Consider the following 57671-nt stretch of genomic DNA (forward strand, 5'->3'; position numbering starts at 1 on the left):
AAAACAATATGAGGAACGAGGAGAGATGAAGGCATACTTAGCCCGCATGACAATCAATAAATGCAAAGATTATTTAAAAAGCTGGGCATACAGAAAAATAACATTTCAGCATAAATTTTTTACCAAACAAAAATCAACATTGCCGGACACACTGATTCGTCAAGATGAACAAGCACTGTTAGATGATGCCATTTTAAGCTTACCTCTCAAACCACGAGAAGCAATTGTCTATTTTTACTTGGAGGAGATGACGATTAAAGAGATTGCGGAGCTACTTGCGATTCCTGAAGGTACTGTGAAATCACGTTTAAAGAAAGGAAAGGAGCTATTAAAAATAGAGTTACAACATATTGAATGGGAGGTGCTTTTCCATGGATAAGCATACAATGCAGGTACTACAAGATGTTTCAGCACATAAGGAAGCCATTATTCATAAGGTTCGACAACAAATTCAGCAAGAGCCTGTTATGCCCAAGCCAAGATGGACATATCGTGCCGTTACGATAATGATTACCTGCTCTATTTTATTATTTATTGCTTGGCAAGCTGCAAAACCGATGGGCGAGTTGGCGACACAGGATGAAGGAGAAACACCTACATTCACGGATTTATTTCAAAAAGAAGTGGAGGGAAAAGCCACAGCATACAGTAATTTTCTTCCACTTGCTAATTATTTAAGTCAGGCAAAACATATCCAATATTATGCACCACTTCAAGGTTTAGAGGCGATGCAATCAGTAGCAACATCACTGGAGGATGTCGTTCATCTCACTGATCCTGAAAATTTACCATTTCAACCAAATATACATGAGGTCTATGCAATTTCAGCAAAAATGGAGGATGGTAGCCAACAAACGCAATTTCAATTTAGCTATAAAGAAAAATCCTCCACTGGGGTGGATTTACAATTTATTAATTTTACCGTGACAAATGTAAAGTATAATCCCTTAGCGAGCTATGTGAAGTCTAAAAATATGGAAGAAACTTTAGGGATGAAAGTTTCGAATATAGGCTTAAATTTTATGAATCCCCTGTTTTATCGGGAGATGTCACCAGAACGAGGTTATGTATATACTTATTATAATTATGATGAGACGGATAAGCGAATCTTTCAAATGACTACTAGAGCCAATGAGTTTTATTCTTACTATAACGGCTATGTCTATCATATCGGGTATCAACTTGATGGAGAACCACAGGAGGTTCAAGAAAAAATGGCGATCCTTGCAAGAGATTTTATTCTTGGCGAATAAGTCATGAGACATTTCAATTGAGCTATAATAGAATGATAGAAAAGAGGGGATGGAGGTTCGACTATGACAATTGCACAAACCTATTTACAAGTTGTTCAGAAAAGATTTCAAAGTGTGAAAGAGCTAGGGGATAAAACACTTGCCCAAATGGAAGAGGCACAATTGCACTGGGCATACAATGAAGAATCCAATAGTATTGCAGTGATTGTAAAGCATATAAGTGGAAATATGGTTTCCCGCTGGACAGATTTTTTAACGACAGATGGAGAAAAGCCAACGAGAAATCGAGATGATGAGTTTGAGGATAGTCTTCACACCAAAGAAGCAATCATCTCAGCTTGGGACAAGGGGTGGCAAGTGTTTTTAGAGGCCTTGGCGAGTTTAACAGAATCCGATTTACAGGGACATGTCACGATTAGAGGGGAGCGGCTAGCAGTCATTGATGCTATTGAAAGACAAATGGCACACTATGCACAGCACGTCGGTCAAATCATTTATATCGCCAAATTGGTAAAGGGCTCTGATTGGCAAACACTCAGTATTCCTAAAGGACAGTCACAAGCTTTTACTGAAGCCATGCTAGATAAACATCAACGCTAAAAAAGAAAGATCGTAGCCAAGTAGTAGGTGCTACGATCTTTTTTCTGCTAAATAGAGCTTGTATAAGGCTGTTTCTAGGTCGGTCGCTTGAGCGAGTTCAAATGCCTCCTGCTGACTTCTATGATTTGTGATTATCTCATAGAAAAAGTGAATTAGAAACATGAGATTAGCATTACCCTCAATATAATCATCAGGTGCTAGGTAGGAATGACAGCCACTCTCTAAAAAGGCTGTCGCTAGCTGCTGCCAGCCTAATGTACAGCCTGCCGCAATGACCTTGACACCCTGTAGCTGACAATAGGTTAAGACATCTTGAGGTTCAAAATAGATACTCCTTGGTTCATTTTCTTCATATACCTCTTCTCCTAGCTCAGGCAGACAAAATCGCCCCTCATCGCCGTGAAAGTTTAATAGCAAATAATCCATTTTGTGAGGAAGATCATTTCCAGATAAAATATCAATTAAATCATTTGGTCTGCCAATTAAATCGAGTGTCACTCCTGCACCAAAGGATTCCAGTGCTGCTCGAATGGCCATGGATTCAAAATCACAGTCAGGACCAACTACTAAATGTACGTATAATTCTGGTCTACTCATACATCATCACCTCTATTTAAGTATAGCTGAAACTTATTAGAGTAGTAAATCGTATATGACAATAATTACTATAAATGTAAAGTGGTAAAGGAGGTGATAAAGTGTACAAGAGTGGTTATATTCATACACTTATTCTGGGCATTGTTCTAAGTATAAGCACACTACTACTCTTCATTTACAATGAAAGGCAGCGGGAGGAGCTAGTGCCGCTGCATACTGCCATTCAATCAATTAAAGAGGCTTGGTATTTGTCTGGAAGTAATGGCAAAGAGCAATATTTATATCCATTAAAGCAAGTATTCTACGTCGACCGCTATGAGGTGAAAGATACAGATCGCCTTCAGCAAGTTTTACAAACTAAAAAGGACCTTAGCAGTCGACCAGCAGACCATGAAGCAGTAAGTGATTTATACATACACTTCCATAATGGCAAGGAAACGGCCTTGAAAGTAATAGTCGAGGATGAACGATTCTTCCTAATGGATCAAAAAACAGGATTGTATTATGTACTGCAAGCACAAGAAGCTGAGGATTATTTTCATTTGTTAAATGAGAAAAGCAAAATGTCGTGGCTATTATTTATTGTTTATACAATTTTATTTTTTGGTCTTGTCTATATGCTTGTAAAGAAACTAATAGCCGCTAAATCCACAGAGAAAGAAAGCATTCCCTCCGATACGAGGGAAAAAAGATCACTAGCAGATTCTATTTATCCAGCCATCCTGCCCTTGGTCATCACATTCTCTATGCAGATTTATGGGGCTCAACATAGCTTACTATTACTGAGTGCGATGATGCTAACTTCAGGCATTCGAGAGTTTTTAGAAAAAAGAGGTCATTTTCTGAAAATGCTCCTACTTCTTCCGCTCTTTTGGTGTTATCTCTATGGTTTCCAAATGATTACTTCCTATTTCAACTAGTAAAATAGTGGATATTATTGTCAATAGATTAGATGCGAAATTCTCATTATTGTTAAATTTTAGCGATAGTTTAGGAGGAGGAGCATAGATTTTATAGGCTAATAGGTTTAGGTAGGCTATACTCAAGTGGATTATAGAAGAATAGAGGGAATCATATGAGACTAACTGTGGAACGGAAATTGCAATTTGCTTTTGGTATTGTCCTCATCTTTTTACTGCTTATATCAGGGATTGCTATGTACTACTTGAATAATAATAATCAGACATTAGCAGAAATCGAAGACAATACGGAATTAATCCATTTATATCAAGATATCTCGTTCCAAACCGTACGAGCGAATGCGGCTATTCGTGGGTATATGTTATATGGCAAGGAAGAAATGCTCAACAATCATCATGAAATCCGAAATACCTTACATACGTCGATTAATCGACTTCAAGAAGTAGGCGATAGTAATCAAGATTTTGATCAATTTTTATCGCAGCTTGACGACTGGGAAAAGGCTATAGATGGGCAGATTGTGCCTCTTTATCAGCGAGGGGATCATCAGCAAGCACAACAAATGGCTTTACCGATTTTAGGTGAGGGCTCTCAGAAATTGGTTGTCTTTGGAAAAACGATGGCAACAGCTCAGCAAGAAGATATGCAGGCTCATATTGAGGCTACCAAGCAAAAAGGGGAAAGAAGTGGCCTGGAAATTATGATTCTAGTGGCTATTTCTCTACTTATAAGCATTATCATCGCAACACTATTTGGTAGACGGATCGCAAAAAATATTCAACAAACAGTAGTTGAAATGGATAAGTTTTCGGAAGGGAATTTGCATACGCATTTACAATTTAAAACCAAGGATGAGTTTGCGCACTTAGCCGATTCCTTCAATAGTATGTCAGAAAAGCTTCGACTGATGATGAAACAAGTCGGAAACTCCTCTGAGCAAGTTGCCGCAACATCCGAACAGCTAACAGCAAGTAGCATGGAGGTTACACAGGCGACAGAGGTGGTAACAGAATCTATTCATGATATTGCACAAGGGATTGATCAGCAGGATACATTAACAAGTGATGTACGAAATTTATCTGCCCATATCTTGAAGAAAATGAATGATATTTCTACAAGCATACAAAGCGTGAATCAAGCAACAGTCAACACGAAAAATATGGCACAAACAGGTCGTTCTTCGGTACATGATGTTACAGCGCAAATGAATGAAATCTCTACTAACACAAGTGAGCTAAATACACGTGTGCAAGATTTAGATGACAATACAGCGGCGATTGTATCAGCAGTAAATGTCATTAAGAGTATAGCGACACAGACCAATTTACTAGCAATCAATGCCTCTATTGAAGCCGCAAGGAGCGGGGAGCATGGGAAAGGCTTTGCGGTAGTGGCAGAGGAAGTCCGCAAGCTAGCAGATGAGTCAAATCTTGCTGCAGTCGATATTGAAAAAGTAGTGGCCCAAATTACAGATAGCACGAGGATTATCGAGGAAGATATGGTTAATAGTAATGATTCTGTCCATGTAGGTCGTGAAAAGGTTAATGTGGCAAGGGATAACTTTATACAAATTGATGATGCCATTAATGATGTACAAGCACAGACCGAGCTAGTAACGGCAGCCATTCAAGCAATTCATCAAGATATTGAAAAGTTAGTGCAGGAAATGGACTATATGAGTGAAGTGTCGGTAAAATCAAGCCATCATGTGCAAAGTGTTGCAGCCTCTTCAGAGGAACAAAATGCAGCTATGGAGGAGGTAGCAGCAGCCTCTACCCATCTAGCAAAGATGGCAATAGACCTGCAAGAATCCATTCAATCGTTTAAATACTAAATTCAATTGACCCCTGTCTAGTTACAGGGGTTTTATTTGTCGGTAAAGCCTGAATAATATGAAAATCGTAAAAATGTTAGAAAAAATTTTTTTCGTCCGATAAAAGCTTTGGGAGAAATGTTAAGCAGATAAAGAGAGGGAGAGGTTTAGAAAAAAATCAAAAGGAGATTGATATATGAAGAAACTATTTAGCAGTTTTAAGGGCAAGCTTTATACGCTATTCGCGCTAGTATTACTTATCCCTGTCATATCTGTTGGGAGTTTGTCTTATTTATCTGCAAAAGACTCGATTGAAGAAGAAATTTTATTTAGTGCCAATGAAAGTGTAGGCATTTTAAATAAGCTCATTGACAAAACAATTAGTGAGAAAATGAGTGACATCAATGTATTTAGTAGTGAAATAGATGCGCGTCAATATGAAGAAGCACAAGCTTCGATTGTGGCTAAATTTCAGCAATATACAAAGCTTAATGCAGATGTATTGAGTGTTTATATTGGCATGAATGATGGTCGATTTACACAGGAGCCAAAATTGAATGGTGCAGACTATAATCCATTAGATCGAGATTGGTATAAAGAGGCGACAGCTTTAAAAGGTGAAACCTTAATCACCAACCCTTACAAGGATGCGGGGACGGGTGATATGGTGGTAACAGTTGCTAAGCAGACGAAGGATCATGCTGGAGTTGTGGCAATCGATATTAAATTAACCGATCTTCAAAGAATTGCTGATTCAATTCGAATCGGAAAAAATGGGTATCCTTCAATTTTTGGAGAAGACAAGATGGTCATTTCACATCCTACACTTGAAGCGGGAGGAGAACTGAAAGAAAGTTTCCTTGATAAAATGTACGAAAGTCCATCAGGTACGTATGAATATGTCTTTAATGGTGATGATCGTCTATTATTCTATACGACAAATGAACTGACAAATTGGAAAATAACAGGGACGATATTTGCTGAAGAAATTGATGAGTCTGCTTCCTCGATTTTATACCATACGATTCTAGTCCTCATAGCAGCAATTATCATCAGTTCCATCATTTTTTATTTTGTAATGAGGGCTGTCATAAAACCAATTAAAGCTTTAAAGGATAGTGCGGTTACGATCAGCAAAGGGGATCTCACGGAAATGGTAACGATTACGTCAAAAGATGAAATTGGCCAATTAGGACAAGCCTTTAATGATATGCAAGAAAGCTTACGGACACTAATTCAAAAAATTGAACAAAATGCAGAGGAGGTTGCTTCTTCAGCAGAAGAGCTAACTGCCAATGCCAATCAGACAAGCATTGCAACAGAAAAAGTGGCGATTTCCATTCAGGATGTTGCAACAAGTGCTGATTCTCAAACGATTAGTGCCAATAAAAATGCAGCTTCTTTACATGAGCTTTCTACTGCCATTCTGCATATTGCTGAAATCTCCTCCGCTGTGACGGACCTTTCACAGCATGCGACATTACAGGCGGATGAAGGCGGACAAGCTGTTCAAAATACAAAGAATCAAATGCAATCCATTCATTTATCCGTAGCAGACTCCAATGCGAAAATCCAGACATTGCATGAACGCTCTCAGCAAATTACATCCATTTTAGATGTGATTACAAGCATTGCAGATCAAACAAATTTACTAGCTTTAAATGCAGCTATCGAAGCAGCGAGAGCAGGAGAGCATGGGAAAGGCTTTGCAGTCGTGGCAGACGAAGTGCGTAAGCTTGCAGAGCAATCACAGGAATCAGCTAAACAAATATTTGAGCTTATCCGAGGGATTCAGCAAGAAACGGAGCAATCTGTCAGTATTATGGCGAAGGTTACAGAGGATGTGCAAAGTGGATTGCATATTTCCGATGAAGCCATTGCAAAATTCCAAGTCATTATGACAAGTATGAATGAGATTACCCCTAAAATGGAGGAGGTCTCCTCAGCCTCTGAACAGATGTCTGCAGGTGTTCAAGAGGTAGCGGCAGTAACAGAAGATTTGGCATTCTCCGCGAAAGGCAATGCAGCGGCGTCTGAGGATGTAGCGGCATCAACAGAGGAGCAATTAGCCTCAATGGAGGAAATCAATGCCTCTGCGCAAGCACTCGCACATATGGCGGATGAATTAAAGCTACTGATTAGTCAGTTTAAATATTAAAGCACAACGCCACTCCAAAATTTTGGGGTGGCGTTAAGTGTTGATTACTAGTAGAGCAAAGTAACCGTTTTTTATAAAATTACCTTTATTTAAATATCGAAAAAACGCCACTCTAATTTTAGAAGTGGCGTTCAGTATTTTATCGATCTTCTTCTTCCCAACAGTCTGTATTTTTTAAGGTTGGGATTGATTTTGCATAGAAGACAGGATTTTTTCCTGCTCTACGTTGCTCAGTAAAGTCGTCTAGCACAAGGAAGGCAATTTTACCGAGCATCATAATGATGGCGATATTGATAAGTGCCATCAGCCCCATAAAGAGGTCAGCGAGATTCCATACAAGCTGTACCTGTGCGATGGAGCCGAACATGACCATAACTAACACTAAAATTCGATAGCAAAACATCCAAGCTTTATGGGCATCCATAAATTCAATATTGGATTCACCATAATAATAATTACCAATAATCGAACTAAAAGCGAAGAAAATGATGGAGATGGCAATAAAATAAGGAGCCCAATCACCAACATGAACAGCTAAAGAATTTTGCGTCAAAATAATACCATCACTCTCACCTTTATCATATAAGCCCGCTAAAATAATGATAAAGGCAGTGGCTGTACAAATCATAATCGTATCAAAAAAGACACCTAAGCTTTGTACAAGTCCTTGCTTAGCAGGATGCGAAGTATTAGCAGTCGCAGCAGCATTCGGTACACTTCCCATCCCTGCTTCATTGGAAAATAAACCGCGACGTACGCCCTGCATGATTGCTGCCCCAATTGCGCCACCAGCAGCTTCCTGTAGGCCAAATGCATGAGTGAAAATTAATGAAAAAACATGTGGGATTTCCGATAAATTAGTCACCACTACAAAAAGAGCTACAAGTAAATAGAAGATGGCCATAACTGGAACAAGAACTTGTGTCACCTTTACAATTCGATGGACACCACCAAAAATAATTAATCCAGTTAAAATGACAAGTATAGCTCCGATTATCTTTGGATTTACATCGAAGGCTTCGCCGACTGAAGTGGCAATTGTGTTGGATTGCACAGCATTAAAAATAAAGCCAAAGCTTAATGTTAATAGAATACTAAAAATAATGCCAAGCTTTCGCTGACCTAATGCTTTCTCCATATAGTAGGCGGGCCCACCACGGAATGTATCGCCATCCTTCACTTTATAGACCTGTGCTAAGGTACTTTCAATGAAGGCAGTGGCCATCCCTAAAATCGCGATTATCCACATCCAAAATACTGCACCAGGACCGCCTACACCAATGGCTAAGGCTACCCCTGTAATATTTCCTGTGCCGACACGTGAAGCAGCACTAATGGTAAAGGCTTGGAACGGAGAAACCCCCGAATCGCCCTCTCTTTTTTCTACAATTAAACGAAACATTTCAGGAAAAAGACGAATTTGTACAAACTTCGTACCGAATGAAAAATATAGTCCTGCTGCTAAAAGTAAGATAATGAGGATATATGTCCATAAAATATTATTTCCACTGTCAACTATTGTTGAGATCCATTCCATAAGTTGTCCTCCTTTCACAATACGCTTTAGTCTACACTGTTTTTTTATTAAAAATCAACTTTTCTAAAATAATGAATTATACTAAAATTTTGATATTTATAATTTATTAATTGAGAAAACTGATTTTATCTACTATTTTCCAATCCTTGTATATTATTTTTGGAAAATTCTCTTATTTTTGTGTGAGGGAGGCGTATAATAATAGAAAAAGGAGTGATGTAGACATGAAAACAATCGGCTTAATCGGTGGGATGAGCTGGGAGTCATCTGCTGAATATTACAGACTTATCAATGAACAGGTTAAACATAGGCTAGGGGGCCTACACTCTGCGAAATGTATTTTGTTTAGTGTAGATTTCCAGCAAATTGAGCATTTTCAAGCTAACGGGGAGTGGGACAAAGCAGGTGAGGTTCTAGCTCAAGCTGCACAAGCACTTGAGCGGGCAGGCGCAGACCTAGTCATCATTTGTACCAATACAATGCATAAGGTCATTGATGTTATCGAGTCAGCTATAACCATCCCTATTTTACATATTGCGGATGCCACAGCTAAGCAAATCAAAGAAGCGGGGTTAAAGAAAATAGCGCTTCTTGGCACAAAGTACACAATGGAGCAAGCGTTTTATAAGGCAAGGGTAGAAAGCTTTGCCATAGAGGTGATTGTGCCTGACAGCAACGACCGAATGGAAGTAAACCGAATTATTTACGATGAATTGTGTCTTGGGACCATTGTACCAGCATCTAAAACGTACTATAGCCAAGTGATCGAGGAGCTTGTACATGCGGGGGCGCAAGGGGTAATTTTGGGCTGTACGGAAATCGGCTTACTGATTCAGCAGGAGGATGTCAGCATTCCCGTGTTTGATACAACGGCTATCCATGCACAGGCTGCTGTGTTAATGGCGATTCAGGAGGATGCATAATATGCAGGGAAAAGTAAGACAATTGGGCATTAAAATTGGTGTGTTACCAGTTGGTCAGAAAAACTGCATCACCGATGTAGAAGGAGTTCAAGTGGGGCATGTGACATTGGATGAGCCATTAGATCAGAATGGGGCCTATGCGTGTACAGGCGTTACAGCTATTTTACCGCATGGAGGCAATGTATTTCAGCAAAAGGTAACAGCGGCAAGCTATGTACTAAATGGCTTTGGGAAAACAACGGGACTTGTGCAAGTGAATGAACTAGGTGTACTGGAATCGCCCATTATGTTAACCAATACTTTTGGCGTACCCGCTGTGACACAAGGTACATTAAGCTATATGCTTGATAGGAATGAAGACATTGGACTGACAACAGGAACCATTAATCTCGTTGTGGGCGAGTGTAATGATAGTTATCTTAATTCGATTCGAGCTTGTCCAGTGACACCTGCGCATGCCATAGAAGCCATTCGCCAAGCCTCTACAAAGACGGCACAGGAAGGCGCTGTTGGTGCAGGAAAAGGGATGATGTGTTTCGGCTACAAAGGAGGAATTGGTTCTTCCTCTCGCATCGTCAAAGTAGAATCAAATGAAGTGAACTATACAGTAGGCTGCCTAGTTCTTAGTAACTTTGGTCAAGACAGGGAGTTTTTAGCTGAGCATTACAAAGTCTCAACTATGCAAAACCAATCTACTCTATCACCAACAGATGGCTCCATTATCATTGTCCTTGCGACAGATGCCCCGCTAAGTAATCGACAATTAACACGTGTCATTAAACGCTGTGGTATCGGTTTGGGACGGACAGGCAGTCATTTTTCACATGGTAGTGGCGATATTGTAATTGGCTTCACGACGGCACATTGTATTCCTCATACCGCTGATCAGCTTATTGAGACTAGAACTCAGCTTCGTGAGGAGCATCCCATCATGAATCAACTGTTTACAGCCGCAGCGGAAGCGACAGAGGAAGCGATACTAAATTCATTATCCCAAGCTAAGACAACAACTGGCCGCAATGGTCATACAGTGCAAGCTTATTCCTTTCAACAGGCATAAAAGAAAAGGCTATTGAAACAGCAATTGTGTTTCAATGGCTTTTTTTAGGCCACCAAACAGGTTTCGTTAATTTTTTAGCATGAGCGAGCTATAAGATGAATAAAATTCTTAATTAGAGGATATAAGTGGTTTTTCGACCCGTCAATTGCTGGAATATGTATCATTGTAAGAATATATCCATTATTTTGTAATTATTCTTTTTTTATCTAGTCAATGGTAGAGAGATATGATAACATTCAACTTAAAAAACTGAATTATCTAACTATTTAAAGGAGGGTTCTGTTATTATGAACCTTTTTCAACCGATAGCACCCTCTCTAAATGGAAGCCCCTCGCCATCACCAGTTGTCTGTGAAAACAATGAGCCGCTTATCCAGCTTACAGGTGCTCATCCTAGGATATTTATGGAACCCATCTACTATCAGCAACAGATTTCTAATAGTTTACGAGTTATTCATGTAAGAGAAGGAGTCTATGAGCGTTTGCAACAGGTGTTAACATTATTACCTCAAGAGTATTGCTTATTACTTTATGATGGCTATCGCCCATTTCAAGTACAGCAGCATTTGTTTAGCCATTTTTCTCAGCAATTAGCAAAAAGGATGCCGCAGTTAACATCACAAGAGATTATGCAGGCGACCAAAAAATATGTAGCATTTCCAAGTAAAGAAGCAGCCCATTTAGCCCCCCATTTAACAGGGGGTGCCATCGATGTAACATTGGCTGATGTTCATGGTAAAGCCCTCGATCTTGGGACAGCGTTTGATGAAATGAATGAAAAATCCGCGACCCGTTATTTTGAACAACATACGCATGAAAATCCGCTTGCCTGTCAGTACCGACGTTTGCTGTATAACTGTATGACACTTGCTGGATTTACGAACTATGCGGAGGAATGGTGGCATTATGATTATGGCAATGTGGCATGGGCTAGACGTGTTCAAGCACAGGCAGCGCATTACGGAGCAGTACACGCAACAATTCAAAATCACCATGTAAAGGAGTTTCGATTTCTATGAAAGTTTATATTAGTGCAGATATTGAAGGGATTACAGGTACAACTTCGTGGAGTGAGACCGAGTTAAACGCACCTGACTATCAGTTTTTCCAAAGACAAATGACACGTGAAGTAGAAGCTGCCATTGAAGGAGCGATAGCGGGGGGCGCAACCGAAATTTTAGTAAAGGACGCACATGATTCAGCCCGCAATCTAGACATTTCCAATTTACCAATCAACTGTAAAGTTATCCGTGGCTGGACATACGACCCTATGTGTATGGTAGCGGGTCTCGATAAAAGCTTCGATCGTGCTATTTTTATCGGTTATCACAGCAAGGGTGGCAGTGAGCGTAACCCACTAGCCCATACACTTTGCACATACGCGGATGTCAAAATCAATGGCGAATATGCGAGTGAATTTCTGATCAATACCTATGCAGCAGCCTTACACGGTGTTCCTGTGTCCTTTGTGAGTGGGGATGTGGGGTTGACAGAAGAGATTCAAACCGTAAACGAACACATTGTCACATTTGCTACTAAGGAAGGAATCGGCAATGCGACGATTAGTGTCAGTCCACAACTAACTATCATGGAAACCAAGCGACTGGTAGAGTCTTCTATGAAGGTTCCGCGTACCGCATTACAGGTAACGTTGCCAGAACACTTTAGGGTAGAGCTTATTTATCGTGATCATACACGAGCCTATCGTAATTCATTTTATCCAAATGCCAAATTCAAACCGCATAATACCGTGGAGTTCATGACCCATGATTTTTATGAGGTGCTGCGTGTCCTGCAATTTTTAACATGATGGAAAGGTTTAGGGGGAGCTTTTATATCAAGTGAGGATTCTAATTCATGAAAGGTGAGAAGTGATCAAAAAAGTGGTGGACCCGCTCAAAAAGCAGTGGGACACGCTGTCTGAGTGGTTTGATAGTTGATAGAACCAAAAATTTAATCTCATAACTGTGACAATGAGTATGTACCGTTGTTCATTTCATCGATAGATGGTCGATTTAGACAGACCTAGCTTATGTTTGAATGATCCTATTGAAGATGCAATCCATCCTACCAATAGGATTTTCATTATAAAAAGATGACTAGGGGGATGCTTGTGAGAAAATATTGGTTGCTGTTCGTATGTCTGGTCGTATTATTTTGTGTAGCCTGTAATGACAAGTCAGCGAGTGAAAAAGCATCGGAATATCGAGTGGTGTATTCAGGGGAAATTAAAACGTTAAATTATTTAAAGACGTCAGAAACAAATGAATTTGCGGTAGCTGCGAATATGGTGGATGGGCTCATTGAATATGACAACTATGGGGTGGTCCAGCCAGGATTAGCGAAAGAGTGGTCTGCGAATGAGGATGCTACGGTGTGGACATTCAAGTTGCGTGATGACGCAAAATGGGTGACACATGAGGGCAAGGAATATGCAGATGTTGTGGCACAAGACTTTGTGGATGGCTTACACTATGTGCTTGATGCTAAAAATGAATCGTCGACAGCTTGGATTGCGACGGTGGTGAAAAATGGGGAAGCCTTCTATAATGGCGAGATGAACGATTTCAAGGAGGTAGGCATAAAGGCGCTAGATGAACATACAGTAGAATATACTTTAGAGGCGCCGACACCCTATTTTCTTTCTATGTTGAATTATGTTTGTTTCTTCCCTGTGAATGGCAAGTTCATTGCGGAAAAGGGAGAGGATTTTGGCACAACACGTGAAAACTTCCTCTATAACGGTGCCTATATTTTAGATAAATTTGAGCCACAAAATGAACGCGTTCTTGTGAAAAATGAAACGTACTGGGATAAAGACAAGGTGCTGATTGACCGTATTCGCTATAAATACAATAAAGAGGCGGCAACTGTGGCGCCTGAGCTGTTTTTACGTGGCGAAATCGATTCGGCTAGTATCCCGACCTCCATCATTGATGAATGGTTTAAAGATGAAAAGAAAAAATCTCAGGTTCGTCAAACACAAAATAACTTCTATACCTACTTTTATGCACTCAACTTCAACCCACAATTTGACGCACAATACGAGCCTGATAACTGGAAAATCGCCGTCAATAATAAAGATTTCCGCAAATCCTTATTCCATGCGCTTGACCGTGTCTCCGCGATGCTAACGGTTGAGCCATATAATCCAGCAGATTTGCTGAGCAATACCATTACACCGAAAAACTTTGTTGATGTGGAAGGAGTGGATTATACACAACTAGCACCCCTTACATCCATTTCCAATGAGGATTCCTTCAATAAAGAGCTGGCCCTAGAGTATAAAGAAAAAGCAAAAACAGCGTTAGCAGGTAAGGCCACATTCCCTGTAAAGGTTTTAATGCCTTATAACGCTGGTATGCCAGATTGGGCTAATCGCTCTCAAGTAGTCGAGCAGCAAATGGAAAAACTACTAGGGACAGATTATGTCGACATTATTGTAGAGGCTGGTCCATCGACAGGCTTTTTATCAGAGGTACGTCGTCCAGGTAAATTTGCACTCTTAGAGGCGAACTGGGGTCCTGATTTTGCAGATCCATCTACGTATACAGATCCTTTCACAGTAGATGGTACTTACAATAAACCAGAATTAGCAGAGGGCTATAAAGAGGCGAATGGTAAAACAACTTATCAAAATCTTGTGGATCAAGCGAAAGAAACAATTGACACAGCCAAACGCTATGAGCTATTTGCGAAGGCAGAAGCGTTTTTAATTGAGGAAGCCTTTGTTATTCCATATTCAGTTGGTGGTAGTGGCTATATGGCATCTAAATTAAATCCATTCGAGGCGCAATATTCGCCATTTGGTGTAACTGCAGAGAAATTTAAAGGCCAGCAAGTGCTAGAAAAGCCAATGAGTAATGAAGAATTTAAAAAAGCGCTTGCTGAGTGGGAGGAAGAACGTGCGGAAGCACTAGCCAATGCTGAAAAGTAGTAGAATTTCGTAGATGAAAAGGAGATACCGAAAAGAATAGTCGGCATCTCCTTTCGTCTTTTTGACAAAGGAGGATGGCGCGATGTTGCAGTATATAGGAAAACGACTCTTACAATCCGTTTTAACCCTTTTTATTATCATCACCATTGTCTTTTCATTATTACGGCTAATGCCAGAGGAAGGCTATTTAGGAGCAGCAGCTGATAAAATGTCACCTGCTCAGCAGGAAATTTACTTAACAAGTCTCGGCTTGCGAGACCCAATCCTTGTCCAACTAGGGAATTTTTACAAGAATTTACTGCAGGGGGATTTGGGTAAATCAGTGACTTATCGTACCGATGTCCCAGTAGTGACGATTATTGCAGATAAAATCACGTATTCTCTGCTCTTTGGTTTAGGAGCAGTGGGTTTATCACTCCTGATTGGTGTGCCGTTAGGAATAATGATGGCCTATCGTAAGGGACGTTGGCTGGATCGACTTGGGACAGGCTATATCGTATTTGTTGTTGCAGTCCCTGCAGCGGTTTATTACTTAGTTATTCAAATGTATATTACAGAACTCTTTCAATTACCGATGCTGTTTGATGAATACAGGCCGATTACTTGGATTCTTCCACTTACGTCAATGGCATTGGCGCCAACTGCCTCCTACGCGATGTGGATGCGACGCTATATGGTGGATGAACTGAACAAGGACTATATTAAGCTGGCTAGGGCAAAGGGCGTAAAGGAGCGGACACTGATGTTCAAACATGTATTACGTAATGCCTTTATTCCCATGGCACAATATTTACCTGCAACGATTCTGTTTACGATTACAGGCTCGATTTATATAGAGTCGTTGTATTCCATTCCAGGGATGGGGGGCTTACTTGTGGATGCTATTCAGCGACAGGATAATACGATTGTGCAAGGCCTAGTGTTAGTGTTCTCTTCCCTTGGTATTATTGGCCTTATTTTAGGGGATATTGCCATGGCACTTGTCGACCCTCGTATTAAATTAGGCAAGGGAGGGGGTGTGCGTTAATGGGGATGTATACAGATGAAATCAATAATATTTCAAATAAATCACGTGAAACCTTATTTGAATTTGCCGAAGTGGACGCAAGACAGGCGGAGGAAACGGGCTATTCAAATTATTCTTATTGGCGGTCTACATGGCAATCCTTTTTGAAAAATCGACTGGCCGTTTTTTTATTAGTTGGGGTGATCATCATTGTTGGCTTTACGATTCTACAGCCCTATTTACCTGCGCAAAAATCACCAACTGAAATTTACTTGGATGAACAAACAGGGATGCAGGCACGTAATATTGCACCTAGTGCAGAATTTTGGTTTGGCACGAATTCAATCGGTCAGGATTTATGGTCTCGTATTTGGGCGGGGACGAGAACCTCACTCTTTATTGGCTGTGTTGTCGCCTTAGTGGAGGCAGTGGTGGGCATTACAATTGGCACGCTATGGGGCTTTTCACGGAAATTAGAAGCGCCTATTACACAGCTTTATAATGTTGTCGATAATATCCCCACAACCATTGTGCTCATTTTAATGTCCTATATCTTACGGCCAAGTATTTCAACAATTATTATTGCCATGTGTATTACGGGATGGGTGGAAATGGCGAGGTTTATCCGCAATCAAATTGTTATTTTGCGTGACCGCGAATACAATCTAGCCTCGAAGTGCTTAGGCACACCTGATTATCGTATTATCCTAAAAAATCTATTACCTTATTTAATTTCTGTCATTATGCTACGCATGAGCTTAGCGATACCCTTTGCAATTGGGGCCGAAGTCTTTTTGACGTATATTGGCTTAGGGCTTCCGATCAGTGAGCCATCATTAGGAAATTTAATTAATGAAGGACGTGTCCTTATGATGTCACCAGATCTACGGTATCAGCTTATTTTCCCGAGTATTGTGCTAAGCGTTATTACGATCGCATTTTATATTATTGGTAATTCCTTTGCAGATGCAGCAGATCCGAAAAACCATGTATAAGGAGAGGAAGCGAGTGACATTGAAAAAATCAAGCATATTAGGCATCCAAAATTTAGTGATTCAGTTTACGCTACGTGGTCGAATTTTAACAGCGATTCGCGGTATTTCACTCGACCTTTACAAGGGAGAGAGCTTAGCCATTGTGGGTGAATCAGGTTCGGGTAAATCCGTGCTGATGAAATCCATTATGGGCTTGCTCGATAAAAATGGTCGTATTAAGCAGGGGCAAATTATTTACAATGCACAGGATTTAGGCAAATTCACAACAGAGCAAGAATGGCTAGGGATTCGTGGTAAGGAAATAGCGATGGTGACACAGGATCCGATGACATCGTTAAACCCGCTCAAAACCATTGGAAAGCAAATTGAAGAATGTGTGGTTATGCATCAAGGCTTAAGAGGTAAGGAAGCCTATGCAGAAACATTAAAACTGTTAACAGATGTCGGAATTACCGATGTGCAAAAGCGCTATAAGCAATACCCGCATGAATTTTCAGGAGGGATGCGCCAACGTATCGTTATTGCGATTGCCATTGCGTGTAAGCCGAATATTTTAATATGTGATGAGCCCACGACAGCTTTGGATGTAACCATTCAGGCACAAATTTTACAGCTCTTAAAAAATCTTCAGCAAAAATACGGCTTAACAATCGTCTATATTACGCACGATTTAGGCGTAGTCGCAAAAGTGGCTGACCGTATTGCCGTGATGTACGCGGGTGATGTCATCGAGGTTGGGGAAACACATGAAATTTTCTTTCATAGTAAGCATCCTTATACGTGGGCGCTTATTTCCTCTTTACCACAGCTTGGCTCAAAAGGGGAACAATTGTATTCCATCAAGGGCACACCTCCGAATCTTTTTCAGGAAATAAAGGGAGATGCCTTTGCCCCACGCAATCCATATGCATTGAAAATCGACTTTATCGAGCGGCCACCTTTTTTTCAGGTTAGTGATACCCACTATGTTCGTACATGGTTATTAGACCCACTTGCACCAAAGGTAGAGCCTCCAGCAGCCTTACAAGCATTTTTTGCAGAGGGGAGGCAGTATGCGAATGACTGATAAAGAGGTGCTCGTAGAGATAAAAAATTTATCTGTTGTTTTTGGCAAAGGAAAAAATAAGTTTACAGCCATTGATGATGTCAGCTTTCAAATTTTTAAAGGCGAAACATTTGGCATTGTAGGTGAATCAGGCTCAGGGAAGACAACGATTGGTCGAGCGATTATGCGCATCAATGAGGTTACAGAGGGGCAAATTTTGTACCATGGCAAAAGTATTCAGGGGAAAATACCTAAAGATTGGGATAGAGAAATTACACAAAAAATCCAAATGATTTTCCAGGACCCTATGGCATCTCTGAATGAACGAGCAAAAGTAGATTATATTGTCTCAGAGGGCTTATACCCTTCGAAAAAATATAAAGATGAGGCAGATCGGCAACAAAAGGTGCGCGATGCTTTACTGAACGTTGGGCTACTTCCAGAGTTCTCAAGCCGCTTTCCGCATGAGTTTTCAGGAGGTCAACGCCAACGTATTGGCATTGCTCGAGCGTTAGTGATGGAGCCTGAATTTATCATTGCAGATGAGCCTATATCTGCTTTGGACGTATCCATTCGAGCGCAAGTATTAAATTTATTAGCAAGCCTTCAACAGCGAAATCATTTAACATATTTATTCATTGCCCATGATTTATCGATTGTCCGTTTTATTACGGATCGTACGGCAGTCATTTATAAGGGGAAGATTGTGGAGCTAGCGGAAACAGAAAAGCTTTTCGCTCATCCGCTGCATCCTTATACAAGGGCTTTGTTATCAGCAGTACCAGAGCCAAATCCCTATAAGGAGCGGGAGAAAGTTGTAGAAGTGTATGATCCGTCACAGCATCGTTATGATGAGAATCCCCCCTCATTTGTTGAAATAGAGGAAGGTCATTTTATTTTAGCCAATGAAGAGGAACTGACCCATTATCGTACTTCACTGAAAAGGGAGGAAAAGATATGATTTGTCCAAAGGCATTGAAAAAGGGTGACACAATTGGTCTTATTAGTGCTTCTGGAGCAACGCCACCCGAAAAGTTGCAACCTGCTATTGCTAGTATCGAAAAGCTAGGGCTCAATGTGGTCGTTGGGGAGACCTGTCACGCAAGACATGGCTATTTAGCAGGCACAGATGAATTACGGGTAGCAGATGTTCATCGTATGTTTGATGATCCAATGATTGATGGTATTTTTTGTATACGTGGGGGCTATGGTGCGACGAAAATTTTAGCCCAATTAGACTTTGACTTGATAAGTGCCAATCCCAAAGTATTTGCTGGCTATAGTGATGTGACCGCTCTACATATAGCTTTTAATCAGCTATGTGGCTTTGTAACCTATCATACGCCGATGCCATCTACAGAATTTATTAGACAGGAGATGGATGACTATACTTGGCAGTCGTTCATTCAGCTGATTATGGAGAATGAAAGAAAGGCGTATTACTTAAAAAATCCCTCTCACCAGCCCATGTCTACACTGGTTCCTGGGAGCGCTTCAGGTCAACTCATCGGTGGCAATTTAACATTAGTGACAGCTTCACTTGGCACACCCTATGAAATTGATACACGAGGTAAAATTCTGTTTTTAGAAGATATCGATGAAACGGAGCAACGGGTGGATCGTATGCTGACACAATTAAAACTGGCAGGAAAGCTAGATGACGTGGCAGGCATTTTATTGGGCGCTTGGACAAATTGCGAACCTGAAAATCCCGAAAAGCCAGCTCATAGCTTATCATTACAAACTATTTTTCAAGAAATTCTAGTGCCTTTAGGGAAGCCTATGATTGCAGATTTGGCATGTGGTCATTGTTTACCAACGATGTCGCTTCCTTTAGGAAGAAGCGTCAGGATGGATGCGGACAATCAGCGTATCCATGTAGTTGGATAGGTGGTCTATGGAGCAGAGAATTACTACACTTATTCAAGAATCGCCCTACAACGTACATTTGTTTATTAAAAATCTAACAACGAATCAGTTGCTCATCAGTCATCAGCTAGAGACTTCATTTTCAAGTGCAAGTTTAATCAAAGTGCCGATTCTGTTAGCCTTGCTCTCATATATAGAGAAAAACAAATTATCACTTAATTCTACGCTTACGATTTCACCAACTAATTGGGTGGATTTTAGTGTGATTAGTGAACAAAGACTTACACAAAGCACTTTTTATGATCTGCTATTGTGGATGATAATTACTAGCGATAATACAGCTACGAACGTCTTAATCGATGTAGTTGGCATGGAATATTTGAATGACTATTTTCAGCATATCGGATTACAGGACACACTGCTACAGCGAAAAATGATGGATGTGGAGCGGCTAGCAAAGGGCATAGATAATCGCACATCAGCAAGGGATATGGCACATCTTTATACGCGTGTCTATCAGCAAGAGCTTTTAGCGCCTACCTACAATAAACTAGTCATTAATATTTTAAGCCGTCAGCGTATACATGACTCCCTAAAGCGCTATCTAGTAGAGGATGTGAGGCTGGCACATAAAACAGGCGGACTGGATACAGTCGATCATGATGTGGGGATATTTTACACGAATGCAGTCGATTATAGTATGGGTGTTTTTATAACAAATGTAACGGACAATGATCAGGCACGCCAACTCATTGGTCGTCTATCAAAAGTTGTCTATGACCAGCTGGTGAAGCGGAAGGAGGAGAAGGATGAAGGCCATTGTTACAGCCATGATTGCTAGCTTGTATGCCATGCCAGATAAAGCTTCTGAATTAGTCGATGAAGTGCTTTATGGGATGACCGTAGAGATCATCAGTGATGTCAATGACGCTTGGGTTTCTATTCAAACGGCCTATCGTTACGAGGGTTATTGTCAGAAGGCGGACTTACTGCTAGAGGAAGCACTTGCATCTACATGGCAACAAGATGCACAGTATGTAGTGTGTCAAAGCTTTGCAGATGTTTTGCAGCAGCCACGTATTCAAAGTACAAAGCTGCTAACGCTTGTAAGAGGCTCTTCCATTCGTGTTATGTCAGACGAAGCAGTACCTGAAGAATGGTCAGCTGTACAGCTAGTGTCAGGACAAATAGGGTATGTTCGAACAAAATGGCTACAACCAAAAATAACAGCACATTCATTATCGGAGCAGCAGTTCCGAGAAAATGTGGTGGACACAGCGCTCAGCTATTTAACGGCCCCTTATCGCTGGGGTGGCAAATCGCCACTAGGTATTGATTGCTCTGGTTTATGTTCAATGGCTTATATGTTAAACGGTGTCTATATTTATCGTGATGCCCGAATAGTAGAGGACTTCCCTATCGTTAACATAGAGCAAGCCCGAATGCAGAAGGGGGATTTAATCTATTTTCCAGGTCATATTGCTCTATACATGGGTGATGATTTGTATGTCCATTCATCGTTAGGTGGTAATGAAGTAACGATTAATAGTCTAGATGCCAAACATCCCCTCTATCGACAGGATTTAGCCACAACCATACTAGCAGTAGGTACTTTATATAACTCACAGAAGACTAGTTAAGCTTTTTTAAAGGTCAGTCCCATCTTGAGGATGATAAACGTACTGAGATGGATCAGTGCTAACACGATAAACTGCCAGAGCCCAATTAAAAATGTATTCATGCATAAATCAAACACTGCTTCACCTGGGGGCATATCTGGATAGGGCTCTAGTTGCCCATAATGCCACACAAAATAACAGGCGATAGAGGTGCCTTGTCCCACATAGACAAAGGTCCAATGGATAGAAGCTGCTACTCTTTGCCGACTACAGCATAGTAAGAGGTTCGATAAAATAATAAGAGTGGGGAAAATAATGATATAAAAAGAAGCCTCTGCTATTTTTGTTGTGAAATATAGGTTGTAGCTAAGCTGAATCAATGGCAATAGCATAAGGTTAACGGCGAGAAGACTGAGCAATTGTGTACGCTTCACTGTGTTCCTATCCTTTCCGTATTTTTACACTAAGACGTTTAGACAAACGAATTAGTTTCATGAGAAAAAACGTCCATACTCCTTGATGAGTCATGGACGTTTTATGTTAATAATGATAAATATTAAGTTGCTGGCCTGCTTCAAGACGTTCTGTTCGAAGCTGATTCCACTGCTTAAGTGATGTCACCTTCACATTATAGGCTTCGGCAATCTTCATAAGTGAATCTCCATCAGCCACCGTGATGGTTTTCTTATCTTTTACAGGGCTATCATATTGCTGAAGGTCATATTTTGCGATCAATGTATTTAATTTTTCATTGTAAGCCGAATCAGTTGCATAGGAGCCTGTTAAAAACTTGGTCGCATCTGTATAGGTAGTTGTGTTGCTTTTGAAAACGCCTGCGTAAAAATCTTTATTCCATGACACGCCATTACGCATTAATTTTACATAATCCTGCATGGATGCTTCATAGGAAGGGTATTTGCGGAAGTCAGCCATGATGGTAGAAAGGTTGCCTGACCCATCATCCTCTGTGGTTTCGAGTGTGACGGAATTATTTTGGTAGCTGCCTTTCATTCCAAAAAGATTATAATTAGGGGCAGAGCCAAGTCCACTTTGCCCATGCTCACTTTCTAGAATCGCCTGAGCAATCATCACGGATGCATATAAGTCATTGTCAGCACCAAGATCTCGTGCGGTCTCTGCAATCTCACCGATAAACTCTTCCACACTTGGACGATCATCAATAACCACAGACTCTTCTCTTTCAGTCGTATTAAATAACTGTGTCACCATATAAAACGAAATACAAATAACAACAACGGCAATCATAAGTCCTTTAAAAAAGTTTAGCACGTATTTCATTGTAGCTGGATGTTGGTCGTGACCACATCTCCCTCCCTTCTATTAAAAGTTTAGCTATCTCTCATTATTACAGAGAGTGAAAGAGATGTATAGTTGAATAGACTTCATCATTCATAGAACGTTTCTTGCCTTAATTAGTTCCTAAATCTATCTTAAAATTCTGAGACATAAATTGTTTGAATCTCTCAAAATATCGCTCGGACGCTTCCCATTGAATCGTGTTTAAATAAGATAGCTCTTGTCGACCAAAAACGTTAGGAGGCTGATAGTGGCGAGCAACATAGGATTGATTTTCGAGCGTATAAAAATAATACGCTTCATCAGGCGTCATAATTTCAATGCGAGCATGTATCCTATCGCCTTCATTATCCAAATAGGTTTGACGGAAGCTATAGCATTTGGAACCATCCCACAATCCATCATGTTCATCGTCTAAATCCAGAATCGTAGGATGCTGGAGAATTTGTTGTACATCTCGCACCTCGATACTATGCAAGTAAAGTTCTGCTACATTGATGCAGGTTAACAACATCAGCCAGTGCTGTTGTAAATCCACTAAATCCTCCTGGGGGGATGCTGTAATATCCCACCATTCAGCTTCTTCATCTAGTGTTTTTGTCAAGAGAGAGACGGATTGATCCTCATTAAGCCAAATAAAATAATGACACTGCGAGGTCAATATATAAATACTATCATTGCGTACATCTCCATCAGCATTGGTATGTGCGCGTTGGATCATAAAATAAACATCCTGTTCCGTCAAATCGAAAGAAGGTTTGTCAGGTGTCATCAGAATACATGAAGTCAGTTTCAGTATGTTTTCCGCATTGATCGAATGGTGCGTGAAATAAATAGGAGCTGCTATTGTCCTTTGAGGAACGCTTGTAAATTGAGTGAGTGCAGAACGCCCTTGTTTTAGAATTTCCACGAGTGAAGTGAAGGAAAAGCCGATGTCATCCTCATCCTCAGGTAAAAATATCTCGTCTACTAATACATCTTCAATACGGATAGGGAGCTCCTGAAAAACGCCATCTCCGTGCCATATATTTACGATACAAGGAATCGACTTCTGACCCTTTACGTTGATGCGATACTCATCATCTTGAACCAAAATTGCTGCCTGAAGATTGCCATTAACGATCGTTTCGCCATGATTGTAGGAGCCACATAATATATTCTCGACTGTCAGATGCCCGTGCACATAGATTTCCTGACCACCTACAGCTATATTTTTAGAAAGTACATTGCCCATTACTATCAGCCCAATTGCCCCATCTGTCTCTAAATTATAGAGGGTGTCTACGGTTAGATGACCATTGATGAAAATGAGAATGGTCTTGTCCTGTTGTGGGAATGGCATATCCCAGTCCAAATCAAGAGAGGGAAGTGTTAAATCCCCCTCATAGTAAGCTACTAGATCATCCTCACTAAAATCCTTGTAAAACTTTGCCCACCAAGAGTCTGCTGGAAACCTTTTTGCTAGTTGTGAAATCGCCAAAAACTGAAAGCCATTATGCATAGGTCACGACCTCTCTACTACATTTTTTATTATTTTCTCACAGCTAGTAATTGGCAGTCAATTTCATAGAATGGTAGAGACAAGATTAATTTCATAGAAAATGGTATTATTAACCTTTAAAACAATGAGTTGAAAGGGCGTTTTGATTGAATACGATTTTTAATGTGACACAAAAACAACTATATGATTTTCTGCTGAATGTAGCGACAATAAGACCAGTTTTTATTTGGGGAGCACCTGGCATTGGGAAATCAGCGATTGTTGAAAACTTTGCTAGTGAATTAGGGCTACATTGTGTATCGTTATTGGGCAGTCAGCTAGCACCTGAGGATATTATTGGTGTTCCGCAGATTAAGGATGGCTACAGTGTTTTTTGTCCACCCAAAATGATTGCACGCGATGAACCTTATTGCCTTTTTTTAGATGAATTAAATGCTTGCTCACAGGAAGTACAAAAAGCGTTTTATAGTCTTATTCATGAACGCAGAATTGGAGAGTTTACATTGCCAGAGGGTACGATTGTTATTGGTGCAGGCAATCGGGCTCAGGATAACGCGATTGTGAAGCCGATGTCCTCCGCATTAATCAATCGGATGGTTCATGTTCAGCTGAGGGCATCGCATAAAGATTGGCTTGAATGGGCCTATGCACATGAAATACATCCATATGTGATTGAGTATATTCAAATGCGTCCTGATCATTTATGGAACGAACCACCGAAAACAGAAGAACCCTTCTCCACGCCTCGTTCATGGCATATGTTAAGTGATTGTTTGTATGCATATGGCAATAGCTTACAAGAACAAACAATTGATCTATTAGCAAGTAGCTGCCTGTCCGCGCATACTGCCAGTCAATTTAAAGCCTTTATCAAGCAAGTGCAAAGTAAATATGATCTCGCTAAAATTATTCAAGGAGAATTACGTTGGCCCGATCAACCTGATGAAAGAGATTTGCTTTATTTCATGGCACAATCCTTCCGGGCTCAGTTACTGAAGGAGCTTCCGAACGAGCATACCACATTGAAGGGCAATCAACGGCAATTAGCCTTTCGAGCCAAAGACTTGATCAAGGACCTATCATCCATCAGCTTAGAAATTGCACAGATGGTTGTGTCAGAGCAAAAGGGTGAAGCCTTACCTGCCTGGTTTATGCTGGAGGTTATCCGAGATTTACCGCGTTTAGTAGCCAAAAAGGAAGGGTAGCGTATGGCCAAAAAGAAGAAAGCATCACAGCAGGAGCATAAAAATGAGAAAGCCATTGCACGTGGGCATGACATTGTCTGTACACATCCCCTGTTCGAGGCGTTGTGTCATGCTGTTTACATGCAATACGAAAGTATGCCCCAAAAGGATTGGGCTTACATTACAAGCGCAGGTGTTATTTATGTGAATCAGGATAAAAAAGGTCAGCCAAATGAATGGGCTTATGTGATAGCGCATTGCTTGCTACACCTAGGCTTACATCATCATCAACCAAAAGAGCAGCAGGAGCTGTGGAATATTGCCTGTGACTGCTATATAACAAAATTTTTAGCAGAGCTAAAATTTGGTCAAGCACCAAAGGAAATGAGTAATCCTCTTTTTGAGGCCATTAGCTCTGAGGAAAAATTATATGAAAGATTTTTACGCGAAGGTGTGCCAGATGATTTGAAAGGCTATAGTACAATGCCAGGCCAAGTGGACTTTGTGATTTCACAAAATCAAACAGGCTATCTTTATAGAGGGAATAGTGATTTCGCTGCATTATTTGCAGAAGGTTTATCGAAAGCCGTGCAAAGTGCCATTCGAGTAGCGGGAGGGGTAGAAAATACATTGGGAGGCACAACGAGGGTAACACAAGCACAGCACGCAAAGGCTTGGTTTATGAGCTCCTATCCCTTATTTGGTGCTTTGGCAGCAGATTTTACGATCATTGAAGACCCACTTATTTGCACAAGAATGAATGTTTCGGTCGCAGCCATTGCAGTCGAAACAAAGGAGATTTATTTGAATACGGCGGTGGGAATGACCGATGAGGAAATGCGGTTTCTCATGGCACACGAATTGCTGCATGCAGGTTTAAGCCATGCGACCCGCAGACAAGGACGTGATCCCTACTTATGGAATGTTGCTTGTGATTATGTTATCAATGGCTGGCTCATCGATATGCAAATCGGCGAGATGCCAGCATTTGGCGGGCTATATGATCCAGCATTAAAAGGACTTTCAGCCGAATCTATTTATGATCGTATAGTTACAGATATTAGGATGTATCGCAAATTAAGAACCTTTCGAGGGCAGGGCATCGGAGATATGATCGAAACGAATCCACCAGATTTTTGGGAAGGCAAGGTTGGCGTGGATTTAGATGCTTTTTATAGAAGGGCATTGAGTCAAGGGTTAAGCTATCATATAACCCAAGAGAGAGGATATTTGCCACAAGGGCTCATTGAGGAAATTCGTAGCCTAGCACAGCCTCCTATTGCCTGGGATGTGGCATTAGCCAAATGGTTTGATCGGATGTTTCAACCGATAGAGAAAGTTAGAACGTATACCCGCCCCAGTAGAAGGCAAGCATCGACACCTGATATAGCTAGACCAAGATGGATTCATCAAAGCGGTGAGGAAGATGGACGTACTTTCGCAGTCCTTATTGATACATCAGGCTCCATGGACCGTCTCTTACTAGGAAAAGCACTCGGCACAATAGCGAGCTATAGCATCGCTAGAGATGTCCCCTTTGTTCGCGTTATATTTTGTGATGCTGTTGCCTATGACGCGGGCTATCTAGCCCCTGAAGAACTATTAACGAAAGTGAAGGTAAGAGGTAGAGGAGGCACAGTGTTACAGCCTGGTATACAGCTACTTGAAGCCGCACAGGATTTTCCAAAGGATGGTCCTATTCTGATTATTACAGATGGACAATGTGATCGTTTAGCCATTAAAAGACAGCATGCCTTCGTACTACCACAGGGGGCCAAGCTACCGTTTGTGCCCAAAGGCGAGATATTTAGAATGAAATAGTTGCAGCTATCTACAAATGTTTGAAATGATTTTTGTTGGTGAAATATAAAAAGTGAACGCATTTCATGAGCACATTTTAAAGGAGATGACAGATGATTACATTTGACAATGTCTCAAAACAATATGATAACAACCAAATAGCTGTCAAAGCGCTAAATGTAGAAATTAAAAAGGGTGAATTCTTTGTTATTATTGGCCCTAGTGGATGCGGCAAAACTACTTTGTTGAAGATGATTAATCGATTAATACCCTTAACAGCAGGCACCATCTGGATCAATGATAAAAGAATTAGCGATTATAATATCCATGAGCTGCGTTGGAGTATTGGCTATGTACTACAGCAAATCGCCCTATTTCCGCATATGACAATAGAGGAAAATATTGCGGTTGTACCAGAACTGAAGAAATGGAGTAAAACGAAAATCCATCAGCGTGTAGACGAACTATTAGCGTTGGTGGGTCTGGAGCCAGCGAAATATCGTCAGCGTAAGCCAAAGGAGCTGTCAGGAGGCGAACAGCAAAGGGTTGGCGTTGTTCGTGCCTTGGCAGCTGACCCAGAAATTATTTTAATGGATGAGCCCTTTAGTGCGCTAGACCCTATTAGTCGCACCAAACTACAGGATGATCTACTAGAGATGCAGCGTACCATCCAGAAAACCATTGTATTTGTATCACATGATATGCAGGAAGCACTGAAATTAGGAGATCGTCTCTGTATTATGAAAGATGGCGAAATTGTTCAGATAGGTACTCCACAGCAATTGCTACAAAACCCTGTAAATGATTTTGTCCAACAGTTTATTGGAGGTAAGCAGTCGGATCAATTGTTTACGATCCACGATGTGTTACAGCCAATCACTGTGACAAACAACTTTGGGCATACCATTCCTGTTGATGCCCCATTTCCGACGATTCTTGAAAAATTAGCCGAGCATGACTTGTTAGGTGTCGAAGAGAATGGCAAGCTCATTGGCATGGTGACAAGAGCTTCCACGCTTCGTTATTTAGCAGCGGATTCTAAGAAAAGAGGGCATGTGCATGGTGGCTAATGTGGTAGATGTATTTCATGAACGGAAGGCACAGCTGTTGGCTGCATTACTAGAGCATATCCAAATCTCTTTTATTGCGCTATTTTTTGCTGTCCTCATCGCTATTCCCCTAGGTATCTATTTAACCAATAAAAAGAAAATAGCCGAGAGTATTATTGGAATCAGTGCTGTGCTGCAAACGATTCCTTCCTTAGCGTTGCTCGGCTTATTAATCCCTTTATTCGGTATTGGGAAAGTTCCCGCAATTATTGCGTTAGTCGTCTATGCGCTGTTGCCTATTCTACGAAACACCTACACGGGCATCAATGAGGTTGACCCATCACTGAAAGAAGCGGCATTAGCTATGGGAATGAATCGATCAAAGCGTTTAGTAAAGGTTGAGCTACCACTTGCTATGCCTGTTATGATGGCTGGTATTCGGACAGCAATGGTGCTGATTGTGGGAACAGCAACATTAGCTGCTTTAATTGGTGCAGGAGGCTTAGGAGATATTATATTACTTGGGATTGACCGAAATAACACGGCACTCATTCTTATAGGAGCTATTCCCGCTGCTATTTTAGCCCTGATTTTTGATGTGGCGCTTAAAAAATTAGAATCTCTGTCCTTTAAAAAAACAATAACGACGTTGAGTCTCATTAGTTTAGCGGCACTGGTAATGATTTTCTTCCCGCTCCTAAGCAGTAAACAGCAAGATGAAATAGTCATTGCAGGAAAGCTTGGTGCGGAGCCTGAGATTCTCATCAATATGTATAAATTATTAATTGAGCAGGAGACCGATTTAACGGTGACATTAAAGCCAGGGCTTGGTAAAACTTCATTTGTATTTAATGCATTGAAATCGGGCAGCATTGATATTTATCCTGAATTTACAGGCACCGCTATTTCGGAGTTTTTAAAGGAAGAAGCCATTAATAATAACCAAGAGGACGTCTATCTTCAGGCAAAAGAGGGGATGCAAGAGCAATTTGATATGGTCATGCTAAGCCCCATGAACTATAACAATACGTATGCACTCGCTGTATCAGAGGAGCTGGCTGAGAGCTATCAACTGCAAAAAATCTCTGATCTTAAACCGATAGAGCAGAAGGTGAAAGCAGGCTTTACATTAGAATTTAATGACCGTGAGGATGGCTATGTTGGCATACAAAAACGGTATGGGATAGCCTTTACGACACTTGCAACGATGGAGCCAAAGCTTCGCTATCAGGCAATACAATCAGGTGATATTAATTTGCTAGATGCTTATTCAACGGATAGTGAAATTCGTCAATACAAGCTACGTGTATTGGAGGACGATCAAGCATTATTCCCACCATACCAGGGAGCGCCTTTACTAAGGAAAGAAACGCTGATTGACTATCCAGAGATTGGAGAAGCGTTAAATCAACTAGCTGATCACATTACAGATGATGAAATGCGAGAAATGAATTATCAGGTGAATGTAGAAGGAAAGCTTGCAGCAGAAGTAGCAAAAGAATATTTAGTAAAGATAGGATTATTAAAATAAACCCTCTACCTTTAGAGGGTTTATTTTTATCAATAATTTATTAATGATAAACATTAAAAAATTATTGATAGAGATAAAAGGGGATGTATAATAGAGAGAAAGGAGGGAGAGGTTGATAATGGGGCAAACAATTCAAAGTAAAGAATTTCGATGGATGACAAAGGGGCTTCGTACCGCTTTTACCATGATCATGGTGATGATGATTTTTGTCTTGACGATGCTCGCGATTTTTATGGTGGGAGCAATGGTGGTATCAGAGCAACAAGTGAATCATTTATTAGCAAAGGGCAGTGTGACCGCTGCCGTTCAGTTAGAAGGATTGGAAATGAAGCTGGCAGACCATGTGACAAGGGACATTCACTATTCAAAAAAAGATGTCATGACCTTTCTATTTACTGCTACAATATACATAGCTATTTTATTAATGATTATTGTACAAGTGAGGAATATATTAAGTAACTTATCAAAAGGTATTGTATTTTCACTCGCTAATAGTAAAAAAATGGAGAGAATTGCCTACTGTGTGATTGTATTGAGCTTGACAGTAAATGCATTTCGTACATATACCGTCTATCTGATTATGCAACAATTCCAATTGGAGTCCCGATTTGTAGAGACGGGTTTGATCAAGGGGATTAGCTATCATTTTACAGGCATTCACTGGACTCTTTTACTATGTGGTGTGGTGATTTGGACCTTTGCACGTATTTTCCGATACGGTGCATTCCTTCAGGATGAATATGATGCAACAGCTTAGGAAGTGAAAACATGACCATAATTATTCGATTAGATCGTATGCTAGCGGATCGTAAAATGCAGCTGAGTGAACTTGCAGAGAGGGTAGATGTTTCGATTGTCAATCTCTCTAATTTAAAAACAGGCAAAGTAAGAGCCGTACGTTTTTCTACATTAAATGCCATTTGTAAAGCTTTGGGCTGCCAGCCAGGAGATATATTGGAGTATGTAGAGGAAGAAGATGACATCTAGAAGCAAAGCAGAAAGGATTTTTTGAATGACGGCTTTTAGTTTTTTAATGCTCGCTATCATAGCAGAGGTTTTTGCCAGTTCCTTGCTCAAGCGTACGGAGGGCTTCACACGAATTGGGCCATCAATTGGCGTAGTAGTAGGCTATGGAACGGCATTTTATTGTTTAGCCTTAACATTAAAAGTGATTCCTATTGGCACAGCCTATGCAATTTGGGCAGGTTTAGGGACAGCGTTAACCGCTATTGTGGGAGTTGTCCTCTATAAGGAACGATTTAATCGCAAGAAGGTATTAGGGATTTTATGCATTATCTTGGGTGTTGTGGTACTCAATCTTGCTGGTGGTCATTAGGAGGCTGAACAGGATGAAAGGCTATTTATTTTTAACACTATCGATTATAAGCGAGGTCTTTGCAACAACCATGCTGAAGTTCTCAGACGGCTTTACTGTCCTCGTTCCATCCTTGGCGGTAGCAATTGGCTATGGTATTTCGTTTTATAGCCTATCCCTCTGCTTAAAAACCATGCCTTTAAGCTTGGCCTACGCTATCTGGTCAGGTGTCGGCACAGCTTTAACCGTTCTGGTAGGCATTGTCATTTGGCACGATATTTTTACTGTTTATTCTGCGATCGGTATTGTCCTCATTATAGGAGGCGTAATCTTGTTGAATCAGGGGGATAAAGGTGAAGAAGTGGTGGATAGCCTAGCAAAAGGGTCAGATCTGTGAGGATAGGCGGATAGAGATACGAAAGTAATGGATAGCGGGTCTAAATTGATGGTTAGGATTAGCAAAGTGATGGATAGCTTTGCAAAAGAGTTGGATGCTTGAGGATAAGCGGATAGAGATGCGAAAGTAGCGGATAACGGGTCTAAATTGATGGATAGATTTGCAAAAGAGTTGGATGCTTGAGGGGATAGGTGGATAGAGATGCGAAAGTAGCGGATAGCGGGTCTAAATTGATGGATAGGATTAGCAAAGTGATGGATAGATTTGCAAAAGAGCTGGATGCATGAGGATAGGCGGATAGAGATGCGAAAGTAATGGATAGGATTAGAAAATCGACGGATAGCCCTGCCAAAACCTAGGCTTGATTCAGTGCAAACCAATAGAATGGGGAGAATTTGATGATAAAAGCTCTAATTTTTGATTTTGACGGTACAATCATTGATACGGAAACAGCATGGTATAACGTTTTTAAGGATGCCTATGCACAATATGGTGTTGAATTATCGTTAGCAACCTATGCTAAGTGCCTTGGGACCAATCTTCAAACCTTTAATCCCTATACATATCTTGTTACACATCATCACATACAACTGGATGTGGAGGCTTTTCAAACATCCATTCAGCAACGCCATGCACAATGGATGGAAACGGAAACGCTAAGACCTGGTATTTTAACATTGCTACAGCAGGCAAAGGAAGCGGGTTTGAAGATTGGACTTGCTAGTAGCTCCAGTCGTCAATGGATTGATGTGTATATGGATCGGCTGGGTATCCGACATTACTTTGATTGCTTTTGTAGCGCTGACACGGTGACAAATGTTAAGCCTGATCCAGAGCTTTACTTGCAGGCGCTTGAACAATTAGAAGTAGAGGCTGATGAGGCCATGGCAATTGAGGATTCACCGAATGGCGCACAAGCCGCTGTAGCAGCGGGACTTTATACAGTGGTCATTCCGAACGAGATTACCAAGCAATTACCATTCAATACAAAACACCATACCGTTACTGCATTAGAACAATACACAATACATGATCTCCTTGCAACATAAGCTTTTGCAAAAGCCTCCCCCTCATTGGTGGAGGTTTTTTTAGTTTCTTTAGGAAGAAGTCGCCATATTTTTTGTCGCAACATATGATAACGAGAGGGCAACTTACACGGATCAAATCGTATAGTCAAACTAAGAGAGGGGGCTACGAATTGAATAGTGATAAGAAAAGAAATCACTTTTTATGTGAAGCTTTAAGTGATTTAAAGGATCTTCAGGATATTATGATGAATTTTCATTCTAAATATTTTGGTCAGCTACTTATTAAAATTGTCGGGAGTGATACGATTCCATTTTTTTTAATTACACATAGTGGTGCTCATTTAAGCTTATTGGATACAGTGAAACAGTTTGAGACAGAGTTTTTCCGCATTGAGGATGTTGATAGAGAGCGTTGCCGTGGCACAGTATCATTGTTGCGTGCTTTTGATTATGAAGGAAACGATACAAATTCGATTGCAGATGTGGTGAGGTTAGAAAAAACAAGTACAAAGAAATCTATTGAACTCAGTGGTATATCGGCCATTCAGCTCTTAAAGCCAGACATGTTGAAGGGGAAATTTATCATAGAGCCGAAATGGTAGTACCATATTAAACTACTAAAGCTAGAGCATCTGTCTATATGCAAGGGATACAAAGTGAATGTAATAGAGAGAGAATCTAATGAAAGGAAGTTTAGCTATGACGATTATTGGTATGCTGCATCATCGACTTGATCCAACAACAGTGCTCAAGTCCTATGCCTTTGCAGCAGTTGCGAAAGCTGAAGGCGCAACATTTTTTTACTTCACACCTAAAAGTGTGGACTTTGCCAAACGTTCTATTCGAGCAAAGGTCTATGAGAATGGACAATGGCAAGAGAAAACAATGCCCTTTCCTGATGTTATCTATAATGCAGGAAGCCCTGAGAAATTATCTGTCTCGAAGGAGATTATTGACCGTTTAAAAGAGGAGATTCCATTCACAACCCATTCAATCGGGAACAAATGGAATGTGATGAAACGATTAAAGGAAGCGAAGGAATTTGAACAGTATTTGATTCCCTCTGAAATTGTAAAGGATGCCGATTTATTTCATAAGTTCGTTAATTATTATAAACGAGTTGTGTTTAAGCCAATTGATGGACGAAAAGGGAAGGGTATTTATTTTATAACGAAGGCGGGAGCCAAATATTTTGAGGTGCGAAAGGATAGCACCACGACAACCTATACAAAGCCACAATTGGATGCATTGATAAAGGAGCAACTTGCGTCTGGCACCTTTATTATGCAGCCGTATATTCAATCTGTTACAAAATCTGGTCAGGTCTATGATTTCCGCCTGCATGTTCAAAAAAATGGAGAAGGTAAATGGGTAGTGACAACGGTGTATCCACGCATTGCACCGAATGGCTCCATCATACCGAATATTAATAATGGTGGCTATACCAATTATTTAGATCCTTTTTTGGAGCAGGAGTTTAAGGATGAGGCCTATAATATTCGGCGAATGCTTGAGCATTTTTCACTGGCGCTGGCACATCATCTGGATGAAATTCAAATGGCGAAATTTGGGGAAGTTATTGATGAAATTGGCATTGATGTAGGGTTAGATCAAAATCAAAAAATTTGGATGTATGAGGTCAATTGGCGCCCAGGCTGTCCTCCTGCCTTTTACTTGGAATTAGATGTGGTCATCCATTCTATCCGTTATGCGATGTATCTTGCCAAAAATCAAAAACCAATGAAAAAGAAAATTGTCCAACAAAAAACGAAGCAGGTGGAGGCAAAGAAAACCCTACCTATTATTGCGATTACAGGAAGTGCAGGGAAAACCACGACAAAGGCATTTGTGGGTTCGATCTTATCGAAAAAGTGGAATGTATTTGAATCAAAGGATTATTGGAATACGACGGAGCATACGAAAAAGCATAAGGAAGAAATCAATGATACACATCAGGCCGTTGTATTAGAGTATGGTATGGCTTACCCAGGCATTATTACCAATCACTGTAGCATCATCCAGCCGAATATTAGTATTGTAACGAATATAGGCTTAGCCCATGTTGGGAACTTTGATGGAGATGTAAGGGGTGTTGCCAAGGCAAAATCGGAATTGATTCATGGTATGGATCAACAGGGATTACTCATTGTCAATCAAGATGATGACAATTCAAGATACTTAGAGACACAGCAATTTAAAGGGAAAATCATCACGGTAGGCATTAAAAAAGAAGCGGATTACCGTGCATATGATTTGCAATATAAAGATGTCGGCATGTCCTTTAAAATGAAGCTACATGGGCAAGAAATAGAATTATATATTCCTATTTTAGGAGAACATCATGTATACAACGCATTGAATGCAGTGGCAGTGGCTGATCTTTTAGGATTTAGTCCACTTGATATTCAGGCAGGGCTCAACTTTAAAAAACCACCAAGACGTTTAACGATTTATAATTGCCGTGATGATATAACGGTTATTGATGATACAGTACACTCTCATCCGCAGGGGGTTCGTGCTGCGCTCGATGTACTGAAGAATATCGCGACAAATCGCAAGGTAGCCATTATTGGGCAAATGCGAGAACTTGGTGTCTTGAGGGAAGAGGAATATCGTAAGGTTGGAGAGTACGTGTATGAGATAGGCATCGATGAATTTATTACCTATGGCTTTAGGACAGATGAAATGAGTAATGCTGCCATCGCGAAGGGCATGGACCCATCCAGAGTACATCATTTTATTAATAAAGATCAATTGCATGCCCTCCTTGAAAAGCTCATTAAGCCCCATGATACCATTCTTGTGAAGGGTGCAAGTAAAACCAATATGTTTGAAACCGTGAAGTTTTTAGATCAAACGTTTAAAGAAGAATAATTGTTTACGACTGATGAAGATAAAAAAGCCCGAGTAACTGTCCACTGGCAAGCGGCAATTATTCGGGTTATTTTTTTCAAACTCTCAAAATGAATTTTATTTCCTTCGCTGCAGTGATTGCGTGATTTCTTGCTTCCTTCAAGGTTGCTCCCTCTGCAATGACATAGGCGTAACGATGACCCATCGATAAAGGTGGGGTGAGGAGGGTGCCTCTTCTCGGTTTGACATATACTTCAACGACGCCAGTTGACCTTGTCGCTCTTGCCTTGCCAATAACCTTTTCTAAAATTCCTCTACTTTCCACAATGACATATTTTGTATACACAAATTTTTTATGTCTTGGTTGCAGATTAGGCTGTTCTCCTAGCAAAATCTTCAGTGTTTCTTCTACTAAACTAAAACCTAGAGCTGCTTGTAGCATATTATTCATAGCGCCACCTGAAATTCGAGGATTGATCTCGATAAGTTTCCAACCATTTTGGGTTAATCGAAGCTCTAAGTGAAGAGCCCCATTCTCAATACCAAAGGCTTTCACGATGGAATGGAGTACCTCCTCGATGCCTGATTGGATGTCTTTAGGGGCTTTCACTAGAACACCATAGCCAGTAATGATAAATCGTTTTCCTTGCGTAATTTCTTGCTCAATTATACCAATGACATGTGGTTGTCGTTGATAAACAACCGCCTCTACTAAATATTGAGGGCCATCTAGATATTCTTCAATCATGATGGTTTCATAGGGATTTTTACTGCGTAGTGCTTTGAGGTGGTTATTGAGCTGGTCGGCATCCGTTGCTAATAAGACATCTTTTGAGCCAGTTGATTTAGGAGATTTTACGATTAATGGAAAGGTTAAATTTTTAGCTATAGGTTCGTTCGGTTTCATGAGCGAAAATTTTGGTGAGTATGGTTGGTCTTGTAAAAACTTTCTTGTTTTTTCTTTATCCTCCATAGTTTCAATGGCACTGGAGGATGTATAGTTCTGACAAAATTCATCACATAGTATTGAAGCAATATGGACAAATGGATCAACAAAACTAACGATACTTTTAATATTTAATCCAGCTTTTCCTAGTTTCTCAATTTCATCTTTCATGCTCTCGATATCAAAAGTATCAATGAGTATCATTTTATGGATGTCGGGGTAGGCTCTGCGCTGCTGAAGTTGTTTTTCATTATTTGTGAAAAGTACTGTGAAGTAGCCTAATTTTTCTGCTGCCCTTGTTGCTTCACGACTAGACCCAGATTTGTTTGTACCGATAAATACAATGGCTTTCAGGTATATCACTCCTTCTATTGGTACTTAGATACTTAATCACCTTTATATATATGCAATGAAATAGATTTCCTCTAGTTATGTATCTTGTCTACATCCAAGCAACTTTTAAAAGGTTACATATACTAGAAAAGAAAGGAGGGAGAAAAGATATGAAGCCTCTTTCGGTGAAAAATTTAGCAATGATTACGGCAGGCTATCTAGTGCACGGGTCAGAGGATACACTGATTCAGCATGGGGCTTATCGATTAAAGCAAGTGAAAAAGTCCAATACGGCCCTTTTTACAAGTAAACGTATTGTTAATTGGAAAAATCTTGAGCCACTTTCTCCTCTAGTGCTAGTGACCGATAGAGCTTATCGGCCAACTGACATTCCCAATCATGTCATTATGATACAGGTAGCGAATGCAGAAGAGGCCTATTGGAAATTTGTCCATTTTTATCGCAGCCAGTTTCATATTCCGATTGTCGCGATCACAGGTACATCAGGCAAAACAACGACAAAAGAGATGATTAAACATATTCTTTCGGCTGATCGGAAAGTGACTGCGACGACATTGAGCAGCAATTCTAGAACGGCTTCTTTGCAATATTTACTGGGCATTGAGGATGAAACCGAGGCTGCCGTTTTTGAAACAGCAGTGGGCTCACCTGGAGACGTTACGAATGCAGGGAGATATTTCAAACCGACAATCGGTATTATTACGAATATCGGAGCCCATCATTTAAATTATTGCAAAACATTAGAAGGCTATATTCAAGCAAAGGGAGAAATGCTAGATATCATTCATCCAAAAGGTACATTAATTATCAATGCTGAAGATATGAATACGAAAAAAATAGATGTTTCGAGATTTCGTGGGCGTTTGATTAGGGTAGGAAAGCATGACTCCTGTGATTTTCGCGCAAGCCATATCCACTACTATCAAAAAGGGATGAAATTTATTCTGCATCATGATAGAAAAAGCTATGACATACTTGTACCAGGGTTTGGAGAGCATCAGGTTTATAATGCTCTTGCTGCCATTGCCGCGGTCCATGATATGGGGATCCCTATTCCAGTCGCAGCACAACAGCTTCAATCATTCCGTCAATTAAAAAAACAACTGCAACTCTTTGAGGGCATTAATCATTCCATGTTATTGGATGATACATGGAGTATTACAACCACTTCCTTAGAGGCTGCCTTAAAAGTGTTGAATGAATTAGGTGACGGAAAGAAAAAGATTGCGGTTATTGGTACGATTACCGATTTAGGTTCATGGGGCTACATTATTCACGAACAGGCGGGTGAATTAATTCAACGTATTGGCGTGGATGTCCTGATTACCATTGGAGAACACGCAAGGATTATGGCTGATCATGCAGTAAAGCTAGGATTTAGCGCGCCTGTTTATACATTTAAAAATAGTACGCTAGTCTATCCGTTATTGCAGAAGATTGTGGATGAAAATACCATCATTCTCATAAAGGGAGATATGTATAGCGAACAGGTCTCTAAATTAGCAACGGAGCTAAAGCTAAAGCCTCCACCACCTGCTGATTAGCTTCTTTCCATATAGGATATTGACTGTGCCACATAGAAGAGCTTTCTAATAAGGTATAGTAATTGATCAAAAAGCAGCACGCTAGATCAAGAGAAGAAATAAGTCATCTACAAGATTGATAAAGAGAGGAGGCGTAGTACACTTGCAATCCATTAGTGTGCAGAAACTTAGGAATGTCCTACAGGGAAAGCTCATTCACGGATCAGAACAATGGTCTGTTAAGCAGGCGATCTACTATAATCGGCATGATTTAACAAAGAGCCATTCGCTCCTGTTTGTTAGTCGAAACGATCAAATCAATTGGCAAGAGATTGATCGGAAAGGTCCGTCTCTTATCATATCCGATAAACCGTCTACAGAGTTAAAAAATGCACTGGAGAATACAACCGTTTTACAAGTGAAAAGTGTTGCACAGGCATATTGGACATTTATCGAGTATTATCGTGGGCTCTTTGAAATTCCCGTTGTGGCTTTAACAGGAACTTGTGGGAAAACAACGACAAAAGAGATGTTAAAACATATTGCTAGTAAGCATTGGCAAGTGCAAGCATCCATCAGTAGTAAAAACGAGCCAAGGCAATCATTACCTTATTTAACGGGCATTGACGATAAAACACAAGCCGCTATCTTTGAATTAGGCTTAGGGAATACGGGGAATATTAAACATCAATGTATGATCTATCAGCCAACTATTGGCATCATTACAAACATTGGTGTGCATCATCTAGATGGCTGTCTCAATTTGGAGGGCTATATTAAGGCTAAGGCAGAAATTGTGGAAGGCATTAAAGAAGATGGCACGTTAATCATCAATGCTGATGATGCCAATACTAAAAAAATCTCATTGAAAAGATTTAAAGGGAAGATTATCAAGTTTGGCTTACAGGATACGGCAGATTACAAGGCTTCTAAAGTGGAGTTTGCCAATACGGGCATGAAGTTTGTTTTAGAGGTAGCGGATGAAACATACAATGTGTTTGTCCCAGGCTATGGAGAGCATCAGGTCTATAATGCCTTAGCCGCGATTGCAGCTAGCCATGAAATGGGGCTGACCATTCGTCAGGCAATCGCAGGACTAAGAACATTTAAACAGATGGCAAGACATTTAGAGTTTACGACAGGACTTGGTGACAGTACGATTATTGATGATACATGGACAAATAACCCAACATCTGTAGAGGCAGCCTTAAAAGTGCTAGATACGGTGGGAAAAGACAAAAAGGTCATTCTTGTTTTAGGGGATATAAAGCGATTAGGCAATTTTGAAGAAAAATATCATCGCGAAATCGGCTCCATGGTAGCAGTAAGAAAGATCGATACATTGATTACCATCGGCAAAAGGGCAGAGAAGATTGCCGATCAAGCGCAAAAGGATGGAACCAGCGCAGAGGTTCATACGTTTAAAGAGGTAGCAGGCGTTTTAGAATTATTGAAACCAAAGCTAGATGCGGACACGATAGTTTTAATTAAGGGACCGATGTCTAGTAGATCCATGATCGAATTTGCCAATAAACTAAAAAACGCATAGAAAAAGGGTGTCTCAAAATGAATGAGACACCCAATTCTTACTTATTTTAAAACACGCCGAGCTGTTACCCATGTTATGCTTAAACTTTGTTTCACAACAGTTCGTAGTCATATTAATATATTGATTACTCCCTATAATAGATCCTCGTTTGTGTGATTTCTATTGGTAGAGATGAATAATAAATCTACTTTTTGAAACTGAGATTTTTGAATACGTTTACCAACTAAAGCTTGTGTTTGCTAATTTATTCTTCAACTCAATACCATGTTTCTTAAAGACATAGTAAGTAAAACCACTTGTAAAAGTCAGTGCACTTAACAGGGCGTAGAGTTATTTAGTAGAGATAACGCGCTTCGCAGTAATATAGTGTTGAGCATAATAATCAACAAATAATACTCTTGTCATGACACCATCGGAATTAGGGATGATGATACGGTGATCGCCTGCATAAATCCCTACAAGAGAAGGTTTTTTTGAACCTTTCACACTATTAAAGAAGACTAAATCACCCTTTTTCAAATTAGCACGCGCTACAGTTGATCCTTTGCTCATTAAACCGCTTAAAGAAGTTGATCCGAGTTTAACGCCACTTTTACGATAGATGAAATCGACAAATGCTGGAGCGGTAAAGCGTAGACTTGACTCATTTGTTGTCGAGCTAATCGATACTTTATTTTTATAAGTCAGCGCATTCTCAACAATTTTATCGCCTTTTGTTGCAGGGTTGGCTGATAGCAGAGTAGGTAATACTCTACGTGCCGATACATAGTTTTCTTTATAATACGGCTTACTATTTAAATCAGAGATAACTATATTTTGTTTGGTATCAGCCATATGGATGATTTTATTGTCGCCAATATACATACCGACATGATCGGGATCAGTTCCCGTTTTTTTACTTTTAAAGAACACTAAATCGCCTTTTTGTAATTGGTTTCTCGCTACATAAGTCCCTTGCTGAATCATATAATTTTCATTATACGTACCAAGGTCTACCCCGTTTTTCTCGAAGATGTACATTAAAAATGAAGCACAAGAAAATTTGTATGGGTATGTAGGCTTGTAAACCGAATTGCTGTATGTTGCTTGCCCCATTAAGCTTTTACCAGTCTGAATTAATTGGTCTGCTTTTGCAGCTACCGCCTGTGCGTTGTTCTGAGCATTTGTTGTCGCAGCCTCTACTTGTATTGGCTGGATCGCTGTTTGCACCATTCCAAATGAACTAAATCCAATTGTTAATGCAAGTGTTGTAGATAAAAATCGTTTATTCATGTTGTGTAACCTCCTAAAGCATCTAGTAGGATTTCTCCTGTATACCTTTGCCATGGAAATAATCGTAGCATGAAAAAGTAGGGCTTCTGGGCGGTAAATGTTACCAGGGTAACTGAAGGGAGGGCTTCAACACTTGCTATAAAAGGCTTTATCAAGGGAATTTACAGTTTTATTACAAATGTTTCAGTAAGATGTAATATGGAACAATTCCATGAAAAAAGCTGCCCCAAAACGAGGCAGCTTACACGATTTTCTGTATCATTTCTACACGATTACCAAAGGGATCACGGAATTCAAAACGCTCGTAATGAGGAATAGGCACAGAATCGAGTATCTTGATTTGATGAGCTGCGAGTTTCTTCCGCCAATACTGAATATCCGCTACTTGATATGCAATATGCGCCTTTGTGGTCAAACGATCGAAGCCATCCTCTGTCCCTACATGGACCTCCTGTTGACCAAGCTGTAACCAAAATCCCCCACGTCCTTTAAGAGAGTCAGGCTTCTCTAATTCTTGAAGTCCTAAGACATGACAATAAAAATCCTTCCCTTGCTCCTCGCAACCTTTCGGAATTGTAATTTGCACATGATGTAAACCCATTATCATCTCAGACTGTCCCCCTTTTTTCTTAATTATAGATTAATTTCTAAATATTTGAAATGGATGGGAGGATAGAATTTGAACTGGTGGATAGAACTTCAAAAGTGAAGGATAGAATTCTAAAACTGGCGGATAGAATCATCAAATGGAAGGATAGAGTTTAAACTAGTGGATAGAATTTCAAAAGTGAAGGATAGAATTCAAAAACTGGTGGATAGAATCATCAAATGGAAGGATAGAGTTTAAACTAGTGGATAGAATTTCAAAAGTGAAGGATAGAATTTAAAAACTGGTGGATAGAATCATCAAATGGAAGGATAGAGTTTAAACTGGCGGATAGAATCATCAAATGGAAGGATAGGGTTTAAACTGGTGGATAGAACTTTAAAAGTGGAGGATAGCGCTTCAAATTAAGTGGATAAAACCTCAAAAGAGAGGGGTAGAGCTCTAAATCTAATCTTTAGAACTTTAAAAACCCAACATTTCTATTCTGTTAAGATTTAATACTATGGTATAATAATAAAAACGGAATAATAGGATAGAGGTACAAATTAGATTTTTTAATTTGTTTAAAAGGGAAGATCGGTGTGAATCCGACGCTGTCCCGCAACTGTAAATGGGAGCACATTTCAAAAGGCCACTGTTACGAGTCGTAATGGGAAGGTGAAAGGTGTGATGAACATAAGCCAGGAGACCTGCCTTTATCTAGTACAGCCAAAAAACCTACGCGGATAGGGGGTGTTGAGTGTGACTAGAGAAATTCTCCTGCATGCTCATAGTACGATGATTGCTAACAAGGTAGCTTCTATGAATAATAGAAAGCTTCTTTCCATATGGCAAACATCGTATTATGTCGTGTATTTGTCATAAAAGACATCTTTCTGATGAGGGAAAGATGTTTTTTTATGGAAAAAATTAAAGGAGCGGTCCACATGAATCCACAAGTTGTTGAGTACTATGAAAGCTTATTCAAATTTGAAATTATGCAAGAGCCTAAACCCTTAAAGGAGCTTGTCGAACAATATGTTGGGCATGATGCTTCACATGAGCAATCTATTTTAGCAGCATACGCAAATGTTTTGAAAGAATTAAGAGGATAGAGTATGTTTGGCTACTTCGAAAAACGAAGTAGCCATTTTTTAATAAGCGCATGCTTTGACAATTAATAATAGTAGGCGTAAAATTTCGTTGAACAATTGTTTTGAACGTTTGTTCAAAAAAGAGGTGAGAACTATCGATCAAAAAGAAAAAAATAAAGAAGTAAAGGATCAAATTTTACAAGCGGCAAAAACCTTGTTTTCATCAAGGGGCTTTGATGGCACCACGGTGAGACAAATTTGTGAAGAAGCAGATGTGTCACTTGCACTTGTTTCCTATCATTTTGGTGGCAAGGAAAATGTCTTTAATGCATTATTTGAACCGCTACGCCACACCTTTATGAATGCTCATTATGACGTTCAAGATTCAATCGGTGCGCTTCGTAGCTTTTGTCGTAACTTTGTTCTTTACCGAATCCAGGAGCATGAGTTAATTGATATATTACAGCAAGAAATAGTCATGAATAGTCCTAGGCTTGAGATGCTAAAGGATGTGTTTTTACCTTCCTGGGAGCAACTTCGGACAATTTTATTGGCTTGTCAGGAGCAACAGACCATTTACTTCGAGTCACTTGATGTTGCACTGAACTTTATTATGGGAACGTTAATGTATTCGTTGAACAATCCCTTTTTAAACCGTTCTTCATTACAAGTAACACCTGATCAGATTGCGGAGCTTGCAGTGAACTTCGTGTTACATGGTCTTCAAACAAACTTATAAAAAGAAGGTAGTAGAATGAAAGCAGCAAAATTTTACGGTGTAAAAGATATTCGAGTAGAGGAGGCACAACTGCCAGCACTAGAGCCAGGCATGGTGAAAGTAAAAGTTGCCTTTGCTGGAATTTGTGGTAGTGATTTACATGAATATGTTGGTGGGGCTTATGCATTCCGTACACAACCTGTATTAGGGCATGAATTTGCAGGTGTCGTTGTAGAGGTTGCAAAAGGCGTTACACAGACAAAAGTAGGAGATCGTGTGGCAGTGGAGCCACCAATTCCATGTGGTAAATGTGATAATTGTCGACGTGGCTATTCCAACTTATGTAAACGTGGTCAATCTTATGGCTATACAATTTCTGGCGGATTTGCAGAATATGCAGTTGTACAAGAAGAAAATATTCACCTTCTTCCTGACAATATGAGCCTAGAGCTAGGCGCACTTGTTGAACCTACAGCAGTCGCGGTACATGCAGTGCGTCAAAGTCAATTAAAGCTAGGCGATACAGCTGCTATTTTTGGTGCGGGTCCTATTGGATTATTGGTCTTGCAGGCTGTGAAGGCAGCGGGAGCAAGTGAAATTTTTGTCGTAGAGGTATCCGATGAACGACGCAAAAAAGCACTTGAATTAGGCGCAACGTATGTCATTAATCCAATTGATACGGATGCAGTAGCGTTTATACGTGAAAAAACAACTGGTGGGGTAGATGTTGCGTATGATGCAGCAGGTGTGCAAGCAACATTTACAAGCGGTGTTAGTGCTGTTCATCCAGGTGGCGAATTTAAAATCGTCAGCGTTTGGGAAAGACCTGTAGAATTTAACCCTAATGCGGTGGTTTCTCCAGAGGTAAAAATCAGTGGCTCGTTTGCCTATGTGAATATTTTCCCTGAAGTGATTCGATTACTTGCTCGTGGTGTAATTGATGGACAAGCTGTTATCACAAGCCAGATTGCAATAGAGGATATCGTGGAAAAAGGCTTTGAAGCTTTAACAAAGGATCGTAGCCAATGTAAAATTCTTGTGAATATGAGCATGTAATTGTCTGAAATCATAGCCGAACTTGAGGTTTGGCTATGATTTTTTTGGCTACCTTAATAATATAATACCAATTGGAATACATTTGTTTGTCATAAAACTGCCTTTAGGACTTCATTCATATTTCACTTTTTATTTATATAATTAATCTGCTATAAATAGAGAGATTGGAGATTAAATATGAAAAATTTGCTTTATTCTAGATTTTGGCGGCTACATTTTTTCGCAGCACTTTTTATTACGCCTTTATTGCTGTCTCTCACAGTAAGTGGGATTGGTTATTTGTTTTTTACAGATGTAGAAAATCGATTATATGACGATTATTTCTTTGGTGAGAGCCATAAGGAAGAGGTCTTAACAATTGATGAGGCCGTGGAAAAAGCGGAGGCGGCATTTGCAGGATACTCTACTACGAAAGTGATTATGTTGGAGGAGCCATATAATACGCGTTTAACTTTATCAAATGGCACTAAACAAAAGTACGTATTTTTAGATGATCACAATCAAATGGTTGGTAGTCAGGACGCCGATTATACATTTTCAAATATTATGCGAAATACCCATAGCTCTCTCTTTATTGGTGGTACCTTTGTAAATTATTTAGTAGAGCTGGCAGCTTGTTGGACGATCTTTTTATTACTGTCAGGGCTTTATATGACATTCAAAGGAAATCTCTTAAAGAAGGGCAAGTCGGAGAATAAGAGACAAAAAAGTAAGAGGTTGCATGCACTTGTTGGGACAATCATTACCATTCCGATGGTGATGTTCATTTCGACTGGGCTATTATGGTCTGCTTTTCAAGGTTCCATGCTTGCAGATATAGCGTCAGAAAATCCTACTTTTGGGTATCCATTACTCCAACAAAAGCCACCAACATCTGATGTCTCTGAAATACCATGGGCGACTCGTCAATTAGAGGCACCGACATCAGAAGGAGAACATGCCCAACATCATGGCGGTGGAGCTGTCCGTTATACGAACGATAGCCAAATGACGATTGCTCAGCTTGAAAAAGAAATCAATTCGATGAACATTGCTAAGCCTTACTCTATAATTTATCCGTCAAACGGTGAGGGCGTCTATACAGTGGCGAAGGCTAGTAATTCTGGTGTAACAGGGCTAGATGTAAAACCCACAGCGGAAGCCACAATGTATTTTGATCAGTATAGTGGCAAGTTTATCGATCAAGTGAATTATGACGATTATGGCCCATTAGCTAAATTCTTTACATGGGGAATACCATTACATGAAGGGCATTTATTCGGCTGGCCGAATAAGCTTTTAAACTTAGTGGTTTGTCTAGCCTTTTTAGCCGTAATCGTGTGGGGCATTCGCACTTGGATTTTGCGTAGAAAAAAAGGGGAGCTGTCTGCACCACCGCAAATTTCTCATAAAATATCCATGCCATTTATCATTTTCCTTGTCATATTAGGGATTATGATGCCGCTATTTGGTGCGTCATTAATCGCTGTGGTAGTAATTGAATTTATCCTTTTAGGTTGGCAAACAAAGAAGAAGCTAAGAGCACAAGAAACTAAATAAAGCAAAGATGATACGGCACAGCGGGTTTGTGCCGTATCTTTTTTTTGTTTATTTCATTTATAGGAACGCAATACTATACTGAAGCGGCAAAAATGTTTATAGATTTTTCAGCATGATTTTATAAAGTTTTAAGATTTGTATGGTACATTGCTAGTAGTTTCAGCTTATGGGGGTATGTAGATGTCAATAAAAACAAGGTTTTTGCTATCTTATGTGGGTGTCATCATCATTGCCATCACACTATTACTAGCAGCGGTTTTTCTTTTTTCCTTTGCCATTACAGGTGATGTCAAAGCGATTGAGCATTTTTATAAAAAATCTTATGTCCAAAAGCCTTTGACGACAGTAGAGGAAAATGCGTTTCTAGATTTAAAATTACTAGCTAAAAAAAGTCCCCAGCAGCTTTTAGATCTCGAACAGCTTGAACAAATCAATGCGCCTTCGATAGAGATTGTGGTACGAAAAGATCATCAAATCGTGTATTCAACACAGAAAGAGCATAAACAATTATTGCTTCAAAGCTTACCTAGCTTTGAAGCGACCAATATTAATTCTCGTGACACCATCATGATAAATCGAGCCTTTTATACGTATGTTAAATTTGATTTTTATTTTCCAGATCAAACAGAGGGCAGTATTTTCGTATTGAGAGAGGTTAGTTCCCATGCAGAGGTAACGAGGGAACTGCTACCGATTCTTTTAGGTATTTTATTTGTCCTGTTTATGATGATTATTGGCTTTTTAAATTATTTAGTATCAAGAAGTATTATTAAACCGATATCGGCATTAAAGGAAGGGGCAGAACGAATTAAATCGGGCGACTTGGATTTTGAAATTGCGACCCACTCGAAGGATGAAATTGGTCAGCTGAATCGGTCATTCGAGGAAATGAGAGTCAAATTAAAAGAATCCATCCAGCTTCAGCTTCAATATGAGGAAAATCGAAAGGAGCTCATCTCCAATATCTCCCATGATTTAAAAACGCCGATGACTTCCATTATCGGCTATGTGGAGGGCATTAAAGATGGTGTGGCAAATACAGAGGAAAAGATGGATAAATATTTAACTACTATCTATACAAAGGCAAAGGATATGGATGTATTAATTGATGAGCTATTCTTATTTTCTAAATTGGATTTAAAAAAGATTCCCTTCCAATTGGAAAGCATCAATCTCCACCAATATATGCATGATTATGTAGAGGATGCAAGCTTTGATTTTATTGCACGAGATATTCATTTACAATATCTATCAGCAGGCTCGCCGCTTTTGGCAATGGTGGACCGAGATAAATTAAGACGTGTCCTGACGAACCTTTTAAGTAATAGCGAAAAATATATGGATAAGCCATATAAGCAAATCATTATTTCCTTGCATGAGCGAGCAGAGGATGCGATTATTCAGGTAACAGATAATGGTGCAGGCATTGATCCTGTCGCATTGCCCTATATTTTTGATCGATTTTACCGTGCGGAGCCTTCACGTAATTCGCAAACAGGAGGCAGTGGCTTAGGGTTAGCCATTGCCAAACAAATCGTTGTTGAAATGGGTGGCGATATTTGGGCAAAGAGTGAATTAGCAAAGGGGACGAGCATATTCATTTCATTGAAAAAGGCTGAGGAGAAGGTGAATCATCATGAAAAAAATTCTGCTAATTGAAGACGAAGTGAGCATAGCTGAGCTTCAACGAGATTATTTAGAGATTAATGGCTTTACAGTAGATATCCAACATCATGGAGAGGATGGGCTACAGCAGGCACTTAAAGGTAATTATGATTTAATCATTTTGGATATCATGCTACCAGGGATAAGTGGCTTTGACATTTGTAAACAGATTCGAGCAGTACACAATATTCCCATTTTATTTGTTTCAGCTAAAAAGGAGGATATTGATAAAATTCGTGGTCTTGGACTAGGAGCGGATGATTATATTACAAAACCATTTAGTCCGAGTGAATTAGTGGCAAGGGTCAAGGCCCATTTATCGAGATATGAGCGTCTGGCGACCCATCAACAAACAAATCATATGATGTCCATTCATGGCATTACAATCGATACTTCGGCTAGAAAGGTGTTTGTTAATGGTGAGGAGATTGCCTTTACAACGAAGGAATTTGATTTACTTGTCTTTTTTGTTAGACACCCCAATCAAGTATTAAGTAAGGAACAGCTATATGAGCGAAACTGGGGCTATGAATCAGCTGCAGACGTTTCGACTGTCACTGTTCATATACGAAAGCTACGTGAAAAAATTGAACGAGAGCCAGCGCATCCAAAGTTTTTGGAAACAGTATGGGGTGCAGGCTATCGCTTCAATGTTTAAGTTAAACTACCTCGTCCTTGTGGCGGGGTAGTTTTTTTAGACTTTTTTAAGAATTCGTTAATGGGCAATTTAGCATTACCGCTTACACTGAGGAAGGAAAGGCGGTGTATTAAAATTGAAAAAAAGGCAGGCAGTTATCATTGCATTAACATTTTTACTTCAAGGGTGTGCCTCAATTGATACAGAAACAATACAGCATGATAAAGGTGGGAGTGAAGTTGTGGGAACAGAATGGGCGAGTGAGTTGCTCAATGCAGCTGAAAGGGGAGATATCGATGGGCTTCAACATGCTTTGAAACAAAAAGGGGACATCAATGTACAAGATTCAAATAATCGAACAGCTTTGATGATAGCTACCTATAATCAGGATATAGAGGCAGTTAAATTATTAATAGATGCAGGAGCAGATGTTAATATTCAGGATAATCAGCAAAATACGCCATTTCTCTATGCAGGTGCGGAGGGCTATCTGGGTATTTTAAAGATGACCATTCAAGCTGGTGCTGATCCGACTATTTTAAATCGATATGGGGGAACAGCACTCATACCAGCAGCAGAGCATGGTCATGTGGAGGTCATCGAGGAGCTATTGAGCAATACCGATATTGACGTCAATCATGTGAATCATTTAGGCTGGACAGCCCTGATGGAGGCGATTGTCTTAAATAACGGCAATCCAACACAGCAAACCGTAATACAACGACTAATTGAACATGGTGCTGATGTAAATATTCCCGATCAAAATAACGTGACACCTCTGCAACATGCAAAACAACGAGGATTTAAAGCAATCGAACAAATTCTACTTGCAGCAGGCGCAAAGTAACCCAAACTGTAGAGACAGCTCTCTACAGTTTTCTTAGTGTTGAAAAACAAAACAGTCAATTGAAAGGTAGAAATGGATTTCCGTTGCAGGCTACTTGCTTTCCTGTGGGCGAGCGCCGAATCGCTTCCTCCGCTACCGCTCCGTTTAGAGTTTCGCCTGTCTTGCTATCCCACGGGAGTCAAGCAACCTTCCACTTCAACCCAACCCACTAACTTATTAGCAAAGGTTTTCAAATAAAGTGAAGGTGTTCACTACTCTTTATGAAGAGGTGTTGTCATGCATCACTTCTCCACATTGAAAATAAGAACTTATCCCCTCTAAGAATACAGTTAATGGACGATTTGTTACTATAAAAAAGTAAAGACACTTTGCGGAATGGTTTATTGGAGTGGAGCCAGCGTCACTCCTAGGGGATTTAGCGTCACAGAGGAGACCCTGGAGCGAACGTAAGTGAGTGAAGCGGCTCATCGGACGCCCCCTGGAAAGGACGCTGGTGTAACGGAAATCAACCCCTCGACTTGCAAAGTTGCTTTTTCTGGCGTTGACATCATCTTTTTTCAACAACATGCAAACTGTAGAGACAGCTCTCTACAGTTTTTTGTTCTTAAATTATTTTTCCTATTTTTTAATTCTTTTTTAATAGTTTATTTATTAGCAGTTTAGATTTGGACTTTATGATAAATTTTGTAAACCAAATTACACCATAAAGGAGAGTTCAACAAATGAAATTAAGAAAACGTATTGTCCCAGCAGCATTGGCTTTATCCGTAGTATCAGCAGGTCTAGTAACCATAGGCGAGCCATTAAATGCAGATGCGACAAGCAATAAAGCAGTAGTAGCGGAAAACGAGCAAGTAGCTAAAATTACAAACATCAAGCCATTAAATACAATGACACTACAAATTACATTTAATCAGCCATTAGCAGCAGCTGATGTAGACCTAAATCATTTAGATGCTATAAAAAAACATTTTACGTTTAATGGAGATTTAGAGATTGTCAATGTGCCACGCTTAATGACAGGCTCTAAGAGTACATATATTGTACCAACAACATTCCAAGAAGATGATTTTATCTATACATTGAGCTATAAAGAGCAACGCAATAAAGTTTTTGAGGGCACAGATGAAAAGGTATATGTACGCAATGTGGAGCAAGTCACAAATGATACATTTACATTGGAATCCTTTCAGGAGGATGGCGTAGTAGATTATGCTAATATTATTGAAGCCTATCGCGCAGGCCGTGGAGATTTAGCATTTAGCTTAGATGGTCATAATCGAGATGCTAGCGGCAAACGCTTTGATGTTATTTCTTCCTTACGTGATCGCTATGTGACGGTGAGAACAAGTGAGGGAGAAGAGTTTGTTGCTAATTATGTACCATTTACACAAGCAGCTGATGGCAGACAGGCTCCACAATTTAGACTCCCTGCTGGCAAGGTTTTAAAACCAGGTGTGACTTACCGTGTGTACGCACAATGGGCGGAAATAGATGTAAGGAGCTTTGTAGCGAAAGAAATCGCGCCAATCACTCTGCAAACAGCGAAAGCCATGGATGAAAAATCCTTTGAATTACAATTAAGAAACGATCCGCAATCTGATTTACTTGCTGGCCGAAGTGTAGCGTTAAAAGGCAGTGATGGGAGTACATTGCAAGCACAATATCGTTATTCATCACGTAAAGGTGCTGTGGGCATTTTTGATCTAACGAATGGTGGTACGTTGAAAGCAAATGTCAGCTATACCGTAATCCCATTAAACAACTGGGCTATAGCAACAGATTTAGTTCTACAAGGAAAATAAACGTTCTTTTGCTTAATAAAACAATGAATCTGTCATTTGAAGCTTAATAAATGGAACGTATTTTATGCTAACATTGTAAAAATCTCGTCACAGCTGTGGCGAGATTTTTTTTATAGCCAGCCTTTTTCACCTGCTACCTGAGCGGCTTGCTGTCTAGATTCAACTTGTAGCTTTTGAATAGAGGTAGATAAATAATTGCGAATCGTGCCCTTCGTTAAAAATAACTGCTTACTGATTTCGTTTGTGGTAAAGCCTTTTTTGACTAGCTGAAGCACCGCAATTTCTCGTTCATTTAAAGGGTTTTGCTCCTTCATAAATAAGGAGGCGGCTAAATCCTTGCTGACCACCTTTTCTCCTTGCATGATTTTTCGAATAGTAGCAATTAAATAATCGATGGGTTCATCTTTCAATAGATAGCCGTGTACCTCGCAATCCATTGCCTTCTGCAAATAACCAGGGCGTGCAAAGGTTGTTACAATCATTACCTTGCAAGGGAGGTTGGCCTGTTTAATTTTTTCAGCAAGCTCAAGCCCTGATAGATGGGGCATTTCAATATCGACTAGGCAAATATCTGGTGGCTCCTGCTGGATCAATTCCCATGCTTGTTGTCCATCTGCAACCTCAGCTATGACCTCAATATCAGGCTCAAACGCTAGTAGCGAAGTTAGGGCACCACGTAACATTTGTTGGTCTTCTGCTAGTAATACACGTATCATGTTAGAGGCTCCTTTCCATCTTGAATTGGTAGAGTGAGTGTGACGCTGGTGCCTACTGGTGTGTCACTTTCAATCAGGGCAAAGCCTTGCAGCATATGCATTCTTTCTTTTATGGAGTGGATGCCATTCCCACGTCCTTGTGACTGTAAACCGATGCCATCGTCTTTCATCACAAGTGTATAGTGTCCAGCACAACATTGAATGGTGAAATGACATTTTTTTGCCTGACTATGCTTGAGAATATTCGTAGTCGTCTCTCGTACACATAGAGCAAGCATCGTTTCCTCCACACTAGAAAGTACGATTTGAGGACATTGATTGTCAAGGGTTGTCGTAATATTCGCGCTTTGTAAAAGCTGTTGGCAATGAATAAGCTCCGTTTGCAACGAAATAAAATTCATATCAGACACAAGCTCACGTACTTGTTTTAAGGCGGTACGGGTAGTGGCTAATATGTCATGTAGCTCAGGCTTCACGCTTGAAGGATCTCGGTCAATCAGTTTGGTCGTTAGTTCGGTTTTTACTTTAATCATTGTAAGCGTATGGCCAATTGTATCATGAAGGTCTCTAGCGATCCGTTGTCGTTCCTCTTGCTGAACAAGCTGTGTATTTACGTCTGCCAGCTCAGCCTGCAGATTTTTCGACTTTTCCACAAAATAAATGAGAATCGGGAGCACCAGTTGAAACATCATAATCGGTACTAATACCTGTGATTCCTTTGGTAAAAGGGAATCTGTTGTCATGTACAAAACCGTCAAAAACATGACAGCGATGGCTACAATCCCACAGGCAATATGCCATTTTGATTTTGCACGTCCTAGTAAGTCGGCAAAGGTAAAGCCAAAAATAAGCATAAAAGGATCGACAATTATGCTAAGTAAGGTGATAAGGACAAAGGCTACTAGAGATGCCGTAAGTAGCCTCCAATCTCGATGCCATAAAGCAATGTAGAAGGCTATTAGGTATAAAAGGAGCACTGTTATTTTCATAGCTAAGGGAAGGGAATGAGACCCTAATACTAATGCGAATAGGAAAATGACAGAAGCTGCATCAATGATTAAATAATGCTTAATTTGTTCTCTAGGATATATTTTTATTACTAGCACCATCCTTTGTTGCTGATTACTGTGTCATCGCTTGAAGGGCTTTTTTACGAATCCATTCCATAGGGCCCATTTGAAATTTCTGTAACCAAGCGAACGCTATAACAAGTTGTAAGATTGATAGAGATAGCCAAATACCAATGACAGTGAAGCTATTGACTTGCCCACCTAAGCCAAGCCCCCAGCCATAAAAAATAATCGACGCCAGCACGTTTTGGAGGACATAGCAGCTTAAAGACATTTTACCAACATGAGCAAAGCGCTGCCAAAGCCAGTCTAGCCTCTTATATTCTACCAGTTTACCTAAAATTCCAATATAGCCAATGGATAGAAGAGGGGCACAAAGATAGCGAACAGGTAAATCAAAAAGCCCACCAGGAATAAAAATAAGCAGATTGATAGGAAAGCCAACGAATACACCGATATTAAAGAGCTTTTGTCGAGTTTGACGTCCTTTGTCTGTTGGTGAAAATACCTCATTACGCATGAACTTCACGCCAAGTAAAAATAAAAAGACATTCATCGGGATAATAAATATAGCTTCTGAGCGATAAAATAAAAAGTTTGTGAGACGATGCTGCACCTGCGCAAACCATGTGCCATGTTCATAGAGCTCAGAAACGGATGCCATACCATTTAATGAAACACCAGCTCCTTGTAAGGTACTGATAAAAATAAGTAGAATCATTAGAATGTGAAAGCCCCCAAAAAAATAAAAGGCTCCTGTCATGACCTTATCACCCAAACGTACAATAAAAGCGACGATGAATGCTGTGACAGCATAGCTCATTAAAATATCATACTCCATCACAAGCGTGTAGTGCAGTAGCCCCTCTAACCCTAAGAAGACGATAGTCCACAAGTACACTCCTGGCCAGGCTGTACCTCTCCGTAAGGCTTGCTGATATTTTAATTGCAGGCCAACTCCAAACATAATTGTTAACAATCCAAGCAGCTTGCCATTAACGAAAAATAATACGACCATACGTAAAAAATCATTGAAGGACCACCAACCAGAATAATCACTTGTTGTTATATACGATAAATCACCAAGATAAGCAAAAATCCAAATATTTGTGCCAAGCGTTCCTAAGACGGCAAAGCCTCTTAACATATCGATAAAGGGAAGTCTTTGTTGTGTTTGCATAAGTTCGATCACTCTTTCTTTGTTTTCTTACCTTAAGGATAAGAAAATTTCAAGAGAAAACCTATTCACACCAGTCAAAGAATCTTGATGACAGGTGTCATAAAGTATGCTGAGACAGCACAAAAACCAGCAACGTTTTTGCTGCCGGCTCATTATTTTGTACAGGTATAGATGCGATAGTCTAAAATGTCTTCGTATTTTTCATTCATGGCAATATGCTGATCCATGATTTTATAGAATTCGGATTCCATATCTGTGGAAACTTGAAATTCAGGCTTGGATGAGATGGATTTGTTTTTTTGTATATGGATATCATAAAAACCAGCCTGTTGCAGTAGTCTTACCCAATCCTTTTTCCTGAGGAGAGACTGAAAGCCGTAAAATTGTTGGAGGTCGTCTGCAAGTTCGGTACGAAGTGTTTGAGGAATGGTAAATTCGATAGCAATGAAGCGGCCACCTTTTTTCAATAAACGATAAATTTCCTGCAAAGCCTGCTGCAAATTAACAAAGGCCAGAACCGACTCAGCTAGAATCAAGTCAAATGTCTCGTTCGCTAACGAGGTTTGTTCAATAGAGCCTTGCAGAAGTTTAACAGGTAGACGCGCTTTATGCATTCGCTGACGAGCCTTTTCTATCATGATGGGCTGAATATCGAGACCTGTGACGTTTGCTTGATAGGAAGATGCTAAATAAGCAGCCGTTTGCCCTGTACCACATCCCACATCTAAAATATGTGTGTTTTGCTCGATATTCTCCGCTTGCAAAACAGCCTTTGATAGATTAATGCCCCCAGGATGTGCGCCTCCGACCCCGAACTTAGCTAAAAAGGTAAGATAATGAGAGTCTTGTATAGTACCACCTTCTTTTTTCTTATAGTATGACAGGGAAACTAGTATGGTTCCCTTATTATTTTTAACCTCTTCTTCAAAAGTCTAATTCGCTATAAAAATTTTTACATATACTAGTGAGAAGCTTTCAGATAGGGGGTGTATAAATGCCATATTTTCAGCCGAATGCTAGAAGAGGTCCATATCCGCCAAACAATAGGCAATATTTTGGCCCACCTTTTCGAGGTAGGATGGTGCAACCATACTATTCTCCCAATCAACAACAGCAAGGTCCTAGATTAGGAAATTTACCAGATCATTTAAATACAATTATGGGGCATGCTGGGACGATTACAAATGGAGTAAATATGTTGAGACAGATGGGAGCGTTATTAAGTTTATTTAGATAAAAACTAGAAACCCTCTTAAGATCAGACTCTTAAGAGGGTTATATTTAGGTTTAATGGGCTGGTGCAAATTGCTTTTCGATAATAGAGCGATTTTTCTCTTTAAATAGCTCATTATGCGAGGACACCATGCCATGACGATAGGCAGTTGGTTCTAAATACGTTTTAATAGAATTGACTGCATTGGCGGCATCTTGGAATGTGCCAAGTAGCAAATTAATTTTTCCATCAAATGATAAAATATCACCTGCTGCAAAAATACCTGGTTGTGCTGTTTCACCTGTTGCCTTTCCTTCAACATAATAATCATCCTTTTTCGGAATGGCAATGGCCTCATCAAATGCAAGAGACGCCTCACGACTATAGCCATGACTGACGATTACCTCATCGATTTGACGCGTATAACTTTGCTTCGTGATCGTATTCTCACATGTGACTAATTGAATAGCCGTTTTATCAATATTTGCGGAAAGCTTTGTAATCGTTGTATTACACTCAATGCGCACACCTGCATCCAGTGCTTCCTGTACAGTGGCTTCGTGTGCTGATAGATTCTCTTTGCGGTAAACAACCGTTACGCTTTTGGCAATCGGACTTAATTCAACAGCCCAATCGATGGCTGCATTACCACCGCCTGAGATCATGATATCCTTATCGACAAAACGTTTATACGATTGCACAGTGTAATGTAGATTGGACATTTCATATTTTTCAGCGCCCTCAAGTGTTAGCTTTTGAGGGCTAATAATGCCGCCACCTACAGCTAACAGTACCGTTTTAGAATAATGCTTTTCACCAGCTGCTGTATGAATGACAAAAATATCATTGTGACGTTCAATTAAATCTACTTTTGTACCTGTCAAAATTGTAGGATCAAATGTTTTGGCTTGCTCGATTAATTGTTTAACAAATTGTTCACCCAAAACGGGAGGATGTCCCCCAATATCCCATATCAGCTTTTCAGGATAAAGTAATACTTTACCGCCAAGCTGTGGTTGACTTTCTAATAATTTTGTTTTTAAACCCCGTAAACCACTATAAAAGGCACTATATAAGCCAGCTGGGCCACCGCCAATAATTGTCACATCATACACATGCTGCATTTTTATTGCCACATCCTTAACAAATAGTAAAAAAGTAATTGACAAAATCTTATCAGGTAACTAGACTAATTCTAGTGATAATGATTATCATTTTTAGCTTTGAATATCATAGCATGGAAAGAAGTAAAAAGAAAGTGAGGGTCCGATTTGCGTTTAGAAGTTGAATCGATTCGTGTTGGTTATGAGAATAAAACGATTGTGCATGACTTATCGCTGCAAATTCCTGATGGCAAAATCACGACAATCATTGGTTCAAATGGTTGTGGAAAATCAACCTTGTTAAAAGCTATCACACGGATTTTAAAGCATGAGAGTGGACAGGTCATATTAGATGGTCAAAATATTTCCAAGATGAAAACAAAAGAATTAGCAAAAGAACTGGCAATCTTACCACAGAGTCCAGAAAGTGCACATGGTTTAACAGTGGAAGAGCTTGTATCCTACGGTCGATTTCCTTATCAAAAGGGCTTCGGGAATTTATCACAAAAAGATAAAGATGTTATTGGCTGGGCTTTACAGGTAACCAAAACAGAAGAATTCCGTTTACAATCTGTAGATGCTTTATCTGGTGGACAACGTCAGCGCGTATGGATTGCGATGGCCTTGGCCCAAGAAACCGACATTATCTTTTTAGATGAACCGACAACTTATTTAGATATGGCTCATCAGCTAGAAGTTTTAGAGCTACTTTACAGGCTGAATGAAGAACAGGGGCGCACGATTGTCATGGTCCTCCATGATTTAAATCAAGCGGCACGTTTTTCAGATTATATTGTAGCGCTTTCACAAGGTGAGCTTGTAAAATTCGGAACGGCTGAAGAAGTGATGGTTCCAGAAGTATTGAAAAAAGTATTTAATATAGATGCAGTTATTGGCAAAGATCCACGAACGAACAAACCAATGTGCATTACATATGACTTATTACAAACCATTTAAAAGGAGAATAACAATGAAAAAGTGGCTATTACCAATGTTTATGATGCTTGTGCTAGTACTTGCAGCATGTGGCAGTAAGGAAGAAAAAACAGAGAAGGCTGATGAAGGCTCAAAAGAGGAAGCTTCAACAGAAACAATCACATATCAATCAGAGTCAGGTCCTGTAGAAGTACCAGCAAATCCTAAACGTGTTGTTGTACTATCTTCTTTTGTAGGAAGCTTATTACAGCTTGATGTAAATGTTGTTGGTGTAGATGCATGGGCAGCAAAAAATCCCAACTTCGAAGATGCGATTAAAGATGCTGTTGTAGTTGAAAATACAGATATTGAAAAAATTCTTGAGCTAGAACCAGATTTAATTATTGGCTTAAATGGTATTGAAAATGCTGATAAATTAGCAGAAATCGCGCCAACTGTATTATTTACGTATGGTAAAGTAGACTATTTACAGCAGTTCATCGAAATCGGTAAAGTTGTAAATAAAGAAAAAGAAGCAACTGCTTGGGTAGAAGATTTTAAAACACGTGCAGCTG

At 40.0% G+C, this 57671-nt stretch carries 55 protein-coding genes and 1 riboswitch (2 of these 56 cut by a window edge); of the genes, 42 read left to right on the forward strand and 13 right to left on the reverse strand.

What is annotated here, in order from left to right:
* The 3 genes from C7B89_RS13925 to C7B89_RS13935 form a co-directional block, all read left to right on the forward strand.
* Positions 1–379, forward strand: partial view of an RNA polymerase sigma factor gene (locus C7B89_RS13925; RefSeq protein ID WP_081011064.1) — the 3' portion only. It extends 137 nt beyond the left edge of the window; only the last 379 of its 516 coding nucleotides appear in the window; its start codon lies beyond the left edge, outside the window; it ends in the stop codon at positions 377–379.
* On the forward strand, positions 372–1253 hold the full coding sequence (locus C7B89_RS13930) for a hypothetical protein (RefSeq protein ID WP_115673936.1): 882 nt from the start codon (positions 372–374) through the stop codon (positions 1251–1253). The genes C7B89_RS13925 and C7B89_RS13930 overlap by 8 nt, the downstream gene beginning before the upstream one ends.
* Positions 1254–1316: 63 nt before the next feature.
* Positions 1317–1853, forward strand: a complete 537-nt coding sequence (locus C7B89_RS13935; RefSeq protein ID WP_016992030.1) for a DUF1572 family protein — start codon at positions 1317–1319, stop codon at positions 1851–1853.
* Between the two features lie 30 nt (positions 1854–1883).
* Here C7B89_RS13935 and C7B89_RS13940 read toward each other — a convergent pair whose 3' ends face one another.
* The gene (locus tag C7B89_RS13940; protein WP_054550850.1) at positions 1884–2450 is read right to left on the reverse strand and encodes a hypothetical protein; all 567 of its coding nucleotides are present in this window, start codon (positions 2448–2450) and stop codon (positions 1884–1886) included.
* Positions 2451–2551: 101 nt separating this feature from the next.
* Between C7B89_RS13940 and C7B89_RS13945 the strand changes: the two genes are divergently transcribed.
* The 3 genes from C7B89_RS13945 to C7B89_RS13955 all read left to right on the forward strand — a co-directional run bounded on the left by C7B89_RS13945 (position 2552) and on the right by C7B89_RS13955 (position 7342).
* Complete coding sequence (locus tag C7B89_RS13945; RefSeq protein ID WP_115673937.1) at positions 2552–3370, forward strand: hypothetical protein; 819 nt, start codon at positions 2552–2554, stop codon at positions 3368–3370.
* 155 nt (positions 3371–3525) lie between these two features.
* Entirely contained in the window at positions 3526–5205 is a 1680-nt protein-coding gene (locus C7B89_RS13950) for a methyl-accepting chemotaxis protein (RefSeq protein ID WP_115673938.1), read from the forward strand.
* Between the two features lie 175 nt (positions 5206–5380).
* On the forward strand, positions 5381–7342 hold the full coding sequence (locus C7B89_RS13955; protein WP_115673939.1) for a methyl-accepting chemotaxis protein: 1962 nt from the start codon (positions 5381–5383) through the stop codon (positions 7340–7342).
* 139 nt (positions 7343–7481) lie between these two features.
* Here the strand turns inward: C7B89_RS13955 and C7B89_RS13960 are convergent, their stop codons facing one another.
* A complete protein-coding gene (locus C7B89_RS13960) occupies positions 7482–8879 on the reverse strand; it encodes an alanine/glycine:cation symporter family protein (protein WP_048390221.1) in 1398 nt (465 codons plus the stop codon).
* A 224-nt stretch (positions 8880–9103) separates the two neighbouring features.
* On the opposite strand from C7B89_RS13960, the gene C7B89_RS13965 reads away from it, so the two are divergent.
* The 12 genes from C7B89_RS13965 to C7B89_RS14020 all read left to right on the forward strand — a co-directional run bounded on the left by C7B89_RS13965 (position 9104) and on the right by C7B89_RS14020 (position 21354).
* Entirely contained in the window at positions 9104–9802 is a 699-nt protein-coding gene (locus C7B89_RS13965; protein ID WP_115673940.1) for an aspartate/glutamate racemase family protein, read from the forward strand.
* A 1-nt stretch (position 9803) separates the two neighbouring features.
* On the forward strand, positions 9804–10862 hold the full coding sequence (locus C7B89_RS13970; RefSeq protein WP_115673941.1) for a DmpA family aminopeptidase: 1059 nt from the start codon (positions 9804–9806) through the stop codon (positions 10860–10862).
* 287 nt (positions 10863–11149) lie between these two features.
* Positions 11150–11881 carry a M15 family metallopeptidase gene (locus C7B89_RS13975; protein ID WP_244205673.1) on the forward strand — a complete coding sequence of 244 codons (732 nt, stop codon included), beginning with the start codon at positions 11150–11152 and terminating at the stop codon, positions 11879–11881.
* Positions 11878–12672, forward strand: a complete 795-nt coding sequence (locus C7B89_RS13980; protein ID WP_115673942.1) for a M55 family metallopeptidase — start codon at positions 11878–11880, stop codon at positions 12670–12672. Before C7B89_RS13975 ends, C7B89_RS13980 begins: the two co-directional genes overlap by 4 nt.
* Before the next feature lie 297 nt (positions 12673–12969).
* Positions 12970–14799, forward strand: coding sequence for a peptide ABC transporter substrate-binding protein (locus C7B89_RS13985; protein WP_244205675.1), 1830 nt, complete (start codon positions 12970–12972; stop codon positions 14797–14799).
* 82 nt (positions 14800–14881) lie between these two features.
* Positions 14882–15826 carry an ABC transporter permease gene (locus C7B89_RS13990; RefSeq protein ID WP_115673944.1) on the forward strand — a complete coding sequence of 315 codons (945 nt, stop codon included), beginning with the start codon at positions 14882–14884 and terminating at the stop codon, positions 15824–15826.
* Positions 15826–16800: an ABC transporter permease gene (locus C7B89_RS13995; RefSeq protein WP_048390234.1), complete on the forward strand. Its 975-nt coding sequence runs from the start codon at positions 15826–15828 to the stop codon at positions 16798–16800. Before C7B89_RS13990 ends, C7B89_RS13995 begins: the two co-directional genes overlap by 1 nt.
* On the forward strand, positions 16793–17866 hold the full coding sequence (locus C7B89_RS14000) for an ABC transporter ATP-binding protein (RefSeq protein WP_115673945.1): 1074 nt from the start codon (positions 16793–16795) through the stop codon (positions 17864–17866). Before C7B89_RS13995 ends, C7B89_RS14000 begins: the two co-directional genes overlap by 8 nt.
* On the forward strand, positions 17859–18806 hold the full coding sequence (locus C7B89_RS14005) for an ATP-binding cassette domain-containing protein (protein WP_115673946.1): 948 nt from the start codon (positions 17859–17861) through the stop codon (positions 18804–18806). The genes C7B89_RS14000 and C7B89_RS14005 overlap by 8 nt, the downstream gene beginning before the upstream one ends.
* On the forward strand, positions 18803–19735 hold the full coding sequence (locus C7B89_RS14010) for a S66 peptidase family protein (protein WP_115673947.1): 933 nt from the start codon (positions 18803–18805) through the stop codon (positions 19733–19735). The genes C7B89_RS14005 and C7B89_RS14010 overlap by 4 nt, the downstream gene beginning before the upstream one ends.
* A gap of 7 nt (positions 19736–19742) precedes the next feature.
* Entirely contained in the window at positions 19743–20555 is an 813-nt protein-coding gene (locus C7B89_RS14015; RefSeq protein ID WP_115673948.1) for a serine hydrolase, read from the forward strand.
* Complete coding sequence (locus tag C7B89_RS14020) at positions 20524–21354, forward strand: C40 family peptidase (RefSeq protein ID WP_115673949.1); 831 nt, start codon at positions 20524–20526, stop codon at positions 21352–21354. The genes C7B89_RS14015 and C7B89_RS14020 overlap by 32 nt, the downstream gene beginning before the upstream one ends.
* Here C7B89_RS14020 and C7B89_RS14025 read toward each other — a convergent pair.
* The 3 genes from C7B89_RS14025 to C7B89_RS14035 all read right to left on the reverse strand — a co-directional run bounded on the left by C7B89_RS14025 (position 21351) and on the right by C7B89_RS14035 (position 24151).
* Entirely contained in the window at positions 21351–21767 is a 417-nt protein-coding gene (locus C7B89_RS14025) for a hypothetical protein (protein WP_115673950.1), read from the reverse strand. The genes C7B89_RS14020 and C7B89_RS14025 overlap by 4 nt on opposite strands.
* Positions 21768–21873: 106 nt before the next feature.
* The gene (locus C7B89_RS14030; protein ID WP_048390248.1) at positions 21874–22632 is read right to left on the reverse strand and encodes a glucosaminidase domain-containing protein; all 759 of its coding nucleotides are present in this window, start codon (positions 22630–22632) and stop codon (positions 21874–21876) included.
* 130 nt (positions 22633–22762) lie between these two features.
* The gene (locus C7B89_RS14035; RefSeq protein WP_115673951.1) at positions 22763–24151 is read right to left on the reverse strand and encodes a hypothetical protein; all 1389 of its coding nucleotides are present in this window, start codon (positions 24149–24151) and stop codon (positions 22763–22765) included.
* A 146-nt stretch (positions 24152–24297) separates the two neighbouring features.
* Here C7B89_RS14035 and C7B89_RS14040 point away from each other — a divergent pair, with 146 nt between their 5' ends.
* From C7B89_RS14040 to C7B89_RS14090, 11 genes are all read left to right on the forward strand, one after another.
* Positions 24298–25356 (forward strand): AAA family ATPase, encoded by a 1059-nt coding sequence (locus C7B89_RS14040; protein ID WP_048390252.1) that lies wholly within the window; start codon positions 24298–24300, stop codon positions 25354–25356.
* A gap of 3 nt (positions 25357–25359) precedes the next feature.
* Positions 25360–27156, forward strand: a complete 1797-nt coding sequence (locus tag C7B89_RS14045) for a vWA domain-containing protein (RefSeq protein ID WP_115673952.1) — start codon at positions 25360–25362, stop codon at positions 27154–27156.
* A 92-nt stretch (positions 27157–27248) separates the two neighbouring features.
* A complete protein-coding gene (locus C7B89_RS14050) occupies positions 27249–28205 on the forward strand; it encodes an ABC transporter ATP-binding protein (protein ID WP_066037416.1) in 957 nt (318 codons plus the stop codon).
* Positions 28195–29715, forward strand: a complete 1521-nt coding sequence (gene opuFB / locus C7B89_RS14055; RefSeq protein WP_115673953.1) for an osmoprotectant update ABC transporter permease/substrate-binding subunit OpuFB — start codon at positions 28195–28197, stop codon at positions 29713–29715. Before C7B89_RS14050 ends, opuFB begins: the two co-directional genes overlap by 11 nt.
* Positions 29716–29833: 118 nt before the next feature.
* Positions 29834–30472, forward strand: a complete 639-nt coding sequence (locus tag C7B89_RS14060; RefSeq protein ID WP_115673954.1) for a DUF2975 domain-containing protein — start codon at positions 29834–29836, stop codon at positions 30470–30472.
* Between the two features lie 11 nt (positions 30473–30483).
* Positions 30484–30702 carry a helix-turn-helix domain-containing protein gene (locus tag C7B89_RS14065; protein WP_004229412.1) on the forward strand — a complete coding sequence of 73 codons (219 nt, stop codon included), beginning with the start codon at positions 30484–30486 and terminating at the stop codon, positions 30700–30702.
* 25 nt (positions 30703–30727) lie between these two features.
* Complete coding sequence (locus tag C7B89_RS14070; RefSeq protein WP_048390263.1) at positions 30728–31051, forward strand: DMT family transporter; 324 nt, start codon at positions 30728–30730, stop codon at positions 31049–31051.
* Between the two features lie 13 nt (positions 31052–31064).
* Positions 31065–31427 (forward strand): DMT family transporter, encoded by a 363-nt coding sequence (locus tag C7B89_RS14075; RefSeq protein ID WP_115673955.1) that lies wholly within the window; start codon positions 31065–31067, stop codon positions 31425–31427.
* Between the two features lie 398 nt (positions 31428–31825).
* Positions 31826–32476 (forward strand): HAD family hydrolase, encoded by a 651-nt coding sequence (locus C7B89_RS14080; protein WP_103117833.1) that lies wholly within the window; start codon positions 31826–31828, stop codon positions 32474–32476.
* 149 nt (positions 32477–32625) lie between these two features.
* A complete protein-coding gene (locus C7B89_RS14085) occupies positions 32626–33057 on the forward strand; it encodes a hypothetical protein (RefSeq protein ID WP_066037421.1) in 432 nt (143 codons plus the stop codon).
* A 79-nt stretch (positions 33058–33136) separates the two neighbouring features.
* Entirely contained in the window at positions 33137–35329 is a 2193-nt protein-coding gene (locus tag C7B89_RS14090) for a YheC/YheD family protein (RefSeq protein WP_115673956.1), read from the forward strand.
* 76 nt (positions 35330–35405) lie between these two features.
* Here C7B89_RS14090 and C7B89_RS14095 read toward each other — a convergent pair whose 3' ends face one another.
* Complete coding sequence (locus tag C7B89_RS14095) at positions 35406–36617, reverse strand: ATP-grasp domain-containing protein (protein WP_048390271.1); 1212 nt, start codon at positions 36615–36617, stop codon at positions 35406–35408.
* 140 nt (positions 36618–36757) lie between these two features.
* On the opposite strand from C7B89_RS14095, the gene C7B89_RS14100 reads away from it, so the two are divergent.
* Positions 36758–38152, forward strand: coding sequence for a Mur ligase family protein (locus C7B89_RS14100; protein WP_066037422.1), 1395 nt, complete (start codon positions 36758–36760; stop codon positions 38150–38152).
* A 142-nt stretch (positions 38153–38294) separates the two neighbouring features.
* Positions 38295–39680, forward strand: coding sequence for a UDP-N-acetylmuramoyl-tripeptide--D-alanyl-D-alanine ligase (locus C7B89_RS14105; RefSeq protein WP_048390276.1), 1386 nt, complete (start codon positions 38295–38297; stop codon positions 39678–39680).
* A 330-nt stretch (positions 39681–40010) separates the two neighbouring features.
* On the opposite strand, the gene C7B89_RS14110 is transcribed toward C7B89_RS14105, so the two are convergent.
* On the reverse strand, positions 40011–40952 hold the full coding sequence (locus tag C7B89_RS14110; RefSeq protein WP_231595546.1) for a C40 family peptidase: 942 nt from the start codon (positions 40950–40952) through the stop codon (positions 40011–40013).
* Between the two features lie 241 nt (positions 40953–41193).
* On the reverse strand, positions 41194–41559 hold the full coding sequence (locus C7B89_RS14115) for a VOC family protein (RefSeq protein WP_048390278.1): 366 nt from the start codon (positions 41557–41559) through the stop codon (positions 41194–41196).
* A gap of 519 nt (positions 41560–42078) precedes the next feature.
* Positions 42079–42270, forward strand: a riboswitch (cobalamin riboswitch).
* A 215-nt stretch (positions 42271–42485) separates the two neighbouring features.
* Between C7B89_RS14115 and C7B89_RS23090 the strand changes: the two genes are divergently transcribed.
* From C7B89_RS23090 to C7B89_RS14160, 8 genes are all read left to right on the forward strand, one after another.
* Positions 42486–42653, forward strand: a complete 168-nt coding sequence (locus C7B89_RS23090) for a hypothetical protein (protein ID WP_167444835.1) — start codon at positions 42486–42488, stop codon at positions 42651–42653.
* A gap of 88 nt (positions 42654–42741) precedes the next feature.
* Positions 42742–43371 (forward strand): TetR/AcrR family transcriptional regulator, encoded by a 630-nt coding sequence (locus C7B89_RS14120; RefSeq protein WP_244205678.1) that lies wholly within the window; start codon positions 42742–42744, stop codon positions 43369–43371.
* Between the two features lie 15 nt (positions 43372–43386).
* Positions 43387–44406: a 2,3-butanediol dehydrogenase gene (locus tag C7B89_RS14125; protein ID WP_115673957.1), complete on the forward strand. Its 1020-nt coding sequence runs from the start codon at positions 43387–43389 to the stop codon at positions 44404–44406.
* 177 nt (positions 44407–44583) lie between these two features.
* A complete protein-coding gene (locus tag C7B89_RS14130) occupies positions 44584–45945 on the forward strand; it encodes a PepSY-associated TM helix domain-containing protein (RefSeq protein ID WP_115673958.1) in 1362 nt (453 codons plus the stop codon).
* A gap of 180 nt (positions 45946–46125) precedes the next feature.
* Positions 46126–47604 carry a sensor histidine kinase gene (locus tag C7B89_RS14135; protein WP_048390284.1) on the forward strand — a complete coding sequence of 493 codons (1479 nt, stop codon included), beginning with the start codon at positions 46126–46128 and terminating at the stop codon, positions 47602–47604.
* Positions 47582–48268: a response regulator transcription factor gene (locus tag C7B89_RS14140; protein WP_048390285.1), complete on the forward strand. Its 687-nt coding sequence runs from the start codon at positions 47582–47584 to the stop codon at positions 48266–48268. Before C7B89_RS14135 ends, C7B89_RS14140 begins: the two co-directional genes overlap by 23 nt.
* Positions 48269–48383: 115 nt before the next feature.
* A complete protein-coding gene (locus tag C7B89_RS14145) occupies positions 48384–49094 on the forward strand; it encodes an ankyrin repeat domain-containing protein (RefSeq protein ID WP_115673959.1) in 711 nt (236 codons plus the stop codon).
* Between the two features lie 722 nt (positions 49095–49816).
* Entirely contained in the window at positions 49817–50899 is a 1083-nt protein-coding gene (locus C7B89_RS14160; protein ID WP_054550877.1) for a hypothetical protein, read from the forward strand.
* 110 nt (positions 50900–51009) lie between these two features.
* Here the strand turns inward: C7B89_RS14160 and C7B89_RS14165 are convergent, their stop codons facing one another.
* The 4 genes from C7B89_RS14165 to C7B89_RS14180 all read right to left on the reverse strand — a co-directional run bounded on the left by C7B89_RS14165 (position 51010) and on the right by C7B89_RS14180 (position 54629).
* Entirely contained in the window at positions 51010–51615 is a 606-nt protein-coding gene (locus C7B89_RS14165) for a response regulator transcription factor (RefSeq protein ID WP_054550878.1), read from the reverse strand.
* A complete protein-coding gene (locus C7B89_RS14170; protein WP_115673960.1) occupies positions 51612–52724 on the reverse strand; it encodes a sensor histidine kinase in 1113 nt (370 codons plus the stop codon). The genes C7B89_RS14165 and C7B89_RS14170 overlap by 4 nt, the downstream gene beginning before the upstream one ends.
* A gap of 13 nt (positions 52725–52737) precedes the next feature.
* Positions 52738–53865 (reverse strand): DUF418 domain-containing protein, encoded by a 1128-nt coding sequence (locus C7B89_RS14175; RefSeq protein ID WP_103117842.1) that lies wholly within the window; start codon positions 53863–53865, stop codon positions 52738–52740.
* A 152-nt stretch (positions 53866–54017) separates the two neighbouring features.
* A complete protein-coding gene (locus C7B89_RS14180; RefSeq protein WP_066037429.1) occupies positions 54018–54629 on the reverse strand; it encodes a class I SAM-dependent methyltransferase in 612 nt (203 codons plus the stop codon).
* Positions 54630–54859: 230 nt separating this feature from the next.
* Between C7B89_RS14180 and C7B89_RS14185 the strand changes: the two genes are divergently transcribed.
* On the forward strand, positions 54860–55102 hold the full coding sequence (locus tag C7B89_RS14185) for a hypothetical protein (RefSeq protein WP_004229360.1): 243 nt from the start codon (positions 54860–54862) through the stop codon (positions 55100–55102).
* Positions 55103–55152: 50 nt separating this feature from the next.
* Here C7B89_RS14185 and C7B89_RS14190 read toward each other — a convergent pair whose 3' ends face one another.
* Entirely contained in the window at positions 55153–56202 is a 1050-nt protein-coding gene (locus C7B89_RS14190; protein ID WP_115673961.1) for an NAD(P)/FAD-dependent oxidoreductase, read from the reverse strand.
* 147 nt (positions 56203–56349) lie between these two features.
* Between C7B89_RS14190 and C7B89_RS14195 the strand changes: the two genes are divergently transcribed.
* A complete protein-coding gene (locus C7B89_RS14195) occupies positions 56350–57138 on the forward strand; it encodes an ABC transporter ATP-binding protein (protein WP_048390300.1) in 789 nt (262 codons plus the stop codon).
* A 13-nt stretch (positions 57139–57151) separates the two neighbouring features.
* On the forward strand, positions 57152–57671 hold the 5' portion of the coding sequence (locus tag C7B89_RS14200; protein WP_048390303.1) for an iron-hydroxamate ABC transporter substrate-binding protein. The gene runs 407 nt beyond the window's last position; only the first 520 of its 927 coding nucleotides appear in the window; it begins with the start codon at positions 57152–57154; its stop codon lies off the right edge, out of view.

It is taken from the genome of Lysinibacillus capsici, assembly GCF_003367505.1.
GTDB classification, from domain to species: domain Bacteria; phylum Bacillota; class Bacilli; order Bacillales_A; family Planococcaceae; genus Lysinibacillus; species Lysinibacillus capsici.

Excerpts from the sequence above, each read along its gene's own strand:
- C7B89_RS13930 (WP_115673936.1), top strand. The coding sequence starts at position 372 with ATGGATAAGCATACAATGCAGGTACTACAAGATGTTTCAGCACATAAG.
- C7B89_RS13935 (WP_016992030.1), top strand. The coding sequence starts at position 1,317 with ATGACAATTGCACAAACCTATTTACAAGTTGTTCAGAAAAGATTTCAA.
- C7B89_RS13940 (WP_054550850.1), bottom strand. The coding sequence starts at position 2,450 with ATGAGTAGACCAGAATTATACGTACATTTAGTAGTTGGTCCTGACTGT.
- C7B89_RS13950 (WP_115673938.1), top strand. The coding sequence starts at position 3,526 with ATGAGACTAACTGTGGAACGGAAATTGCAATTTGCTTTTGGTATTGTC.
- C7B89_RS13955 (WP_115673939.1), top strand. The coding sequence starts at position 5,381 with ATGAAGAAACTATTTAGCAGTTTTAAGGGCAAGCTTTATACGCTATTC.
- C7B89_RS13960 (WP_048390221.1), bottom strand. The coding sequence starts at position 8,879 with ATGGAATGGATCTCAACAATAGTTGACAGTGGAAATAATATTTTATGG.
- C7B89_RS13965 (WP_115673940.1), top strand. The coding sequence starts at position 9,104 with ATGAAAACAATCGGCTTAATCGGTGGGATGAGCTGGGAGTCATCTGCT.
- C7B89_RS13970 (WP_115673941.1), top strand. The coding sequence starts at position 9,804 with ATGCAGGGAAAAGTAAGACAATTGGGCATTAAAATTGGTGTGTTACCA.
- C7B89_RS13975 (WP_244205673.1), top strand. The coding sequence starts at position 11,150 with ATGAACCTTTTTCAACCGATAGCACCCTCTCTAAATGGAAGCCCCTCG.
- C7B89_RS13980 (WP_115673942.1), top strand. The coding sequence starts at position 11,878 with ATGAAAGTTTATATTAGTGCAGATATTGAAGGGATTACAGGTACAACT.
- C7B89_RS13985 (WP_244205675.1), top strand. The coding sequence starts at position 12,970 with ATGCTTGTGAGAAAATATTGGTTGCTGTTCGTATGTCTGGTCGTATTA.
- C7B89_RS13990 (WP_115673944.1), top strand. The coding sequence starts at position 14,882 with ATGTTGCAGTATATAGGAAAACGACTCTTACAATCCGTTTTAACCCTT.
- C7B89_RS13995 (WP_048390234.1), top strand. The coding sequence starts at position 15,826 with ATGGGGATGTATACAGATGAAATCAATAATATTTCAAATAAATCACGT.
- C7B89_RS14000 (WP_115673945.1), top strand. The coding sequence starts at position 16,793 with ATGTATAAGGAGAGGAAGCGAGTGACATTGAAAAAATCAAGCATATTA.
- C7B89_RS14005 (WP_115673946.1), top strand. The coding sequence starts at position 17,859 with ATGACTGATAAAGAGGTGCTCGTAGAGATAAAAAATTTATCTGTTGTT.
- C7B89_RS14010 (WP_115673947.1), top strand. The coding sequence starts at position 18,803 with ATGATTTGTCCAAAGGCATTGAAAAAGGGTGACACAATTGGTCTTATT.
- C7B89_RS14015 (WP_115673948.1), top strand. The coding sequence starts at position 19,743 with ATGGAGCAGAGAATTACTACACTTATTCAAGAATCGCCCTACAACGTA.
- C7B89_RS14020 (WP_115673949.1), top strand. The coding sequence starts at position 20,524 with ATGAAGGCCATTGTTACAGCCATGATTGCTAGCTTGTATGCCATGCCA.
- C7B89_RS14030 (WP_048390248.1), bottom strand. The coding sequence starts at position 22,632 with ATGAAATACGTGCTAAACTTTTTTAAAGGACTTATGATTGCCGTTGTT.
- C7B89_RS14035 (WP_115673951.1), bottom strand. The coding sequence starts at position 24,151 with ATGCATAATGGCTTTCAGTTTTTGGCGATTTCACAACTAGCAAAAAGG.
- C7B89_RS14045 (WP_115673952.1), top strand. The coding sequence starts at position 25,360 with ATGGCCAAAAAGAAGAAAGCATCACAGCAGGAGCATAAAAATGAGAAA.
- C7B89_RS14050 (WP_066037416.1), top strand. The coding sequence starts at position 27,249 with ATGATTACATTTGACAATGTCTCAAAACAATATGATAACAACCAAATA.
- opuFB (WP_115673953.1), top strand. The coding sequence starts at position 28,195 with ATGGTGGCTAATGTGGTAGATGTATTTCATGAACGGAAGGCACAGCTG.
- C7B89_RS14060 (WP_115673954.1), top strand. The coding sequence starts at position 29,834 with ATGGGGCAAACAATTCAAAGTAAAGAATTTCGATGGATGACAAAGGGG.
- C7B89_RS14065 (WP_004229412.1), top strand. The coding sequence starts at position 30,484 with ATGACCATAATTATTCGATTAGATCGTATGCTAGCGGATCGTAAAATG.
- C7B89_RS14070 (WP_048390263.1), top strand. The coding sequence starts at position 30,728 with ATGACGGCTTTTAGTTTTTTAATGCTCGCTATCATAGCAGAGGTTTTT.
- C7B89_RS14075 (WP_115673955.1), top strand. The coding sequence starts at position 31,065 with ATGAAAGGCTATTTATTTTTAACACTATCGATTATAAGCGAGGTCTTT.
- C7B89_RS14080 (WP_103117833.1), top strand. The coding sequence starts at position 31,826 with ATGATAAAAGCTCTAATTTTTGATTTTGACGGTACAATCATTGATACG.
- C7B89_RS14090 (WP_115673956.1), top strand. The coding sequence starts at position 33,137 with ATGAAAGGAAGTTTAGCTATGACGATTATTGGTATGCTGCATCATCGA.
- C7B89_RS14100 (WP_066037422.1), top strand. The coding sequence starts at position 36,758 with ATGAAGCCTCTTTCGGTGAAAAATTTAGCAATGATTACGGCAGGCTAT.
- C7B89_RS14110 (WP_231595546.1), bottom strand. The coding sequence starts at position 40,952 with ATGAATAAACGATTTTTATCTACAACACTTGCATTAACAATTGGATTT.
- C7B89_RS14115 (WP_048390278.1), bottom strand. The coding sequence starts at position 41,559 with ATGATAATGGGTTTACATCATGTGCAAATTACAATTCCGAAAGGTTGC.
- C7B89_RS23090 (WP_167444835.1), top strand. The coding sequence starts at position 42,486 with ATGAATCCACAAGTTGTTGAGTACTATGAAAGCTTATTCAAATTTGAA.
- C7B89_RS14125 (WP_115673957.1), top strand. The coding sequence starts at position 43,387 with ATGAAAGCAGCAAAATTTTACGGTGTAAAAGATATTCGAGTAGAGGAG.
- C7B89_RS14130 (WP_115673958.1), top strand. The coding sequence starts at position 44,584 with ATGAAAAATTTGCTTTATTCTAGATTTTGGCGGCTACATTTTTTCGCA.
- C7B89_RS14135 (WP_048390284.1), top strand. The coding sequence starts at position 46,126 with ATGTCAATAAAAACAAGGTTTTTGCTATCTTATGTGGGTGTCATCATC.
- C7B89_RS14140 (WP_048390285.1), top strand. The coding sequence starts at position 47,582 with ATGAAAAAAATTCTGCTAATTGAAGACGAAGTGAGCATAGCTGAGCTT.
- C7B89_RS14160 (WP_054550877.1), top strand. The coding sequence starts at position 49,817 with ATGAAATTAAGAAAACGTATTGTCCCAGCAGCATTGGCTTTATCCGTA.
- C7B89_RS14165 (WP_054550878.1), bottom strand. The coding sequence starts at position 51,615 with ATGATACGTGTATTACTAGCAGAAGACCAACAAATGTTACGTGGTGCC.
- C7B89_RS14170 (WP_115673960.1), bottom strand. The coding sequence starts at position 52,724 with ATGGTGCTAGTAATAAAAATATATCCTAGAGAACAAATTAAGCATTAT.
- C7B89_RS14175 (WP_103117842.1), bottom strand. The coding sequence starts at position 53,865 with ATGCAAACACAACAAAGACTTCCCTTTATCGATATGTTAAGAGGCTTT.
- C7B89_RS14185 (WP_004229360.1), top strand. The coding sequence starts at position 54,860 with ATGCCATATTTTCAGCCGAATGCTAGAAGAGGTCCATATCCGCCAAAC.
- C7B89_RS14190 (WP_115673961.1), bottom strand. The coding sequence starts at position 56,202 with ATGCAGCATGTGTATGATGTGACAATTATTGGCGGTGGCCCAGCTGGC.